The sequence below is a fragment of the Mucilaginibacter sp. P2_A4 genome (assembly GCF_056405015.1).
This window is the reverse complement of sequence record NZ_JBFUCX010000006.1, coordinates 288,357-335,995: the sequence shown is the minus strand read 5'-3', so window position 1 is coordinate 335,995 and position 47,639 is coordinate 288,357. Positions and strand designations below refer to the sequence as shown.

Sequence of the window (47,639 nt, the reverse complement as noted above, 5' to 3'; positions counted from 1 at the left end):
CATGTACATAATTGCCGATGATGCCATCCCGGGTGATGTCTTCTGTCTCAGCAAAGTATTTATCCGGCAGGTTCATCGTGAACAGGGAATCCAGGTAGGTGGTGAATCTTTTGTTCCCGCCCATTAACTCAATCAATGCCTTGGGGTCCTGCGGGGCAAAAAGGGTATAGTTCCAGCTGTTGCCCTCGATGAAGCCTTCATTGATCGTGCTCAGCGGATCGAATGTTTTCCTAAAGCTGCCGTTACTGAGTTTGGGACGCATGAAGCCCGCAGCTTTGTCGTATACGTTCTTATAGTTTTCCGAGCGTTTGATAAATTCGTTATAGATCTCCATCCGGTTCAGCTTTTTGGCCAATTGGGCGATGGCCCAGTCGTCAAAGGCATATTCCAGGGTGGAGGATACCGATACGCCGCTTTTTTCATCGGGGATATAGCCTTTATCCATGTACTCCCCAATGCCTTCATAGTCCCGGTGTTTGGCTGTAGCCACGCAGGCATCCAGCGCCTTGTTCGCGTCAAAGTGCACATTGCCTTTAACCACCGCGTCGGCGATGACTGCTACGCTATGGTAGCCGCTCATGCACCAGTTCTCGTTACCCGAGTTGGACCAGATGGGCAGCATATGTTCCGGGCTCTGGTCATAGTGGGCCAGCATGCTTTGGATCATATCGGCATTCCTTTGGGGTTCAATGATGTTGAACAGCGGGTGCAGGGCCCGGTAGGTATCCCAAAGTGAAAAGGTGGTATAGTTGGTAAAGCCTTCGGCTTTGTGTATGTTCTGGTCTATGCCTTTGTACTGTCCGTCGGCATCCATATACATGGTCGGGTTGATCATGGTATGGTACATCGAGGTATAAAAGTTTTCTTTGATCTCCTGATTACCCTGGATCTCGATTTTATGCAGTTCGGTTTCCCAAAGCTGCTGCCCATCGGCTTTTACCTGCTCAAAGTCCCAGCCCGGGATTTCCGCCTGCATGTTGTTCAGCGCCCCGGCCATGCTTACCGGCGACAGCGCGAATTTGATTTTGATTTTCTCCCCTGCTTCGGTTTTGAAATCGAAGTAAGCCCGGAGCTGTTTGCCGGCTATTTCGGGGAAATTTTTAGTTTGGTTGAATTTACCCCAGAAACCGCCGTACACTTCCCGTTTATCGTATTTTTTGTAGCCGTGTTTAAAAAAGGCTTTGTTAAAGCTCATCGAGAAGTACAGGGTGCGGGTGCGGGCCCAGCCATTGGTTTGCCGGTAGCCCATCACCGTGCTGTCGTTCAGTACCCGCAGGTAGGTCCACACGTTTTTATCGGGGTAATTATAGATCCCCGCCATCAGGTCCAGGACGATATGCGACTGGTCGGATTTGGGAAAGGTATATTGGTGAAAGCCCACTCTTGCCGTGGTGGTCATCTCAGCGGTGATATTGCTTTCATCCAGCTTTACTTTATAATAATTGGCCTGGCTTACTTCGTTCTGGTGCGAAAAGCCGGACCGGTAGCCGCTGCCTGGTTTATCGGCTGTGCCGGGGTTGAGTTTTAATTGGCCTACGGTCGGCATGATTAAAAAGTCGCCCAGGTCGGAGTGGCCGGTGCCGCTGAAATGGGTATGGCTGAAACCGACGATCGTTTTATCATCGTACTGGTAGCCCGCGCAGTATTTGTATACATCGGGGTTGTATTTACCGTTCAGCTCGTAGCCTGCCGTATCGGTTTCGGGGCTCAGCTGTACCATCCCGAAGGGTACCGTCGCGCCCGGGTATACGTGTCCCATCCGCTGCGTGCCGATGATCGGACGGACATACTGGACCAGGTTTTCGGAGGGGTGGGTTTGCGCCTGCAGGGAAATTGCCGGACTTAAAAGTAATGCAAAAAGAAATTTCTTCATTTTATCTGTAAAGAGAGCTAATTGTTATATAGCTGGATTGGCAGCATAAGCCGTCCAAAGTTGGTCAAGTGTTTTGCCGGTTTCTTTTTTCCAGCTATCATCTGTAAAGGTGTGGTCGCGTAATTGTTTATCGAAGGTTTTTACCACACCTGCTTTGTAATTTTTTTCAGTCCAAACCAAAAAACGGGCGGTAACACGGTAAGCGTTATCATAATTTTGCGTAGATTTAAATTCAGGCAATGCCCAGTGCGCACCTGCATTATCAACACCAAATTTATTACGGGCGTAATCAGCAATGCCCTCGGTTAACCATCCCGGACCAGCGCTATCACCGTAATCCTGTACAATGTGCATCACCTCGTGGGTAACTACATCAATATCTTTAGGATGTTTGGTCATATATTTTGAACTGAATACTACACGTGCGTTTGCTGTTGCAGCTACGCCATCATAGGCGGTATCAATAACAAAGGTTACGTTTTTAGTAACTTTTTTATTGTATTCTTTTTCAAGCTTTGGATATACTTCAAAAAAGGTTTCTTCGAGTTTAGCTATCTCCGCTTTATCAAAAGCTGCATCCTGGTTTATGACCGTTAGCTTGTATCCGTTTTTATTAATTACCTCGGTTGATTGGGCATGACCGGCGGCACAAAATGCAAAAACCCCAATTACGTTCAAAAAAAATATTCTCTTCATTATTTTATGTATTGTTTTATATTAATCAAGGTTGAAAATACCCGGCACAATCAAGTTAACAGGATTGTACCGGGATTATTGTTGTGGTATTGTTTTTAAATAGGATCGCGGGTAGCGTGTTTTAATTTAACCGTGATTAAATAAGTACCTTCCTGCGAAACCCTTACAGAAAACCTTGGGTTGTAACTATAATTCCTACCTGAAGTTGGCGTAAAACCCGGATCGATCTTTACAAATTGCCCGGGGATACGGTAATACATTAAAAATCCCTGCGCCGCTCCCTGGTATGGAAAAGGAATAACCTCAAAATTACAAGTTAAAGATGTATCAGAAACTATAACCGGGTGAAACTTTGCAAAGGTTGTAAAATCACTTCTATCACCACGTTTAATGTATTCGTTCTTTTTAGGGTTAAACGGCACTCCATTTTTATCAACTATCTTTAAGATAGCCAATGTGCCTTTGGGCGATAATTTGGTTACGGTAACACTCGGCTGGCCAAGATCTCCGTTGGTGGTTGTGCCGTCGGCAAACCATGCACTTCCTCCCTGATCAATATCGGCAACGGGGCCATCGTACAAATTAAAAGTGGCCACGTTTTTGATATTCTTTGTACCGTTCTCGTTAGTTGCAGCGATATCAAATTCATATGATCCCGCAGGCGCGTTAGCGGTAGTACCGAAAAAGGTAAACCCACCTGTATGTTCGTTAAACTCGAAAGTTGGTGAGCTAACAATTTTACGGCGGCTATTTAGTAAAGCTACCGTGGTATCTACATTTGGGTCAAATTGCTCTATATAAACATATCTGTCGCGATTTTTATACAGTGAATCTGCATGTTTATGAGTAACAGCATCTCTTATATCCAATAACCTATAAGTTACCGGCGCGCTTGAGCCATCGTTATCAACCGCAGATGTTTGCACAATATTTCCTCTTTGAACCTGTATCGGGCTATCGCGATAACGGATCTGTCCACTTAAAAAACCATGAGGTGCCTTAACGCAGGCCACAACACTTGTCGCTATTATGGCGACGGCCAAGATTTTATAACTTTTTTTCATTTTCTTATTATCTAAAAAGTTTATTAATTTGAAATGTTACCAAAATAGGTGAATGTGTGGTTATTGCTTAGTACATGCAATACGCCCGTTGTGGTAATTATACCGGTAGTTTGGCAAAGTGTATAAAGAAACTGCCGGCTATCCAGCGCCGCTATACCATCAATAGTTGTGGGTACCGAACCACCGGGTACCAATGGAACAACTTTGGTAAAGAATATATACTGCGGGTTTGTTGTAAAAATGCCACTGGTATAATCAGTTGTTGGTAATAACTGCATCAGGCGCCTTTCGCCATCTTTTGATTGCACGTATACTCCCTTTTGGGTAAGATTATCCCTGCTATACTTATCTTTAAACATGTATGATTTTAAAGAGTCCTTCAGCGCAACAAAATCAATGTCATCAAACTTGTAAACCAAATTTTCATCGTTTTGGGTAATACGCAGCTGAGCTTGCTTAGACAATACATAGTTGTGGATAGAGTAATTTGTCATCGCGAAAAATGTTCCGCTGGTGTTTACCTCATCCTTTAGCTGCATTTTATTGATCATAAGCACCAGGGTATCAAACGCGTGATTAGTTTTCAAATAATCATAGGTAGTCATGTTCACCTTAGCATTAAAGGGGGTACCGCCAATAACATAGTCCTTTTTACAGGAGAAAAGCGCGGTTGCCGCAAATAAGGTGAGTATAAATATTTTTAATGTTTTCATTTTATGCTATTTAAATAGTTATAATTTCCCTTGCCAGTAAGGTGTTTGCGTTAATACAAAATCATCTTTGAACATACCCGGGTCAATTGGCCATAAGTTGCCGCCCGCATTGATCCTGACATCATCAAATCGCTCGTTATAATCTCCTATAAAACTTGAGGTTGGATTGCTGATTTGTTTAGTACGCACCAGGTCATAAAAAGACTGGCCCTCATAAAACAGCTCACGCAGGCGCTCTTCCAGGATAGTGCGATTAAGATCATCGCCTGTACCCGTATAATTATCAATACCAGCCCTTTGACGGATAGTGTTAAGTAACGTTACTGCCTCTCCATCGCGCCCTAAATGATTCAGCGCCTCAGCTCTAAGCAATATAATATCTGCCAGGCGGAAGATGATGATATTATTAGATAACCTTGGATCGTTCTTGGCAGAACCATCGGCATAAGTAATGTTTGAGTATTTAATGGTTTGCCCGTTTGAACCTTGAGCCTGGAAAAAGTATTTCCGATATCTCAGGTCGGTTGTATCCGGGAACAACTTATTTACATAGGTTGTATTAACCGGCCACTGTAAACTTGACTTGGTAGCTACAAACGGGTATGCAATAGTTGGAGCATAAAGCCCTCCATATGGATTATTAAGTGAGCCGCCTTCGTTTTGGCCATAGCTGATGTTGATCTCGAAGATACCTTCAACAGATTTACCAATAAACACCTTGCTAAACTGTGAAGTATCACTAACTAAATGATAACCACCGCTATTAATTACCTGTGCTGCAGCCTGCTCACATCCGCTATAGTCATGCATCCATGCTTTAATGTGTGCTTCCAAAGCAAGAGCGCTGCCTTTGTTTGCCCTTACCGCACGCTGATTTTCATCGCTGTAACCAAATACAAGGTTAGCTTCGGCAGTTTTTAAATCGGCAAGGCATTGCTTAAGTACATCGGCCGCCGGGGTGCGGGGTATATTTTTGGCCTGACTAACATCCAAATCAGGTTCTAACTTCAAAGGTACCGCGCCCCATACCCTACTCATATAAAAGTAAGTAAACGCACGCAGAAAATAAGCTTCGCCTATGATCTGTTTCTTTTCGTCCTGGTTGGCAAAGGTGTTGATAGGAATATTAGGCACCTTGTTAATTACCAGGTTTATTTGCTGTAACAGCTGGTAATAGTTTAACCAGTTCCAGTTACCAGACCCAACATTTAGCCCTGTAAATTCGCCGTTACTAATGTTATAGTTTCCATCATCCTGTCCAGAATTGATACTAAACTCACCTGCAGGTGCATCGCCATAAACGTGGAATGAGTAGTTATTGGTTAATACCGACCGCAACAACGCGTATGACCCAGCAATTGCCGTATTGGCATCAGTACCATTTTGAAAATACGCATTTGTAAAAGTGGAGTTATGCGGTTCAACGTCAAGTATCTTTTTACAGGAAGTAACACTTATTAAACCAGTTACCAATAGTAACCCGGCGGTATATTTTAATATGTTCTTTTTCATTTCTTTTCTTATTATCAACATGTATAAAATGTTAAAGGGTTATATCCAGGCCAAGTGTAAACTTTTTAGGGATTGGGTATCCACTGCCATTATACACACCAAAAGCGTCAACTTCTTCAGCATCCGGCACGTTTGATTTTTGGAAAATGTGCAGATTATCAACCATTCCATATACCCTTAAATGACTTACATGCAGTTTTCTTAAAATACCTTCTTTAAATCCATAGGAAAGGGATACAGTTTTTACACGCAGATAATCGCCATTTTCAACCCAGGCAGAACTTACAGCCGCGTATTTATAATGCGTTCCGCTTACCGAACTTAAAGAAGGGTATTGCGCTACATCACCAGGATTTTTCCAGTAATTGATGCCAGAAAGATCAGGGAAAGCATTATGTGTTATATCATGATATGGATCAGGATCGCCATCATCATTGGGTACCAGATGCGATAACTTACCTACCAGGTAATCATTGTAGATATCGCGGCCTAAAGTGAATGTACAGAATACAGATAATGTCCAGCTTTTTAAGCTAAATGTGTTAACAAATCCACCGGTAAATTTAGGATTTGGATTACCCGCAGGTACATAATCTGTTTGATCGAGTGTGCCATCGCCATTTGAATCTTTCCATATTGGGTCACCGCCCTTAAACGGATAACCATAAAAATTTAAAGGCTGACCTGTTACCGGATTAATAGGAACATCTTTATCTGTTTTGTAAATACCTGTTTGTTTAAACAGATTATATTCGTTTATAGGCTGTCCTTGCCTTAAAACATACTTATCTAAATAAATATCGCGGCCGCCATTGGGTAACGCGGTAATTTCATTTTGGTTATAGGCAATATTAAAGCTGGTTTCCCATTGAAAAGCACTTTTAGGAGCAAAATAGCGGGCTATGAATGATGCCTCAAGGCCCCTGTTTTGTGTACCGATAGAGTTGGTTACAATAGTAGTATAACCCGTGCTCACCGGCAATTGAAGCGAGAAGATACCCTTGCTGGTATTTTTCACATAGGCATCTGCCGTAAAGCTGAACCTATTGTCGAGAAAAGCCAAATCAACCCCAAGGTTAAATTGTTTTGAATGCTCCCAGGTAAGGTTTTTATTGCTCAATCCCCCGTTAAAATTAGGAGATATGGCCGCAACCCCATTATAAGTATAAGAAAGGTTTTGGCCTGTTTGCGGGCTGCTGCTACCAGAGAAACCACCTGCGCCTATAGCATAAGTATTGTATGATAAATAGTTATCGCCACCATCAGGCTGCCTTCCGGTAATACCGTAGCTACCACGAATTTTAAACATGCTTAGCCAATTTTCGGTACCCCTCATAAAAGGCTCGTCGCTTACTATCCAGCCTGCAGATACTGAAGGAAAATAACCTACCCTGTTACCCGCGCCAAATTTTGAAGATGCATCGGCATTAAATACGCCTGATAATAAATAGCGACCCTTATAATCATAGTTCAACCTTAAAAAACCGGTTTGAATACCACTTTCAATTAAATCTGAGTAAGCTGTTGAGCTGGCTTTGTTTAGCACTTTTACAATCGAGATTTGATCATTAGGGATCCCATCCGCTTCCGCATCAGTTGCCCTGTAGTTATGGTACTCGGTATTTTGACCAATCAACACATTTATATGGTGTACATTATTTAATGTTGTACTGTACTGCAAACTATTACTCATTAAATAGTTGGCAGAGTTATCTACAAAGCTTGATGCATATCCTGTACCACTTAACCTAACACTGCCGGGTGTATAGGTATCTCTGCGGCTGCCTGCACTTTCATAGGATATTACAGTATTAAATAACCAATGATCAGAGATTTTCCAGTCGATAGTTGGGCTTATGGTAATACTGTTATTGGTATTAGCATCTGTTGATGGGTTGGAGCTGCCAAACAGAAAATCCTTATTATCCTGTGATAGATATAAGTTTGAAGGAGGTAGCGGGCTATTTGCATAATAACCACCTGTAAACGGATTTACGTTACCGCTCACATCGCTCAATGAAGTTGGGCGATCAACCCTGTAAAACCTGATCTGGGTGCTGATCTTCAATTTTGGAGAGAGCGCGACACCCACTGTACTGTTAAATGAATAACGTTGCAACCCTGTTTTTTTGATGATACCAGCTTCATTGTAATAGTTTAAGCCGTAACGGTAGGTTACTACATCGTTACCACCAGTCATAGATAGCTGGTAGTTATCAACCTGCCCTGTTTGGTATAATTGGCCCCTGTAATCGTTAGCGTTATTAAAGGCCGGATTTAGGGTATCGGTCAAAATCTGTGGAATACTTTGTAAGTTTTGATAGTTGCCATAATGCTGTATCAACGCAAGTTTCGCCCTTGTCTCGGCAGCACCTGTAAGTACTTTATCCAAGTTAGGTTTATCTGTTATACCGTGATAGGTTGAAAAAGTGATCCTTGGTTTACCGGCTACGCCCTTTTTCAAGGTGATGAGGATTACACCGTTGGCGCCGCGTGATCCGTATACTGCAGACGCAGATGCATCCTTTAATACATCGATGCTTTCGATATCGCTGATAGGGATACCCGCAAGCGCATCGGTACTGGTTCCGCTACCATAATTAATGGCGGCTATATCTTCGGTGCTTTGCGTAACTCCGTCAATTACGTATAGTGGACCAGAAAGAGCTCTTGCAAGGCTTTGCTTTCCTGATGCGGTACCGGTATTGTTATCAATATTACGGCTAACCGCGGTGTTACCCCTCAAAACTACGTTACTGCGTACCCCGGGCTCGCCAGAAAAATTCTGAACATTTAAACCGGCAACACGTCCCTGTAATAGCGCATCCAATGTTGGCGCAGGGATATCGGCTATAGCCTTAGGATTAATAGATGTAACGGCCGCACTGATGGTTTTGCGTGCTACAGATTGGTAGCCAATTACAACTACATCTTTTAATGCTTGCTGATCTGTTTTAAGAACGACAACCAGGTCTGATTTAGCTCCGGTTATTTTAATAGTTTCTGGCAGGTAACCAATCATCCTTACAGAAATTGACTTACCTATTTCAACTTTAATTGTAAATGCACCCGAAACATTTGTAGAGATACCTGATGTTGAACCTGCCAATAAAACAGAAGCACCAGGTAAGGGACCGCTGGCGTCCTTAACAATACCCGAAACGGTAACCTGGGTACCCGTAGCCGGGGTAGTTTGGGCGTGCGTGGCAGATACTCCCAAAACAAGTAGTATTGGAATTATGCACGCGTAATAAAAGATCTTTTTTTTGTAAAAAAATTTAATCATAATTAATTAATAAAATGAGCAGTTAATGATTGTTGATATGAAGCAATGCCATATCGATACTGTAATAGGGGTTTGAACAGCGGCGCTGTTATTTGCTTTAAGTTTTAGTTGTTTTTCTATCCATCCAGTTGGTTTTGGTTATTAATTTATATATCAATCTAGGTAAAACGTTTTATCAATTTGTGCACAAAAATGCTGTCATCCAGGCAAACACAAAAGAAATTTAAAACCGGCGCATCCAATAATGCACCCTGACTGGAAATGAAAGCTCAATTTTCCGAAAGAACAAATATTTATTTCAAATCGTTAAGAAACGATCATTGTTAGTTTTTAAAACTACCTGTTCTATCAAGAGATAAACCCTTCAAGATAAATCGTTTTATCAATATAATCACACGTAGTTAACAATAGAATAATCCAAATATAATATAGTAAAATGTTTTACCAAAACTTAATCGCATTTTTTATTTAAAAACATTAATTTTTGATATAATGGCAATAAAAATAACACATTAAAACTAAAATGATTAAAATATTTCAGTTTTCTTGTTCAAATTACGCATATAAATAGAAATAGCAATAAATAGAAGCTTCTAAAACAGCTATTTATTGCCATAAATGATTATCGCAGGTAAAAACACTATTTTACCACTACCGTAGATCCCCGCTCAACAAGCGTTGCTGGTATTTGAAGTTTAATTTTGGAGATATCGTACTTTTCGTTGCTCATTTGCGACAGCAATACATCTATTGCCGACTTGGCGATCTCGTAAGTTGGTTGTTTAACTGTAGTAATACCCGGCGGGTACAACTCAAATATCTCATTATCATCAAAGCTGATAACAGCCAGGTCGCCGGGTATATTTAATTTGAGCTCATTGATACTTTGCAGCCCCATGGTGCCCAAATAGTTGGTCGTAAAAAATACCGCATCCATCTGTTTATGCTGTTTTATAAATGTTTTTATAGCATTTACAGCCTCCGTTTTATCAATATCAAAGGGCACCTTAAAAATTAGCTTCTTATCTTCCTTTATATCGCCAGCCTTTAATGCATCCTTATATCCCTGCATCCTATCCTGCAGCTGAATTAGCTCCAAATCAGCCGTTACAAATCCAATATTACGATACCCGGAGTTGATAAGGAACTGAATAGCATGATAAGAACTATTATAATTATCAACCAGCACATGCGGAATATCTAGATCAGGAAAATAGCCGTCTATCAATACCACAGCTTTTTCATTTGTCACCAGGTTTTGTATTTCTTTCTCCAAACCCTTTATAGGGGTTATAATGTATCCATCAACCAATTGCTGCGATAGCATTTTGATCACATCTCTCCCTTTTTGAATATTATTGTTGGTACTACAGTAAATGACTCCATAGCCCGCTTTTTCGGCCTCTTCCTCAATTACTTTAGCCATTGCGCCAAAAAATGGGCCGCCTATGGTCTCCACTATCAACCCAATAACCTTTGATACACCTGTGCGCAAGCCAACAGCCATCCTATTAGGCTCATAACCATTGTTATGGGCCACATCTAAAATCTTTTTACTTATCTCTTTACTTATACGCCCCTTCCCGTTTAAAACAAACGATACTGTGGTTATAGAGGTATTGGTAAGCTTTGCAATATCCTTGATTGATATTTTTTTGTTGATCATGCTATTTTTAGTTTCCGGTAACCTGCGGTATATAAATGCGGGTAATACTGCTTACCTCCAAAATTATAAATTAATAGTACAGTAGGGCCATTATCTTCCCCGGCTTAAACCCGGTTAACAATATTTAACATTTCAAAAAAGCTTTACAATTAACTTTAAGGTTTATAATAGCCACAATTAGTGCCCTGTGGCTAAATATAACAAATGATTAACCTGCTTTCACTAAATGTTAAGCAATAATTTCACTAAATGATAAAACCTTTTACTAAACAACATATTAATTTATCAAAATCTTAACTTACCTTGCAAATTACATGATGATAAAAATTTAAAGCCGGTACATTTCAATTAAGATGAGCATAATTCCAAAACTTAACCGTTTTGATCTGTCGATGATCGTTATTAGTTTGGTTATTGGCATGGGTATTTTTGCTACCCCTGCCGAAGTAGCTATCAGCTTAAGCAATCCTTTTTTATATTTTGGAGCCTGGTTTTTTGGTGGGGCAATAAGTTTATGCGGGGCCCTCACTTTTGCCGAAATTGGTGCCCGGTATCCAACAACGGGTGGCTTTTATAAGGCTTTTTCCTATAGCTTTCACCCCGCGTTTGCTTTTATGATCAACTGGATCCTGGTGATCAGCAACGCCGCGTCTGTAGCCGCAGTTGCCCTTATAGGTGCAGAATATATAAATCCCATCATTATGCCAAAGGATTTACAAAATGATATGGGGATAAAGATCACTTCCATTTCATCTGTACTTATTTTATATATCATAAATCTGCTGGGGATTAAAATGAGTGCCCGAACTCAAAATGTACTTACCCTGTTTAAAATAAGCATGATACTTGTTTTGTGTGCTGCCGTGTTTAAAGGCCCTACACCTGCTATAGCGCATCATGCATTTAAACACATTGGCAATAACAGTATATACGGCTTCGGCGTAAGTTTAATAGCTATATTTTTCACCTATGGCGGCTATCAGCAAACCATCAATTTTGGAGGCGACAGTATAAACGCGAAAGTTAATATCCCAAAGGCCATTTTCAGGGGAATGATCATTGTTATCTGTTTGTATATGCTCATCAACTTTGCCTATTATTCAGTTTTAGGAATTGGCGGTATGCAGCACCAGCCGGCATTGGCGGCTACATTAGCCGGCGTTATTTTTGGCGCCATGGGTTATAAAATCATATCGCTACTCATGTTTGTTTCTGTACTTGCGTTTATTAACGTAAATATCATGGCTAACCCAAGGGTTTACTATGCCATGGCCGAGGATGGGATACTCCCCCCGATATTTAAACATATCAACCCCAAAACACAGGTGCAGGAATTTGGATTAAGCTTTTTTGTGGCCGCTGTATTAATCATATTGTTCTTTGTAAACTCCTTTGAGAAAATGCTGAACTATGTGATGTTTTTTGATACAGTGGGACTTTCAACGGCCGCCTTATCCATTTTTATTTTGAGAAAAAAAACTAAATATCTCGACGGAACAGGAATATATACCATTAAATGGTATCCCTTAATCCCCGTTGTTTTTATTACCAGCTATTGGTTTGTTACTATATCAATTTTTATTGAAAACCCCATGGCTGCCCTCATATGCCTTTGTGCATTTGCAGCTGGCCTTGTTATATATTTTATTACCAAACGCACCCAAAAACCAATTTCAACATCTTAATTATGGATCTTTCATTTATTTTAAATGAACTGGGCGAAGACCGGGAGAATTATTTCAATGCAGTTTCGCCGCCTATTGTACAGTCAAGCAATTTTGCCTTTAAAACGATAACCGACTTAAGGCTGGCTATGGCCGATGAATTTGGGGCCAACTTATATTCACGCGGGCAAAACCCTACACTTACTATTTTAAGAAAAAAACTGGCTGCATTAGATGGAGCCGAAGACGCTTTATTATTTAACAGTGGAATTGGGGCCATTAGCGTATCTATGCTTGCGTTGCTTAAAGCCGGCGATCATGTTATTGCTGTTAAAGATCCTTACAGCTGGACAGAAAAACTGTTCAATGATTTTTTATCTAAATTTAACATCACCACCACATTTATTGACGGAGCCGATTTTAGCAATTTTGAAAACGCGGTGCTGCCACAAACACGTATTATCTATTTAGAAAGCCCCAACACTTTCACGTACCAGGTGCAGGACATCAGAAAAGTAGCTGCCTTTGCAAAGTCGCGCGGAATAATAACCATGATAGATAATAGTTATTGTACGCCGCTCTTTCAACAACCTATAAAAATGGGGATCGACCTTGTTGCACAATCGGCTACAAAATACATTGGAGGGCACTCTGATATCACCGCCGGCGTACTCACAGGAAGCAGAGCCATGATCAAAAAAATATTCGATCATGAATTTATGAACCTTGGCCCTGCCCTTTCTCCTCACTCTGCATGGTTACTGCTAAGAGGTTTAAGAACATTGCCTTTGCGTTTACACCGGAGTTTTGAAAGTACCAAGATAGTTACCGCATGGCTGAGCAGTCATAAAGCAGTGCAAAGGGTACTATGGCCCTTTAGTGCTGATTTTGATCAAACAGAACTTGCTCATGAACAAATGCAGGGCTGCGGCGGCCTATTTAGTTTTATTTTAAAAGATTCCTCTTTCGCAAAAATCGAAACCTTTTGTAATCAATTGCAACACATCCTCATAGCGGTTTCATGGGGAGGGCATGAAAGTTTGGTGGTACCGGCAATTGCATCAATTGCAGAGCAGGACTATAGTGCTGTAGATGATCACCATCAACTTATCAGGATGTATATTGGATTAGAAGAACCACAATATTTGATAGATGATTTAACACAAGCATTGGCAAAGGTTTAAAATAAATAAAACCGGTCCAGGGTGCGGACCGGTTTTATATTGATAAAGGCCCTACACCATTGAAAGATGTGGGCTGAATGCAAACAATCAGACTATTTTGTTGCCATCACAGTAGCATTTTTAAACAGAGGATTTACTTTAAAATAAGTTCCTCCGCTAAAACTGATCATGTAATCAGATTTAAAGTGAGTGCTTTTTTGGTAATAATCAGTACTAATAATTTGCGCGCCCGATTCCTGGGCAGCTTTGAACGATGATTTATCATCATTACGGGCTTCCTCGGTATCAGAGTCCGCACGGGTACGGATGATGTAGCCTTTTTTTACCAGCCTTTTTATTGCCGCCAAATCTTTTTTAGCATCATTCATGATATGAATAGCAGCCTCGGGAGTTCCCGGAAGCGCGTCGGCAAACAATACCCGTCCTTTAAGTGAAGGATGGCCTGCTATGTAAGATGCCCTTTTAGCTCCTTTCTCATCAAGTATAAAAATAAATTTACCCTTTGCGGCTTTCAATGTTGGCCAGTTGTTGTGCAATACGGCTGTTTCAAGGGTTTTATACTTTCCGCGTATATCATCGGGCGTTATTAAGTATTGTTTACCAAGGTTATCTAATATAGCCTTGTCAAGTTGGTCAAACGTTTTGGATGTGAATTTTTCGGGCACGGTAAAGCCCGGTTTCTTCATTCGCTCATCCTTTGCATTCATGGTAATAAAAATAGGATTATGATCAGGGTGTGCATCACTCCATGTTTTCAGTTCCTGCAGGCAAAGTTTAAAAGTTAAACAGTTGCTGCGGTAATCAATATCCTGTATATGAAAAACCTTAAAGCCGGGCTCTTTCATTACACCCTGTGTATCATAAGGTGGTTGACCAGGTACCCAGTCAAGCCCTTTAGGGTGTGCATATTTACCGCCTTTGGCATCGGCATAAACATCTATTTCCAATGCATTTAAGCCCAAATTAAGCTGATCTGAAAGGCCAATATGGTCGTAATCAATTTTGCTCATCCCCACAGAATCGCGCTTTTGCAAAAAACGGAATAGTTTAGGATCAATAGCCCGTTTATAACTGTTGTGTGATCCTATAACCTGGATCTTATTTATAGTGAGATCCTCCTGATCATTTTTTAAAAACGAAAGAGGAAGTAAAAGACTAATCAGTAAGCCGCTAATAATTTTCATTTTTTATTTATTTTACTATTTAATTAAAACGTAAAAAGCGCAAAAGTTTTACCTTTTGCGCTCATTAATATCAACTATAAATTAATACCCAGGATTTTGAACCAATTTAGGGTTAAGTTTAATTTCGGTTGATGGTATAGGGTATAACCTGCGGGTAACATCTTTATTCATACTCAGCACATCATTTGGCAATGGATATTCCACTTCAAATTTACCAAAACGAATTAGATCATTACGACGCCATGCTTCCCATGAAAATTCGCGCGCACGCTCATCTAATAAACCGTCAAGATCGATGCCAGCTACCGTAGGGGCACCCGCACGTGTACGGATCTTATTCACCAATACATCAGGGGTTTGCAACTCTCCGTTAACAGTGGTAGCAGAGGCTCCGCGTAAAATAGCTTCAGCTTTCATTAGTATCACATCTGCCAAACGTAATACAGGCACATCGTTACCATTTAGGCGGGTTGCCTGTATAATAGTAGGATCCGGATAATATTTCATGGAACGCACCCCTTCTGATTGGCTTGCAATTGTATTTCCTAAATCCATAGGTTTGCCTGGTACCAGGGTCAATTTAGGCTCAATATAAATTTGAGTTGTGGTACCCGGGTAATATACGGGCTGTGTAGTGAAACCACCACCACCATCCGGTGCAAATTGAGGTCCGGCCAGCCATGTTTTTGAGCGAACATCATTTGGCAGATTAAACCTGTTATAAAACTCTGGGGTGGTACTCATGGCAATACTTAAACCTACGTTAAACCCATAGGCTTGCACCAGGTAGTAAAAGAAACCAAACCTGGTAAACTGATTACCCGGAATTTGCTGATCATAAGGAATAGCAAATATGGTTTCGTTAATTTGAGGACCATTATTTGGTAAAAATATATCACGGTATTTAACGTCAAGGCTATAGTTAGTATTCTTTAAAACACTATCGGCCATGGCAACAGCACCGGTATAGTTAGCGGTACCGGTATAAACCTGCGCATTAAGATACATTTTCTCCAACAAAGCAAAAACCATTGCTTTGGTTGGGCGACCATAATACAAAGCTGCATTACTGCTTGTTTTTGCCGGCAGTAGTGGCAACGCGCTTAACAATTCGCTTTCAATGTACTGGTACACTTTGGCACGTGATTGTGTTGCAGGCTGTACTGTTACCGGAAAATCAGTGATAATAGGCACGTTACCGTACAAATCCATCATGAAGTAATTATATAAAGCACGCATAGCCTTAACTTCGGCAGATGAAGCTGCCTTTTTTGCTGGCGATGAAGAGGAAGCGTTAATAACGGTAAGTATGCGATTGCAGGTGTTAACACCACCAAAACCCCACTGCCATATCCCTATTACGTTAGGATGATCAAATGTCCAGCTGTGGTAATGCAGCTGCCTGTACTGGCCGCCATCATCAAAGTTACCATCACGGGCAGGCAATATTGCCTCGTCTGTTGATAGCTCTTGCATGCGCCAGTAAGGCACAGCAAATTGTGAAGAAAGGTTTGAATAAATGGTACCCAGCAGCGCGTTGTAATCTGCATCGGTAACCGGGAAATTTGATTTTACGTACTGCGACTCTACAGGTACGTCTAACTTTGTGCATGAGGATGTACCCAGGATGGCAATTGCTGCGGCACATAATATTAATATCTTTTTCATCTGTATATCTTTAGCTGAATGTTTTAAAATGATGCATTTACACCGAAACTGAACGTGCGGGTTTTAGGATAAAAATCCTTGTTATCGATGCCCGGCGTTAAGCCGCCAATATTTATTTCGGGATCAACACCTTTGTATTTGGTTATGATAAAGATGTTATTGCCAGATGCGTAAAAACGCAGGCTCTTGATAGCCTGGATATGCGGCTTAATGGTATAACCTAAGGTAGCATTATCCAAACGCAGATATGAGCCGCTCTCTAAATAGCGATCTGATACCAGGTAAGCGTTAATATCTTTATATGATTCGCCAAGGGTGGATCTCGGGATATTCTGAAATTTGGAATCGGCCGGATTGTTTAAAGATGCTGCTGTAGCATTCAGGATCTGGCTGCCATAAACACCTCGGAACAGGAAGTTAAGGTCGAAGTTTTTGTAAAAGAAACTGTTGTTCCAGCCATAAATAAGCTTAGGCTGCGCGCTACCTGTTATACGCTGATCAGTAGTAAGCGGCTGCGAAGCGGTGGTTGAACCATCGGCTTTTTGATAGGTACTTACACCAGCTGCATTTTTACCCAAATAGTGCCACAGGTAATAGGTACCAATTGCATAACCTGGTTGTATAATCTGACTACTTAAGAATGACTGTCCTTTACCACCCAATTGCGCGGTTAAAATATTGTTAATAGTAAATTGATTATTTGATAAGCTTACTACCTCGTTTTTATTGTGCGATACGTTGAACGATGTGCGCCAGGTAAAGCTGTTGGTTTTTACCGGGATGGCATTCAATACAACCTCGATACCACTATTTTTTATTTTGCCAACATTAGCTGTTAACACCGGATAAGGATACTGGGTTGACGATACCGAATAGTCGGTGATCAGATCAGATGTTGTTTTGATATAATAGTCAACAGATCCTGTAATGCGGTTTTGCAGTATACCGAAATCCAAACCAATATTGGTGGTTGCTGTACTTTCCCACTTAAGGTCGGTATTCTCATTACGTACTGGGCCAATAGAGTTGGTGATAACCCCATTGCTCAAAAACTTTCCGCCACCACCCGGAGGGGTTCCGTATATTAACTTAGCGGTAAAGGCATCAAAACCCAGGCTGTTACCAGATACACCATAACCGGCCCTTAGTTTCAGATCACTAATCACTGGCATACTTTCCATAAACTTTTCGCTGATGATCTTCCATCCGGCAGAAACCGCGGGGAAATAACCGTGGCGATGATTTAAACCAAAGGCCGATGAACCATCCTCTCTTAACGAGGCCTGCAACAGGTATTTATCAGCATACTGATAATTTAAACGACCGTAATATGATATCAATCTTAAAGTTGAAATGTAGGCCGGGTTAAAAATAATTTGCGACAGGTTTGTCGGATTTGAGAACGACAAATTATTGTACGTTAAATTATCATCTGAAAAGCCCTGGGTTTGTACACCAAAGCCGTCATTGGTACGATCCTGCTGATACGAGTAACCGGCCAATGCTTTAATAGAGTGCTTACCAAAAACCTTATCGTAATTAAAATAAGCTTCAACTACGTTGCTGGTATTGGTGTAAGCGGCACGGTTAGCTACGCCATTTGCACCAACCGCAATGCCCGATTGGCTATTATAGTAGGTATTTACATTGTTTTGCTCTTTTTGGGTCGATCCCGTCAGCGTAAACTTTAAGCCAGTTAAAATGTCGACCTGGGCAATACCGTTTATGAGGGTTTTATTATTGTCGGTTTTGATAAAGTTATTATCAATTAATGATAACGGGTTCAAAGTGCCGCTGCCTGTACGGGCAAAGTTTTCTTTGTAAGTTCCATCAGGGTTAAACGGACTTACCGTAGGCAGGTAAAACAATATACCCGGCAATACCTGGCTTTGAACAATATCATTATTTTTGGTTGCACTGTTGGTTAAAGTTAAACCTAACTTAAGCCTGTCATCAAAAAAACGCTGGTTGATATAGCCTTTATAAATAGTACGCTCCAAACTGGTATTTTTAAGGATACCATTATTTTTCAAATAATTTACGCTTACACCATACTCCGAATTCGTACCCGCGCCACCATATGAAAGATTGTGATTTTGCGAATAGCCTGTACGCTCTGCAAGTTTTTGCCAGTTGGTATTTGAGCCGTCATCATCTAACGGCTGTTTTAGTGGTGTTACGCCATTATCGGCCAGGTATTTGCGCAACTCATCGCCGGTAAGCATATCAATGTTTTTTGATACCTTTTCCATAGCGCCGTATGCACTATAGGTTAACCTGGTTTGGCCGGCCTTTGCTTTACGTGTGGTAACAATAATTACCCCGTTTGCAGCACGTGAACCGTAAATTGCTGTTGATGATGCATCTTTTAACACATCGATACTTTCAATATCGGCAGGTGCCAAAAGGTCGATAGATGCACCCGGAACACCATCAATTACATAAAATGGCTGTTGTGCCGCGCCGGTGCGGAAAGTTGAAGGACCTCTTAATATAGTGGTCGGTTGTTTATTAGGGTCACCGCTTTTGGTGATGTTTAAACCAGCTACCTTACCCTGCAAAAGTTCGGCAGGGGTAGTTAATACACCCTGGTTAAAATCTTCTGCTTTAACTGAGGTAATTGCACCGGTTACATCTTTACGGCTTGATGTACCGTAACCAATAACCACTACATCTTTCAATTGCTTGGTATCAGTTACCAGGGTAACGTTAATAGCATTTTTTGTGCCCACGGTTACTTCTTTAGGTACCGATCCTAAAAACGTGAACTTTATAACGTCATCAGCTCCGCTTACGTTAACCTGGTAAGCGCCATTGCCATTTGTTGTTGTGGATCTTCCGGAACTTTTAACAGTTACCACTACACCGGGCAGTGGAGCGTTGTTTTCATCAGTTACTGTTCCTTTTATTGTTTTACCCTGCTGAAAAGCAAATGCACTTGCCGAACCAATCAGCATGCACAGCAAAAGCATAACTGCTTTTGGCTTAAAATCATAAAACAACCTTAAAATAAGTCTGTAGTGTTTTTTCATAAGTTTCAATTAATTTTTATAAACCCTTTTTGCATGTAAGAAAACTGCCTGCCAAAGAATGTTAGCAAACGATATTTCGTGCAAAAAAACGCTTATGTTGTTAGCTGGAAATAAATTGTGTATTAACTTATTCGCAAGTAAAAATCAATAATTAGGGTAGATATAATTGGACTTAAAGCTAATAATTAAATTATATGTAAGAAAACTTTACAACAAGCAAAAATACATTAACATACGATTAACATATTTTTAAAGTACCCTATAATTCCGGATTTATATTATTTAAAAATAGACCGCGATTTTAAGACAAAAAAATGGGGCAGAAATCTATTTAAAGACTTTGCCCCATAAAGGAAAACACAAGTATAGTACTGATTTAAAGCGTATAGCTCATTAAATATCGAATATCAATTGATTTGCAAGATCAATCTCCTGCTGGGTTATAGTATGAGGGCGACCCTTATAAACTTTAAGTGTAACTGTGGCATTAAGCTCTTTCATAACTTTTACACTTTCTTCTACCCTAATTAATGGCACATGCGGATCGGGATCACCTGTGGCTACGAGTATAGGTGTGCCTTTAAAATCTCCTTTATATTTCTCTAAGATTACCTCTTCGCCTATCAGGCCACCGGTAAATGCCACTACTCCCCCATATTGTTTAGCATTTCGGCTTGTATATTCAAGCGTAAGACAGGCACCCTGAGAAAAACCCAGGAAATAAATTTTTTCTTCAGGGATACCATCTGCTATTATTTGCTGCACCAAATCTCCTATCACCTCAAGTGCCGAACTCAACGCCGGCTGATTTTGCTCCTCAGGTGCCATAAAGCTATATGGATACCAGCTGTTGTTGGTAGCCTGTGGCGCATATATGGCCATGTTTTTAACATTTAAATCGCCGGCCAAACTAATGATGTTTTGAGCAGTACCACCCCGGCCGTGTATCATGATTAATGCAGCCCCGGCATCTTTCGCCGGGGTACCTGCTGTTATATATTTTTTTTGATGTGTGTACATGATCAATATAATTTTGGCAATGTTCTTTCAAGGGTACTGCGAAACTGTTCGTGCTGTGCAGGCAATTTTAAGTTAGTACCTAATTCATCAACCGGCTCATCAACTGCAAAACCCGGATTATCGGTAGCCAGTTCAAATAACACACCACCTGGTTCGCGGAAGTACAGTGAATAAAAATAGTTCCTGTCAATCTTATCCGTAATATGCAAACCAAGGGCTGCAATTTTTTCGCGGTACTGCATTAATACCTCTTCGTTTTTAACCCGGAAGGCAACGTGGTGTACAGATCCGCCGGCTACATGCCCCGCAACTTCACCGGCAACCTCAACCAGATCAACTATTGCTGCGTTTTCAACAGTATCGGTAATAAAGCGATAACGATTTACATGCTGTTCTAATAAACGGTAACCAAATACACCTGTTAAAATATCAGCTGTTGGTTGCATTTTATTGGTAGTAATAGTGATGCTATGAAAACCTTTTGTGGCATTATCAGCCTTAACTTCATCAGTTTCCCATGGTAAGCGGGCATCTGTATTTTTAGCGGCTATCAATTCAAGCTTTAATCCGTCCGGATCCAAAAATGTAAGATATGGTTCGCCAAATTTTTCAGCTACCTTGTTGTAAATTACATTTTTTGCCTCAAAGCGTTTAAGCCAGAAATCAAAGCTGCCTTCGGGTACAGAGTAACCAATTTCTGTAACCTGGCGTGCACCTCTGCGGCCCGGAGAAATATTTTCCCAGGGGAAAAAAGTAAGTATTGTGCCTGGTGTACCTTCTTTATCACCATAATATAAATGGTAGGTTTCAGGATCATCAAAATTCACTGTTTTTTTCACCAGCTTAAGGCCAAGTACTTTGGTGTAAAAATCATAGTTACGTTTAGCATTGCCTGCTATGGCTGTAATGTGATGGATGCCGTTAATTGTATTTTCCATGATAATATTTTTTAGTGTTTGTTTTATTTACATCAAAATTACCTCCTAATCTGTCCAGAAAACTTGACCTACAACAAGAAATTTAAAAGCCGGGATTAAAAAATTTCGGCCTGATTTTTTAATATTAACATTCTCCATGTTAGCAAACCACCATAAAAAAAGACCACCCTAAGGCAGTCTCCTTTAAAATATTACGAAATTCTATTTTTTAATATTACATAGTCCCGCCGCCGGCGTATTGCAGCATTAAATCAATTTTACCATCCTTGTTAAATCCCCAAACTTCGTGAATACGCGATTTAACTTGCTTCCCATCTTTATCAGTAAATTCTTCATTTCCCCAAATACAAACTGAAACCCCATTCTTGTCTGTACTTTTTAAGCTCACCCACGCATCTACAGTAACTTTATAATTTGTTATTGAACTTCTGAATTGCTTTGCATTGGCAAGGTTTTCGGCTTTCCCTTTTATGTTATTCCCGCTTGCCCACATCATGTTTACCGTGTCGGCGAACCATTCAAGATGTTTATCCAAAGCATTGTTTTCAAAATCTTTCCAAAGCATCAAGACTTTTTCTGAATAACTTGGATCAGCGATTTTGAAACTTGATGAATAAGCGGCGGTATAACCGCTGTGGGCCTGGCTCATTGCCGCAAATGGCATCGCCAATAAAAAAAGAACAAATAGCTTTTTCATGATTTAGAGATTTAAATTTAAGTAACTGGTTTGTTACACTAAAGCTATAACTTAAATATCTAACAATCAAAATTTTATAAAAACTGTATACTATGCTCACATTGCCTGTTGGCGTGATTTTTTGGCGACCTGATAACGAGAATCGAGCGGGCATGTACATCTTCTTTTTTAAGAACACGATTGAAATAGTTTCTTCACTCGCATGGGAGTTAATCCAGAAAACACGGACTTGATGGCAAAAAAAGGACAAAATCTTTAAAAGGACGTAGTCCTTGACCCGAAGCAATTTAGTATCAACAAAAAATCCTCCCATTTTTATGAGAGGATTTTGGGTAAATGATGGGGCAGAATTTGAACCGTTTTGTGGACGAATTGATTGAAATCGGGGGTTTTTCTAAAATTTTAGAAGACAGCCATCAATAATATATGCTCACTTTTTCAGGAGTTTAAAAGTTTAAACCAAGCTACTGAGACCTACGATTTAGATTTAGCTCTCCAATTGTTCAATCGTTTTTCTGGCCGCAGCTAATCTTATTTTACGATTTTTTTCTACCATTTTACCCGTGATCCAATGTTCCAGCTTATGGTGGAGTGGAATTAACAGCGCCGCTATCAGAACCATAATAATTAACATGAGTAAAGGAGAATGATTTACTAATTCTCCTAAATAAGGATGAATAAGGAGATTGATGAATTCGAAAATAATCAGCAGCGACAAAATCCCTAAAGCTTTTATAAATGATTCTTTAACCAAAATAGAATGGCTCAGTAAAAAAAACACAAGGATCAAGATAATTAGTATGACAGCTATGGCCGAATTTTGAAGATTGTGAGCCCGCTCCGTTTTCAATTTCGCCTGCTCGGCATCTGCTTCGACTTTTTGAAGTCGCCCTTCGAATATCAAATTTTGGATTTCAGCTTCCTCTTTATTATCTAACATCACCTTATTAAGCTGTATTGCGGTTCTGAGATATTTTAAGGAACTATCTGATTTGTTTAGTTTGTCATAACTATCTGAAAGAATTTGGGCTGCTGTTTGCGCTTGTTGCAGAAACTTGTTTTTCCCTAAACCGTAAGCTTTGTGTGCATAGCTGATACTTGAATCTACTTTATTCTCATTTAAATAGAGCTTGGAAAGTGAAACATAATTAAAACACAACCACCGCGGAAGCTTTCTATCCAGTGCACTTTGAATACCCATGCTATAATATTCGACAGCTAATTTTTCGTTTTTGAGGGCAAGCTGCATATCTCCCAAACGGTTATAAATAATTGACATAGCTGGAAACTTACTCTGAACAGACAACTGGTAAGCTGTTTGAGCGTAGTGTATGGCTGAATCGAGTTCTCCATTTTCCAACATTGTTATTCCCAATGTAGATAACACAGACACTTCGCTTTTTTTGTCCGAAAATGATTTAGACATTTTTAAATTGGTAATTGCATCGGCGTAGTCTCCCTGCCGCCTGTAAATATTGCCTAATGTATTGTATGCAGCAGAAATGCCAACTCTATTTTTTAACCTTTGAGCGAGCTGAAGAGATTTTAAGCCGTTTTTTAAAGCTTGGGAATAAATTCCGGCTATAAACTGATTGAAACCAAGGCTATTTAAAGCCATCATTACCTTTTCTTCGGACTTTAACTTTTTAGCCAGGAGTAGTGCTTCTTCCGAAAAGCGAATGGACTTACCGGGATCTTCATTGGAATACAGATTGGAGATCTTTAATAATAAGTTAACTTTTGACGTATCGTCTTTGGTATTTGAGAGTTCACTTAAATATTTTGAGGTTACTAATTGTGCAAATCCGCTTTCGGTAGCGCCTGAAATTAAAATTAAAATAGCCAGTACAATTTTCCTCATGTTTTTCAATTAGCTAAATGTATTAAGTTTTTATACAAAATGTAGGATTAATTATCGAACACAATCAAAAGCTATTTAGGAGCATAAAAAAAGGCCAAGACTATTTAAACCTTGACCTTTTAAAATATCTGGGTAAATGATGGGGCTCGAACCCACGACCCTCGGTACCACAAACCGATGCTCTAACCAACTGAGCTACATCTACCGTTTGGAGAGTGCAAAAATAGAAATCTCTACGCTATTTGCAAACTCTTTTTAAAATTACATTCAGTTTACCTCATTTTTTCAGAACGATTTTAGTTAATGCTTAGATTTGTATCTATGGCTGAGCAATTAATTGAACTGAATGTGACGGGGATGCATTGTAATAATTGCGCCATGTCTATTCATAAACTCCTCGAAAAAAAAGGGTTACGAAATATACTCGTTGATTTTGCCAGCGAAGAAGTAAAATTCTCCACCAGCGACGACTCCAAACTGCCCGAAGTAATAAAAGGCATAGAAAATTTAGGATTTAAAGTAATTGATGACATCGGGCAGCATTCTCCGGCATTTTATGAGCCTGTTGAGAACAAATTTATATTCTGCGCCATCTTTACAGCGCCACTTTTGATGCATATGTTGCTGCCCTGGCATTTTTTACACCAGCCTTTAGTGCAGTTGCTTTTATGCTTACCTGTTTTTATAGTAGGCTGCCTGCATTTTGGCAAAAGTGCCTGGAGCTCTGTTAAAGGCGGTATGCCCAATATGGATGTGCTGATATTCATTGGCTCAACTGCGGCCTTTGTATACAGCCTGGCAGGCACAATCCAAAACCTGGGCTCACAATATCAGTTTTATGAAACCTGCGCTACAATCATAACACTTGTATTGCTTGGTAATGTATTTGAAAAACGTTCGGTAACTCAAACTACCTCGGCCGTAAAAGACCTTATTAAATTTCAGCAAGTAAATGCCAACCGGGTTATAAACGGCGGTATTGAAGTAATAAATGCCAAAGAGGTACGCCCGGGCGATACCCTCATCGTAAATCAAGGTGATAAGATTCCCGTTGATGGCGAAATACTTTCTGGCAGCGCATCTGTTGATGAAGCCATGCTTACTGGCGAAAGTATGCCTGTTGAAAAAGAAAAATACGACAAAGTAATAGGCGGCACCATCCTGCTTAACGGCAATTTTCATATGCTGGCCACTAAGGTTGGTTCAAATACCATCCTATCACAGATCATTGATCTGATGAAAAAAGCCCAGGCTGCTAAACCTCCGGTACAAAAGCTGGGTGATAAGGTAGCTTCCATATTTGTTCCCGCGGTGTTATTGATAGCTCTTGTTACTTTCATCATCACCTATTTTGCGGGTGGTGCCGGCATGCAAAAATCGCTTATGAATGCTATTGCAGTATTGGTAATATCCTGCCCCTGCGCTATGGGTTTGGCCACCCCAACCGCTGTGATGGTTGGTTTAGGTCGTGCTGCCAAAAACGGAATACTCATTAAAGGCGGTGATATCATTGAAGCGGTAGCCCACACCAAATATGTGGTATTTGATAAAACCGGAACGCTTACCACCGGTAAGTTTAGCATTGATGAGATCAAAGTTGAACCGGGCATCAATATAGAGCTCATCAGGGGTATTGTTACTGCAATCGAGGAACGATCAAACCACCCCATTGCCAAATCATTGGTCGAGGGGCTGAAAAAGCTACCTCAGCAAAAAGTGATCCTCAAGACTGCTAAAGAGGAAAAAGGCCTGGGTATGCGCGCCGAAGATGTAGAGGGTAACCACTACTTTTTAGGTACAGCCAAACAAAACGCCCAGGACCATTTTAACCTTTCACTCTACCAAAATCAAAAGTTGCTGGCGCAGATAGCAATTGACGATGAGCTCAGGCCCGAAACCGCGTCTATGATTATCAAACTTAAAAAGATGGGCATCATTCCTATCCTTTTAAGCGGCGACAAGAAAACCCGCTGCCTGAAGGTAGCCAGCCAGATTGGAATCACCGAGGTACACGCCGAAAAACTGCCCGACGAAAAACTCCAGGTTATTGATATCTACAAACAAAAAGGCAAAACCATTATGATAGGCGATGGTATCAACGATGCCCCTGCCCTAACCAAAGCGGATGTAGGTGTATCCATGAACGATGCCAGTCAGGTAGCCATTCAATCTGCCAATGTGGTATTGCTTAATACCGATCTGCTTTCTGTTATTAAGTTTTTACAGATCAGTAAACATACATTACTGACCATTAAGCAAAACCTTTTCTGGGCCTTTGCTTATAACATTATAGCTATCCCTGTTGCTGCCTTTGGCTTTTTAAACCCTATGGTTGGCGCTTTTGCCATGGCATTCTCGGATGTTGTGGTTATAGGTAACTCCCTGAGGTTGAAGATAAAAAAAGTGAGCCCCCCAGCCCCCTGAAGGGGGGAGCAATAGTATGTCATAAAAAACAATTGAGCAGATCATTTTTAATTGTTTTTTTACTATCATAGCATCCTATTAAACGTTTAGATTTTATGAAATTTATTGAGCGTTATTTAAATGGAGAAGACGGTACTTCTGTGTATGCTGATATTTACGATTTAAAAGAGCACGCTTTTAACGATCAATATTTTGATGATGTGCATGCGGTACTTACTGAAACATTTAACAGAGTGGCTTTTAATCTACACATCATCTACCACGAATTAATTAACATAAACTATGTTTTTAAAACAGAATTTGATTTTAATTCCGACAAGCCATTACCGGATCCGTTACCAAATACAGATGAATTAGTTAAAAAACTTGATGAGGCAATAAATGACTTTGGGAAAGTGCCCCTTTCACTAAAGCTATTTTACAAAATTGTAGGCACATGCAATTTTGCATGGGATTACGAAACACAACCTTGTTTACTTTGGGATTGTGCCGACCCTATTCAGATCAGTAGCCTTGATGATCTTGTTGCCGAAGTCTCAACCGATGATTGGAAAGATTATCTCAATGAAGTTTTGGAATATGACGCCGATGAAATACCTGCATTAGAGTTAGCCGCCGATTATCTGCATAAAGATAATATCAGCGGTGGCCCTCCCTATTCAATACAGATCACAGAAAAAGAGAGCATTGACGCTTTGTTTCTAAATGAGCCTAATCAGACAACCTTTATAGATTATTTAAGAATCTGTATGGAAAACTGCGGTTTTCCGGGAGAGGCCAACTTTAGACAGCACCAGAGCTACAGGGATTTTTTTGCGAAGGTGAAACCGCAATTAAAACGTATTTAGCTTTATAAATACAAAACTGTCAAAAACTCCCCTTTTACGGGGCCGGGGGCTTTACTATATTTGCCTTATGATTGAGATTTATACAGACGGTGCATCAAGTGGTAATCCGGGTCCGGGGGGGTATGGGGTGATATTGCGTTCGGGGAAGCATTATAAGGAGCTATCCGAGGGATTTCGCAAAACCACCAATAACCGGATGGAACTGCTGGCTGTTATAAAGGGCCTGGAATCTATAAAAAGTCCTAACCAGGTAATGATCTTTTCTGATTCTAAATACGTTATCGATTCTATCGAAAAAAGATGGGTGAATGGCTGGGTCGCCAAGGGCTTTGCAGGTAAAAAAAACAAAGACCTATGGATGCGCTATTTAGAGGCGAGCAAACCACACCAGGTTAAATTCACCTGGGTACGCGGTCATAACGGGCACCCCGAAAATGAACGTTGCGACCAGCTGGCTGTTGCTGCCGGCAAACAAACCCCGCTGCTTATCGATTCGGTTTTTGAGGTAGAAAACGCAAAGGCTGGTTTATTATAATTATTTGACAGTTAAATTTGTTAATAAACCCGCACTTACCTCCCGGCCAGTTCAATAACCTGCAGATCCTGGATTTTATCACCATCAATAGTAAAGCGCATCAGGGTACGCACTTTGTGCCAGCCTTGCTTGCCGGCAGCGCCGGGGTTAAGGTGCAGGCAGCCTAACTTTTTATCATTCATCACCTTGAGGATATGTGAATGTCCACAGATAAATAACTTTGGCGGATTACTGTATATCTCATGCTTAATAGCCTGGCTATACCTGCCGGGGTAACCGCCAATGTGCGTTATCCAAACATCTACCCCCTCGCAGTTAAAACGAAGATTTTCGGGATAAACCGTTCTGATATCTTTACCGTCTATGTTACCGTAAACACCTTTCAGTGGTTTAAAGGCAGCCAGTTTATCTGCCAGCTCAAGGGTGCCAAAATCACCGGCATGCCAAATTTCATTACAGTTTTCAAAGTGTTTAAAAACGGCATCATCCAGGAAACTATGGGTATCAGATATAAGGCCAATATGGGTCATGGACGCAAATATAGATAGAAGATGCCGCAGGCAACAAACAAGAAAATAGAAAATTCACATGTCAACTCTCCGGTATGCGTCCTTTTGTTACCGCGGAGTATACAATTATTGTAACAAATAGTTTTAAATATTTAAAATACCGCGAAACTATTATATATTAGGTACACGTATAAGTGCTTAAAAATAAAAACAGGTTTGTATGAGAGATTGGTACCTTAGAATTTTTGCTTTCCTGTTTTTAATGGCTGTGGTTAACAGTTGTAAGCTGGAGGGCGATGTTTTGCCACCCGGCGCGACAGCAACCGGCACAAACCCGGGAACCGATCCAACTACAATTACCGGCGAATATTATTTTAAAGGCACTTTAAATGGTCAGGCTTTGACCTGGCAAACAACCGATGGCGTTAAAGGCTGGGTTATTGGTTCGGCTGCGGCAACTTCAAATAACGCGGGCGATATTACCGGTAGTCTTTCTGCCCTGATATCTCAGGCGCAAACACTTAACCCGCAAATAGGTGTTGAGTTTGGAACCTACCATGTTTTACCAACCGATGATAAAAAAGCTATTTTTAACGCCTTTATCAAAACAGGTGTATTAGCCTTCGGAACAGATCATAATGCCATTGATGCTAAGTTCATCAACATTAGCTATACAGACAGCCAGGGAAACTTTTATACAAGTGCTACAGGCGCACAAACAGGCAGCACTGCAAATATTATATCGGTAACCCCGATGCCGGCCACATTGGGCTCTGGTGCAACGCTGAAAATTAAACTTACTTTTAATTGCAAGCTATATTCCATTGACGCGTCGACCCCTGCATTAACTTTAACCAATGCCGAAGCCACCGTATCGTTAGAAAATCTTTTGTAAGAAACAGGTATTAATCTAAAAAATCGTCAGGAATTCCTTCAATACCTCCTGGTACGCTTTGCTGTAAATCTTCGGCTCATCATAAATCACAAACTCCTGTGTTATGGCTTGCTTATGCTCAAACCCAAAAGCCAGGATCTCCCGATGTGCCGCGTCATCATTAAACGAATGCACGTTTATTATTTTATGCAGATAAAGTCCGCGTCGTAAAGCCAAATCCTTAACCATCTGGGCAGTATCCGGCGGTAATATCAGCCAGCATACCCCATCACTACTTAGGTTGTTTGATACCGCTTCAATCAATCCTTCAAAAAAGCCATCCCCGGCGTGCTTAGCCAAATTTCTTTTTGCGCCCGGCGATTGCAGAGAGTTGATATAAAATGGAGGGTTTGAGATGATCAAATCGTATTTCCTATCCGTGCGAGTCGTAAAAAACGCTTCAAAGCCCGATGGATAAAGCCTAAGCCTGCTGGTAAATGGCGAATTTCCAAAATTCTTTTGGGCTGTTTTGGCAGCGCTTTCATCAATCTCAACAGCATCAATTTGGGCATTGCCAAAACGCTGGGCAAGCATCAGGGCTATTACGCCTGTGCCTGTACCAATATCTAAAATGAACACCGGATTATCAGCCTCCGTTAACGCGCCAAGCAAAACACCATCGGTATTGATCTTCATGGCGCAGCCGCTTTGGTCAACGCTGAATTGTTTAAAGTGGAACATTAGGGCGAAATTATAATTAAATAGCCAAAATCATTTATCTTTAATGGCACCTCATAAACAATTGATGGATAAAAAAGCGCTCAAAATTTTAACTGATACACACTGGTCATCCGCCGGATGGAAACAGAATTTTACAACCACACCTGTCGATTTTGAATATGCCAAAAGCAAAGGGCTAATGTTTAACGATATTTTTGTGGATCATAAACAAATTACAGACTGGCTTTTATCGGTTTTTGAAAATACATCGAGAAAACACATTGTTAAATGCTTTTTAAGCAGTCTTTCAACAAGGCAGCCTCATTTGCGGTCGGGTTTATCAAGCTATGCTTTTGCACGGCATTTTCCAAAGCATAACTTTTCGGCCGATAGCTCATACCATTGTAATGTATGCAGGATATACAAAAACGAAAAAAGACAGGAGAATCTTAATGTGTTCAATTTCGAACGTATTAAATGGGGCGGCGTAAGGTTAACCGATCCATTATATAACGCTTTTAATTTAGATGTGATTAACAAAGAACAAGGCATTGAGCCAAACATTGACGACATTAATATTTTAAAGAATATAATTACCGTAATTAAAAATTGTGAGCCAACAGATAAGCCAAATCAATTGGAGAAAAAACTGGCCAAAGTATTAAAATCAAATGCAGGTGAGCGCAGGGTGATTATTGAAATATTAGGCATTTGTGGCATCCTGGAAACATCAATACATAAAGGTTATTTCGATAGCTATAAACCTTTAAACAAACGTGCCATTAGACCGATACATACAACAGACTGGGAATATCCAATTGATTGGTGGACGGGTAAAGATGGAATTAACATAAGTGCTTTGAATTTCTACTTTGAAGATTACTTAACCTAAAATGAGTTGAACTAAATCCGTAAAGTCGCGAGTACGCCCCGCTTTCAACCACAGCTGCATACTCGCGTCAGAGGGCGAATAAAGCTTCAAAATATACGCATGAATAAACTAAGTTATGAAGAACAAACAAGGCAACTAATAGCTGCCATAGATATTGCGTTGACATCTTTCAGACTTTATTCACCTAAAAACTGGGATAACAGCACCAAGCAGCATGTGCTAAATACATATTCGTCTTGGAAAAACGACCTCCAGAATCCAAATCCTAAATTTAAAAACAAACAAAGTTTAAGTATTATAATAAATGATGTATTAACATACTTTCAAGATGGTTCCGGCGAGGCGGTAAATTATTTTTGGCAGCAAATCAAGAATGCAAGACTTGAATTCAAGCGGGAAAATAAACTCAAGAAAATAATAAAACGAAAAAAAATTAAGACTCAAATAGAATACGACTTCATTATTGATGTATTTGTTCCTTATCAACAAGAAGGGCTTATCAGTAATGACGAAGCCGGTTTGTTAAATAAATTATTATTGGATTATGAAGATTTGGCTAAAACAGCATAGCTCATAATTAATATGTTAAATAAGTTCAATTACACTCCTTGATGAACACGGCATTATATGAAGAAACAAGCAGGGAGGCATTTGTACACCTGGACTTCTATAAATAAAATGATTAACTGTTATTGCAATTAGTTGTTCCTAACTAATGATAATCAATATGAAAATTAAATTCCAAATCAAAAAACAAATAATTTCTCAGCGAAAAGATACCCATGAAAGAATTCTTGCATTTTTAAACGATTCAGATTATAGAATTGTACAAAACACACAGCAAAACATCTCATTTGATGACGAAAAAGAGTCACAATGGAAATTTAAATCGAATTTGAGATATTATAAATTGACTGATGGAAAATTTGATTTTACCGTGAACGAAAGTGCCAATATATTAAGTTTGCGTTATAATATGGATATATCATTTGAAATGTTATTTTTCACAATATCACTTTTTTGTGGAATCTATGTTGATCATATTTATTTATTTGCATCATTATTTATCATATCCAGTTTGCTTGTGAAATTTTACTTTTTGAGGAGTGAGGGCGGAGATATGATGAATAATATTTTAGGATAAAATATTATAGTCCATGGATATTTCGCCAATTTGGCGCAATGCAGCCCTGGCCAAAAACGTGGAATACTTACGACTTTATAAAAGAGATGGCGCATACTCAGCATGCGGACCACAAGGGTGTCCCCTTGAGTAGCGGCGGTAGGAATAAAACGGTAAGACAATATCCTTGGAAGATTTTGAATATGCCAAAGAGAAAAATATAATGGTTGACCAACTTTTCATTGATCAAAACAATTAGCTATAAGCAATAAAGAAGTTATATGATCAAGAAAATTTATTTTCCAATTCTTTTTATAATTGAACTTGCTGCGATATATTTTTTATCGGGACCAATTATTGAAAATCCAAATCACACTCTAAATGTATTTGGAAGCAGACTTCAATTAGCATGCTTTGTACTCATACTAACCGTATGTAACATTGTGAACCCCAAATACAGAAAGCCAACCACAATCGAACTGATGTTTTTATATATTTTATTTTTAATTATGGCTAGGGAACTAAATCTTCTATAGTGCAATCTTCCTTCATTTGGCGCGAGGTACTTTCATACAAAGCAACTTTTAAATAATACCGTGAAAAATATTATCAATTCAATAAAAACTATAAAAAAGTTTGAAAAGCTGTTTATCGCGCTTATTCTTATTTCTCTATTCTTAAAAATCGCGTTTAATTACAAGTCGACGTTGGATCTATTTATATTTAGCGGAGTATTATCTATATGCTACTTTCCTCTTGGGTTCTATTTTTTAGGGAAGTCTCCGTCTAATAAAAATTATATAATCTCTATTGCTTTGGGCTGCCTATATTCTACGTGTATCATAATGTTCTTATTAGGCTGTTTTGCTAAAAAAGAATACACTTTGTTTTATTGGCTTGAATTACCAGCCCTCTCAATTATATTGTTAATTTTTGGCGCAAAAATAAGACGAAATTTTGATGATTATTATGCTTCACAGATTATAAGGTCAGTTTTTCTCCTTGTAATTAATACGACACTTCTTCTTCAAATTAACTAATATTAATCAAAATTTGTGATTCATATTCAACAAATTCCTTTATTGGCACTCCAGCTTTCGGTCACTGCCTGGCGCGCCAGATACGATCCAATTTACAAAAACCTTGTTAGCCTTATCAATTATTTCCGCAACTAAATAATTTAACACTTCAATAAAATGAAAATATCGACATATTTCTTTTTCTTATTGGCATTAGTTCTTGAAGGATGTCAAAGCAACGTAACTCAAACAAGAAAACAAGATAAATCCGAGACAATAAGGTCTAAAAGAAAAGAAACAGTAAAAAAACATTTTCCCATTTTGAGCTGTGACACAATTATTGTCAACAATGAATTTAGCTTTAATGCTTTAGCCTTTGAGGTCTTTAAAGCAGATACGGCTAAAATTAAGTCGTTGTTCCTAAATCCAGTTATTTTAAAATTTGAAAAACAAAAAAATTCCGAGGGCGGTTCATACGATCTGTATAATTTCACAGATAGCATAAATAAACTTACCCTATATCGCAACGAAGGTTTCTATTTGAAGGAGGGAGATATAAAAAATGGCAAAATTCTTTTAAATAAAAAAATATCAATTGGAATGACAAAAGATGAATTTCTTAAATTAGTTAAAATAACAAATATAAAATGCGATACCATAACTGTAGTTAACGATGAATCAACATTCGAAACTATTTACATTTTCAACGATTCTAAATTAAAACGAATAAAGATGGGACAGATTGTGGAATAACCTAATAGTTCGAATTTAGATTATTTGCCCTGTCTTAGTCATCCTGTTGGAGCTTATTGATCTTTCCCCGGATTTTTTCAATTTCACGATTAATGCTCTTTACTTTCTCCTGATCCTTTTTTAATTTATGGCTCGCATCCTCCGCGTCGCTGGTTTCGTTGGCCGCTTTTCGCGCTGCTTTCGCAGCTTTACGGGTATCTCCAACATCGCCCCCTACTGCTGCTGCCGCTTTTTTACGACTTTCTTCCTGCGCCTTATTGGAACTTGATGCAGTTTGCTCTACCGCTGCCTGTTCATCGGGAATACGATTCTGTATCTTGGTAAGATCTGTTTGTAAGTCGGCCAGTTTTTCGTTCAATTTAACTACCTGTCTGTTGATTTTTGCTGTATCCTTTTTTGCTGAATCAATTGGCGCCGATGCTTTGGCGAACGAAGACACAAAGGCAAAAACTACAAAAAATAAAACTCTTTTCATTATAATCCTTAATTAATGAGCGGTTGTTAGTCGCGTGGTTAAAAAACGATTCAAAGAAAGGCGAGGACTTGAGCAAATAAAAACGCGTTCGACATAAAGCCCCATTGGTTCGATGGAAACCAAGTGGCAATCGTTGGAAAATTATAGGATTTGAAATAAATAAGCATAAAAGTCACGAGTACTCTGCCCTCATTCCCAGAGCTGCATACTCGCGCCAAAGGGGGACGGCAGGGATCACTGAAGAGCTTATTTTCAGGGCCTATCTTATCCCGCGCTTAATTTTCCTATTCCGGGCTTCCGTCCCTCCAATAATTCTTTCTGCCTTTATCTTTTCCATGATTCATATTGGCTACAGGAGCAGGCGTGAATTATTTTACACTTTTTTCCTCGGTATTATTTTCGGCGCGTTTTATTCAAAATATAAAAGCATAAAAATTTTAATTATTTTCCATATTATTTTAGACATACTTGCATTTAGTTAAATAGAAATTCTATGAGAAAAACGACCATAGTAATCACTTGTGTGTTAGCTATTCTTCTGTTATTTATTGCTTTTTTATACGTCATTTTTTCGCGTAACAGCCAAAAGATCGTCCAGGCCAATTTCTTGGATGGTGTCAGGACTGTAATTGTTATTCCCCCTGACTATTTAAAATTATTTCGTAACCCGAAGCAACTTACATTCGACAGAACAATCGAGAGTAAAGACCGAAATCCTATAAGTCAGTTCGACTATGAAAAAGATTTTCGTATTAGTGTCTACAGGTTAGATTCACCTGATGGTTTGACTCTCGGAAAGGAGTCGCGGGTTACGGCCAAGAGCAGTAGTCAGACCGAATTTTTTCTTTTTAATGTGCTTGATAAATTTTCAAAGTATGATCTGGTCTACCGAACAGGCCCCCAAGATAAAATTTCCTCCATATATTTAAATATCGATGGTGACCAGACATCAGAGTTGGTGAAAAACGACTCTCTCCTATATTACTACAGCCAGGCGCGTAGTTTTTATATCAAATATAAGCAGGATGGTGTTCAGGATTTCTTCATGGGCATAAAATATGAGAATCAAAGGGAGGGGGTAAAAATCCCGATAGAGGTTATGTTTAAGAAACAGGGCAATAATGTGTACCTAATCATTATGACGTCAGCGGACAGCCTGAATCAACTAAAACCGGGAGCACTTGCCGATTTAATAGTCAATTGAATTTTTTCAAATGAAATTTAATACAGGTAGACTATCAGCATGGACCCATACTGATTTAAATAAAAAATGATGCTATCAAAAAAACAATTTTAAGAGTTATTATTTGCCTGCTTATATTTAATTGGCTTGGTTTAACCAATCTTGAAGCTAATAGCATATCGTTTCAGACAGATCCATTTGCTATTTTAAAAGGGTATAAACGAGTTCGGTTATTAAAAGGAAAAACTGGTGAATATTGTTACCCGAGGGAGATCAATACGTTCATACCATATGAATTTTGGTAATTTTCTTTGGGGCGATGCTGGCTATTCTGAAGGTTTGTGTTTAGGGTTGTTGCGTTGGGGGGCTAATTATAATAGCCTGCATAATTCCCCAATTTGGCGCGAGTATGCAGCTCTGGCCAAAAGCGTGGAATACTCGTGACCTTATAAATTTCTGCGTTGAGCACCACTTAACCTAAAATAAGCTCTCCTAAATCACCGAACAGATCAATTCAGCCAAACTGTTTACCTCTACAAAATCATCATCGATGGCCTGCATATTCATATGCGAATCTGTGCTGATGAGCTTTTTGATAAGGCCGCTGTTTTTCAGTTTTTCGATGCCGTTGTTGATGAACAAACCATGCGTGGTTATTACATAGATATCGCCGGCACCGGCATTTTTGTAGGTTTTGGCTGCGTTAATGATACTGCCGCCAGAGCGGATCATGTCATCATAAATAATCACCGTTTTACCGGCAACATCCGCATTGATGGCGCTTACTTCGGTATCATCTCCCTTTAATCGCCTCTTGAGTATAAAGGCGGCGTTTACGCCCATATCATTGGCTAATGACTCCACCCATTTAGCCCTGCCCGCATCGGTACTGGCCATCACAAAATTATTGCCGCCATATTTAAGGGCGGCCTTTATCACCAGATTCTTACAGTAAACATGTACCGGGTAAAGATCATGCTCAAAATAATACTGAATCCCTTCTGAATGGAGATCAAACAACACTACTTTATTACCCCTGTTTGATTTTGGGATGGCCGAAATTAATCGTGCTCTTGTCTTAGCTGTTACAATTTCGCCACTCAATACTGCACGCTCCATGGTTGAATAGCCAAAATATGGGATAACCAATGTTAATGAGTTGGCCCCATAACTTACCAGAGAGGATGCCAGGTCATAAAGTTCCAACGTGGCCTGGTCTGTTACCGTGCCTCCAATTATAACTACATCCCGATTTTCGACAGGGGTTAAAATACGTTGATAGCGCTCACCATCAGTAAAATGATTAACTACTAATTCTCCTTTTTCAAAAGTTCCGCAGGCCAGTACTTTTTCGGCCAGGTATTCATAATCTTTTATTGCAAACAGCAGTTTCATCATAGTGGTATTAATTGGCATTTACGTTGGTCTTTACCTGTTCAAAAGTAAACGTATTAATTAAATTACCATTCTCAAAAACCGTTTTCAGCAGGTTTTCTGCCCCGGGTTCATCATCCTCATTAACGGTTTTAAATACACCATTCAATTTCAGCAGCTTTAACCGACCACCTTTACTCTTTTTAAAACTTTCGGTAATGTCACCCTGCGCGTTCATCTCCGCCGGGCTTTTTGCAACGCTAACCTCTTTACCATTAATAACAGCGCAGCTGCATTTCAAAGCAAATTTCTGTGTATCGCGGTCAATCTTTTGCAGCAAAGCGCCACCCATGCCCAATACCAGGTTTTCGGCACTGATGCCATTATTTTTTAACGCTTCATAAATGTTTCCTATCTCATTATAATTTACGCCATCGCCCTGTATCACCCTTAGCTGTGGCGGTAAAACTTTGTAACCTTTGCTGTTAACCGTATAACCAAATTGAGCAAACAGGATCTCGAATATTTCGAGCAAGGTCATGACAGGGTCGCCGCTATCCGGACGGATCACCAGTGTACCATCCCTGCTCAGGATCTCGTTTCGCAATTCGGTTCCCCAATATTCTTTACAGGCCCTGAAAATGTTAAAACTGTCAGACACGCAAGCAATAGTACCTGTAGGGAAAGTTCTTAATACATGTCTGAAAACTTCCAGCTCTCCTTCCCTGCCCAGCAAAGTACATATACTATGCTCGGTAGCCGGGATACTTAAACCATAAACTTTTTGGGCATCGTAATAATCAATAGCCATTAATGAACCGGCCAGGTTATCGCTGCCGCTAAAATTAAGCAAATGTGCCGCGCCGCCAATTTTAGCGCTTTCCACACTGCTAACACCACGAAAGCCAAAATCGTTCAGCACAAAGTCTATCCCGCCGCTGGCTTCAGGTGTGGCAGTTTCGGTATAGTACCGGGTTACCATCTTTTTTATCTGGTTGCTTAGCGTTGCTACGGTGCAAGGGTACCATACCTGTACCAGTAAAGTTTCTAAAAAATTAGCGAGCCAGTAACATTCCGGGTCGGTATTTTCAATGGTCATTAATACATTGCCGGTTGGCACCGCGGTGCCTTCGGCTACGGCCTTGATAGTTACGGGTAATTTGCCATTATACTTATCCAGTATATACTGAAACTTACTTTTATCAAATACATCGTCGCGGCCAAATACCTGCTGCAAAAAGCCTTCAGCTTCGTCAAGTTCCTGCTGTGTAAATGCGGGGCCCTGCAGGTATTCTTTCAAAATATATTGTAAGCCAAAAAATATGGTTTCATTAAACATTCCACCACGACTTTCCAGGTAACTGTAAATTTTAGTGGTACCGGGATAGTATAATTTATAGTGGGCATATTTATAAGCATCGGCTAACAGAATGAGGTTTTCGCGTTTCATCGGTTCAGTTTTTAAGGTATTTGGTGATGATGAGCTTCATCATTTTGGTGTGCTCATCGTTAATAAGACCATCGGCGATCATTTGTGCCAGGTTTTCCATTTTAAACCAAGCCACATCTATAATATCATCGTTAGCCGCCGGCTCCCCGGCAAGGTGATCGCAACTGAACAACAAGGTAATGATTTTATCGGCTTCGTTACGGTAACGCCAATCGTTTACCCGGTGACTTGTTTCATAGATCATATTGCTTACCTGTAGCTCGCCACACTCTTCAACAGCTCGCGTTGGGCGGGTAATATTTTAGAAATATTACTTTTGACCACTGCAGTGTTAATCTTCAATACTCGGACCGCTAAGTTGGATTTGTTATAACGAGGGTGCGTTGCGAGTCGCCTTATTTTCGTATAAAGCTTAAAACTTTACACAAGATTCTAGCTGTGATTTTATCAACAACCATCTAACACGCAGCGAATATTAATATCTTTATTCACCATGGTAGAAAAAAAGCTATTTCTTGAAGCTGGTTATTTGGAGAAATCAAAGATTTTTTATGAATTAAAAAACAATTTTATAAAATGGAAAGAGCATTTGGGAAGCTGTAAGGAAATATCATTGGAGGATTCCCAAGCATTAATTAAGCTTTACGGGGTGACAATTCCGAGAATTCTCATTCCCTACCAACAACTTTCATTTCGACTTTATAGAGCTCGTATACTAAATAAACATAGTGTAGAAGACATAACCGATCCAAAAACGTTTTCTTATCCACCGAAGGAACATACAAAGGTATTTCAGCGTGCCAACGCCCCCGGATTTCCTGTCTTCTATGGTGCTCTTGACGGTAAAACTGCTTTTGAGGAATTGAGATTCAATGGGAATGAACCTGTTAAAAAGGGTGATACTGTATTTCTCTCTGAATGGAGTATAAAGCCTGATTCAATATACAGTCTGTGCTACCTAACAAATCCAGAAATCAGTGAAGAAGAGCAGCTTTTTAGTCCCATTACTAAAAATATATTTAGTCAAATGCCAAGAATATTTAGTGGACAGGAGCCAGTATTCTCTATGACGCAACAATTTTTATATAAAGAGGCGTCAAAATTATTCTTAACAGGTAAACATATCCAAAGCGGCATTATTGCACATGAAATTCTTTATAACACACCTGAAGTAAATGGTATTACTATAGGCGGACTTGTTTATCCGAGTTGCTCAAATAATTATCGCTCGGTAAATTGTGCTCTGCATCCTGATTTTGTGGACAAACACTTGGAGCTTGAAACTGTTCGGAAATTATCTTTTGAATCATTTAGAGATGAAGGGGCTCAGTCGACACTACATTATTTCAGCAATATAATCGACAATAAAATTGTATGGCAGACCTTTGTTTCTGAACTTATGATAAACGACCATAGCGTCGAGATCGGACTAGAAGAAGAATGGAGTAACGAAGAAGTTATAGCAAGCAAATTATCAATCCATGGCGAAGATGTTGATTTGCATAAATATTGCTGGGATATCGTAAATAAAATTAATCTTAATGATGTTAAAATCCCCTTTGAAAAAGCCGAAATTTTCAAAAAGGAGAAAGGCTATTATTGCATTTACGATTTGAAGTTTGATCCGGGAATTGCTTGGCTAACTAATAATGACAAAATTAACCCTGCTACGTTATTGAGAATTAAAACCCCTGTTAAAGCATATGTAGAAAAAGCTGACTTAAAAGCAGTTCTAAGCTAACGTAAAATTTATTTAAAATACCCTATAATTAGGCAATACCGGAACTATATTGATTATGAGTATGCTTTGTGTTATCCCCTACCGCTCGTACAACTCCAGTGGCAAGCCATCGGGATCTGTGAAGAAGGTAAAGCGCTTGTTGGTGAACTCATCTACACGAATGGGCTCTACTTCTACCCCTTGTTCTGTAAGGTGAAATACGGCCTCGTCAAGGGCATCTACCTCGAAGGCTAAATGGCGCAAACCGGCCGCTTCGGGGCGCGATGGGCGGGGCGCAGGCTCTGGAAATGAAAAAAGCTCAATCTGGTAGCGGTCGCCCACTTCCAGATCAAGCTTGTATGATTGTCTTGCTTCGCGATATACCTCGCGTACTATTTTTAAACCCAGTACTTCGCTGTAAAAATGTTTCGACTTTTCATAGTCGGAACAAATGATGGCGATGTGGTGTACCCGGTTCAGTTTCAGCATTATTCGCCTAAAATAGAGTGTAGTACATTGCTGTGTACCATTTTCACATCGGTAACGTGACCAAACAGTTCACCATCAACATTCAGGAAACCATTGTTTACAGTACCTAGCAAGGTAAATTCAGTTTCGCTGGTAGCCATAAACTCAATAAAACGTTCCTGCTCCTCTGGTGCTACAGTTACAACTATCCTGCCCTGTGCCTCACCAAAAAGGAAGGCATCCTTGCGGATAGCAGCATCTGTTTCGATATCAAAGCCCAGTCCGTTTGGCATGGCCGACTCTAACAGGTTAATGTATAAACCACCATCGGCAACATCATGTGCAGATACCAACACACGGTGTTTAATGAGTTCTTTAATGGTTTGTTGTGTATCGTATTCTTTGTCAATATCAAAATACGGGGCCTGGCAAGCTGTAATTTTATGCCATGAAGCCAAGTACTGCGATGACGCGATATCATTTACCGATTCACCTATCAGGTAAATCAGGTCGCCGGGTTGTTTAAAATCAGCGGTCATGATGTTCTCGGTATCTTCCATTACACCCAACATACCAATAGTTGGCGTAGGGAAAACCGAACCACCATCTGCCGACTGGTTATAGAAACTCACGTTACCACCGGTAACCGGGGTTTCAAACTTGCGGCAGGCATCGCCCATACCTTTAATGGCGCTTACAAACTGCCAGTAAACTTCGGGATTGTAAGGGTTACCAAAGTTTAGGCAATTGGTGATAGCCACAGGCTCGCCACCGGCGCAGGTAATATTACGCGCAGCTTCGGCAACCGCAATGGCTGTACCTTTATAAGGATCGGCGTATACGTAACGGGAGTTGCAATCTGTAGTTAATACAATGGCCTTGTTGGTATCCTTAACGGCTACAACGGCTGCATCGCAGGCCAGGTTAGCTGTCATGGTTTGTACACCTACCATACTATCATACTGATCAGTCACCCAACGTTTTGATGCTAAGTTAGGGTGTGCAGAAAGATGCTCAGCAACCTCCACCAAATTGGCAGGTTCGGCAACATCATCCATATTAAATTTCTGATTTTCGGCAAAGTAAGCAGGCTCGCGGTATTCGCGTTCGTAAACCGGGGCACCACCACCTAACACTAAATCATCGGCAGGTACATCGGCTACTTTTTCGCCATGCATGTAGTATTCTAAACGCTGGGTATCGGTAACCTCGCCAATAATGGCACAGTTGAGATCCCATTTATCAAATACGGCCTCAACTTCTTTTTCACGTCCTTTATGTACTACGATAAGCATACGCTCCTGGGATTCAGAAAGCAGGATTTCGTAAGGTTTCATGTTGGCCTGGCGGGTTGGCACCAAATCCAGGTCGATACGCATACCGTGCTCGCCTTTGGCACTCATTTCTGAGTTTGAGCAGATGATACCGGCGGCGCCCATATCCTGCATACCTACCACGGCACCGGTCTTTATAACTTCTAATGTAGCCTCTAACAACAGTTTCTCCTGGAAAGGGTCGCCCACCTGTACGGCGGGAAGATCATTCACAGAATCTTTGCTGATATCTTTAGACGCGAAAGCCGCGCCATGGATACCATCTTTACCGGTTGCCGAACCTACTATATAAACAGGGTTACCCACGCCGTATGATGTTGCCGAAACGGTTTCGCCCGCCTTAACAATACCTGCCGACATGGCGTTTACCAAAGGATTTACATTATAGCAATCGTCAAAAAACAACTCGCCGGCTACGGTTGGGATGCCAAAAGCATTACCGTAATGGCTGATGCCTTTTACCACGCCTTTAACCAGCCACTGGGTTTTTTCCAGTTTAAGATCGCCAAAGCGCAGGGAGTTTAGCTGGGCTATGGGCCTTGCACCCATAGTAAATATATCGCGGTTAATACCGCCCACACCTGTGGCTGCTCCCTGGTAAGGTTCAAGCGCCGATGGGTGGTTATGTGATTCTATCTTAAAGGCGCAGCCAATGCCATCGCCCAAATCAACCAGTCCGGCGTTTTCTTCACCTGCCTTAGCCAGCATGCGGTCGCTGTCTTTAGGTAAGGTTTTTAGCCAGGTGATGGAGTTTTTGTATGAGCAGTGTTCGCTCCACATTACCGCGAAGATGGATAACTCGGTAAAGTTGGGCACTCGCCCTAATATCTCTATAATACGTTCAAATTCTTCGGGTAGTAAGCCTAAATCTTTGGCGGTTTCAACGGTGGTTAATTCCTGGTGCTCCAATTTAATATTGTTTTATTTGAAAGGATGCGCAAAATTAGGAAAAAAGCTGGAAAGACGAAAGGATAGCGGTAAAAGGTGACAGGTTTGTTGCGGGGGTGAGGTGTGGGTGGCGGGTAATTTAAATTTGTTTGCCCGGTTACTGTTATTATCAATACCGTATTCAACAAACTACCTGATAAATCATTATACGTTTTAATTTTAATAATGCTTATCTTTATAATATGACTACGATGACAATACAAGTTCCTGATGCGCTGGAAAAAGAGCATGATGAAACCGTACGTTTAATTGCGGCCAAACTGTATGAGGCTGGCAAACTATCATTAAACCAGGCTGCCGAAATGTGCGGAATGAAAAAATGGGATTTTGCTGAAATTCTGATCAATTTTGGTGTAAACTACCTTGACCCCAGTGTTGAGGCCGACCTTGATCATGCCTGAAAACACTATTGTTATTACCGATACCAGTTGTTTTATCATTTTAGATAAAATTGATGCATTGTATTTACTCCCTCAATTATTTGCACATGTTATCACAACTCCCGAAATAGCGAAAGAATATGGCAAAACCTTACCAGATTGGGTAACCATTAAGCTTGTTCAGAATAATTTGCTGCAAAGCGAATTTAATGATCTTATTGATCCAGGCGAAGCCAGCGCCATAGCTTTAGCTGCCGAGATAAAATGCGATTACCTACTCACAGATGACAGGGCCGCCAGGAAATTTGCCGAACAAAGAGGAGTAGCCGTTAAAGGTTCGGCAGGGGTGTTGCTTTACGCAAAACAGCAGCGTGTAATTCCTTTACTGCGACCTTACCTGCAACTTATTCAGCAAACTAACTTTCGCATATCTCCATCTTTGGTAGATAGACTGATTAAGGAAGCCGGAGAAGAATAGGTTATAGTTTTTTGTGGTTTCTTAACTTCTCTATGTTAACGAAGCAACCGTGACTTGTATGACTAAGAAAACAACAAGTCCCCTATCACTCAATGCCCAAAGCACAACACTTGAGCCAAAAAGTGTGGGTGGTATTCAACAAACTACTTTCGCATATTTTGAATTAATCAGAGCGTATCCCTGCGGGCCGGGCTTTATGCTCATACTGTACAGGGCATTATCCGTTAGCTAACGGACGGTATCCCCGCCAATCCCTTACGCAAAATTTGTTTGAACTCGAATTTTTTCAKAATTTTTTGTTTTCAATGGAGTTCAAACGACTCGGCCATTCCCGGAATTAAAGTATAAACAGAATGAAAGTTCAATAAACCTTAGGATTTTGTTTAACCACATCAGCGGTTAAACAAAATCCTGGTACTTGATACTGTTCTGTTTTCCAGTGCTATATCTTCTCCAATATCAATACTACCTTATTAAAATCAGACGATGCGTTGATAATTTTCCTAAACGGATCAAATATAGTGATGGGGTATAGGGGTTTGCGGTATTGCTCCATAATGTGGATGGTGAGCTGGTTTCCTTTCAGTTCATAGTCAGATACAAAACCCATGGTTAGCTCGCCATCTTCCTTGTAGGTCTGGTCAATTTTCAGATCATTAAGATTTCTGATCTTGTAGCCGGCCGGTATGGTAACTTCCAGTTTACGTTCTTCAACGTGGCCAAAACCCATATCAACAGGTAACTGGCGGGGTTTATCCTGGTACATCTCTACCTGCGGACCGATTGCCATACCTATTTTCAACAAAAGTTTATTGCCCGCACTCTCTAAAAACGCGCCCGATTTTGCTTTGATATGTAAAATCAAAGGCAGGTTGGCGGTCTGGCTTTCAAAAGGCTGGTTTAACACTTCTGATGAGAGGATGGTTTCGGAACTGAAATAGTTTTTGGTGAGGTCTTTAAAAAGCTGGCGTTTTTGTTCGTCGTTGGAGTAGTTAAAGGCATCCCGATAGTTTGTTGCTGCATAACCACCAAAAATTTGTTTGGCATCGGTTATTAACGAATCCAGATCTTTGGAGAAGGTTATGGTAGCCTCCATGCTCTGCATAGATTTGGTATAATCCTCGAGCGGCACCATCTTGATATCCGCTATCGCTGTCGAAAAATTGCCCAGCATGGTATGCTTACAATACAAACCATAAGTTGCCCCCCAATCTGATGGAATCCAGGGATAACGAAAATCAGCCCTGGTTGGTGCCAGGAATTTACCTTCGGCCGGGAAATAAAATATAGGATTATCACAATTATTCCAGTTTTCAAAAGTTTTATCAATCAGGTATTTGCTGCGTTCGGCGGTTAACACAAACTGGTAGTTTACACCCAGGCTTTGATAAAACAAGCTGTATAAACGCACAATACCTACCATACCGGCATTTTTGTTGCGCAGTATGGTTTCTACCCGGTTTTCATTTTCGCCCCTGGCGTCTTCGTGGTATGAGTAATTCTTTTTAATATAATTTTCAACCGCTGTTATTTTGGCTACCTCGTCAGTAGGGGCGGCCAGGTTATTTTTTTTGATAACATCAGCAACGGCCGCAGCTTCCTTGTCCGAATAATCGGTATAAACGCCGTAAATGCGTTTGGCCAGCAGATTCCAGGTATACAGGCGCTCGCTTTTGTTTACCGATAGGTTATAAGCCAGCTTAAATTCCAACCTTTTCAGGCCAGAATAATAGTTTGAATATTTTTCCTTCTCTACGCCGGGGGTTTCGGTAAAACTGCATTCGCTTATCGCTTTTTCGTTCAAAATAGTGTCTTTACTTACCACGTCGGTGTTATAAGGCTTTACCTCAAACTTTAACCTTTTTGGCGCAAACAACTGAAACTGGCTAAGCAATATGGGAGAGTTACCCTGCACTACCTCACGGCCAAAAAACGTAGCAGGCCTTTTAAAGGTATAATAGTATTCCACCTCGCAACCTTTTTCCAGGCCATCCATCGCGAAAATCTTGTAAATCTGGTCGTCCTTTTCTTTTACTTCTTTAATATCATTCTTGTTAAGCTCCACTATTTTACCACCTGGCGAAATACTGCGTGCTTTAATATCTACAATATCAGCCTTATCGCTTATGCCCAGGTAAATTTTGTTATAGCCTTCAATCCCCCTGTCATCATTAATATGGACGATCTTGTGCACAGTATAATATTCGGCTAAAGCATCTTTTCCTTCGTCGGTAAATTCTACCCGATGTTTATCCAGTACAATTACGTCAGATTCTTTGCTGTATTTACCGGCAATTTTATGAATGGCAGGTTTATCTGACCAGGTTTCTTTTTCTATTCCCGGCGTTTGAGCGTGTGCGTAATGGCTTGCTAACAATACAGTGAGCAAGCTGCAGGTTTGTTTTATTATAGACTTCATTTTTTGGCAAGGCTTAAGGTTTCTTTATATAAAGGGTACAGGTTTTCGAGCACTTTATTCCATTGGTCAAAACCATCGGCGGCAAGCATTAGGTTATCGTTATCAAACTCCTGAGTCATGATCACATAGTTACCTTTTTGCTCGTACTTAACATCAAAGCCCCAAACTTTATTGTGGTAGGCTTTACTTGGCGGCAGGTAAGATACCTTGTACCCATCGGGCACTTTAAACAGGGTAACGTATTTTTTTTCGAAGTTAAAATTCTGCTCAACAGGCACTTTGCGTTTGGGGTAATCTATCTGCTCGTTTTGGAAAAATTTAAACAGGTTGATGTTCACGTAATAATCATCGCCCAGTTTTTTGCCATAATCGGGCAGGGTAAAATTGGCGTACATGGATAGCTCGCCTGCGCTTTGTTTTTTATCTACATAAAAAGTATCCAGCTTAAACTTGTTCGATCCCCGTTCAAATTCGTCTTTCATGTACTCATCCATTTTGTTGCGGTTCCAGTACATGAGCTTACCGTGCATCTCCATGGCAAAGTAGCCTTTTACATCGCGTTTAATATGACCTTTAATACCGTTGGCGCCCATTTCCAGCCAGGTACTATCTACCAGCATGTTTTTGTTTTTCTCAACAATGGGTACGTTTAAAACCTTGTACTCGTTTTCGCCAATGGCTATCATCGCCTCCTTTTCCTGAATGCCTGATGATGGCATGCCGAAAACACAGGTTGGGTCGGTACCATCTAAAAACACATATTTCTCGCCCAGTTTAATAGTACATATCATGTGGTTGCTCACCAACGGCAACGGTGTTTGTGTAAATTTATAGGGTAAATCGCGTGTGCCTATCCAGGTAAAATAAGCTTTTACGCCGGCCGCGTTCAACATTTCGGTAAGGATGCTGGCCATATCTTTACAATCACCAAATCTACGGGTGCACACCAGTTGGGCATCCCGGGGAATAAAGCCGCCCATACCATCCTCAAAAGCCACGTATTTGATATTGCCCTGTACCCAGGAGTAAATGCTGCGGGCCTTTGCCTCTTCGGTATGCAAACCGTTGGTTAACGAATCTACAATATGTTTAACAGCAGGTGTAACTTCGGTATTTACATTTTTAAGGTAGCTGTAGTTCAGGTGGTACAAGTCATCTATATTAGATAAGTAGGGCACGGTATTGCCCTTATCATCCTTGTAGCTATCCAGGTAAAAAACCACGTGCGGCGAGTACCAGGCAAAACCAGGTGCATTATGGTATGATTTATCGGCCGGGCAGTTTTTGTATTGGAAACTATAAATTTTATTATGGCCTTTACTTTCGATGTTAACCTTGATGTTGCTGGTATCCTGGCCTATAAACCGGTATTTAAGAGAGATATCTTTTGATACCGTAATTTTAAGCTCGCTGTTGATAACCGGCATATAGGCGGTGAAGTAAAAGGGCGATAACAGGTGCGGGTCCTTATTATCCCAGGCCACCTTTAAATTGCCTATGGCGCCCGGCTCCACAGCCGGGAAATGGAAGCTGGTTTCTTTTACATCATCGTAAAAAACAAAGCCGGCTTTATCATCGTTGGTGGTAAAATCGCTCACTTTAAGCTTTTTACCATCTGGCGCCTGGGTAAATGCATCGTATGATACCAGCTTATG

Annotated in this window: 40 protein-coding genes and 1 tRNA gene (1 of these 41 only partly in view); 16 read left to right on the top strand and 25 right to left on the bottom strand. The window is 40.3% G+C overall.

Features of this window, described 5'->3' with window-relative positions:
- The 7 genes from AC1DYB_RS14120 to AC1DYB_RS14090 all read right to left on the bottom strand — a co-directional run.
- The coding region (locus tag AC1DYB_RS14120) for a GH92 family glycosyl hydrolase (RefSeq protein ID WP_477435807.1) at nt 1-1,873 on the bottom strand (1,873 nt) is incomplete at its 3' end.
- A gap of 24 nt (nt 1,874-1,897) precedes the next feature.
- Complete coding sequence (locus AC1DYB_RS14115; protein ID WP_477435805.1) at nt 1,898-2,569, bottom strand: basic secretory protein-like protein; 672 nt, start codon at nt 2,567-2,569, stop codon at nt 1,898-1,900.
- A gap of 95 nt (nt 2,570-2,664) precedes the next feature.
- Nucleotides 2,665-3,633, bottom strand: a complete 969-nt coding sequence (locus tag AC1DYB_RS14110) for a DUF5007 domain-containing protein (protein ID WP_295715823.1) — start codon at nt 3,631-3,633, stop codon at nt 2,665-2,667.
- Nucleotides 3,634-3,656: 23 nt separating this feature from the next.
- A complete protein-coding gene (locus tag AC1DYB_RS14105; RefSeq protein WP_477397535.1) occupies nt 3,657-4,346 on the bottom strand; it encodes a hypothetical protein in 690 nt (229 codons plus the stop codon).
- Nucleotides 4,347-4,364: 18 nt separating this feature from the next.
- A complete protein-coding gene (locus tag AC1DYB_RS14100) occupies nt 4,365-5,858 on the bottom strand; it encodes a RagB/SusD family nutrient uptake outer membrane protein (RefSeq protein WP_295715819.1) in 1,494 nt (497 codons plus the stop codon).
- Between the two features lie 31 nt (nt 5,859-5,889).
- Complete coding sequence (locus tag AC1DYB_RS14095) at nt 5,890-9,144, bottom strand: SusC/RagA family TonB-linked outer membrane protein (RefSeq protein WP_477435802.1); 3,255 nt, start codon at nt 9,142-9,144, stop codon at nt 5,890-5,892.
- Nucleotides 9,145-9,784: 640 nt separating this feature from the next.
- The gene (locus AC1DYB_RS14090; protein ID WP_477435800.1) at nt 9,785-10,810 is read right to left on the bottom strand and encodes a LacI family DNA-binding transcriptional regulator; all 1,026 of its coding nucleotides are present in this window, start codon (nt 10,808-10,810) and stop codon (nt 9,785-9,787) included.
- Between the two features lie 353 nt (nt 10,811-11,163).
- Here AC1DYB_RS14090 and AC1DYB_RS14085 point away from each other — a divergent pair, with 353 nt between their 5' ends.
- Nucleotides 11,164-12,495, top strand: a complete 1,332-nt coding sequence (locus AC1DYB_RS14085; RefSeq protein WP_477435798.1) for an APC family permease — start codon at nt 11,164-11,166, stop codon at nt 12,493-12,495.
- Nucleotides 12,496-12,497: 2 nt separating this feature from the next.
- The gene (locus AC1DYB_RS14080) at nt 12,498-13,658 is read left to right on the top strand and encodes a trans-sulfuration enzyme family protein (RefSeq protein ID WP_477435796.1); all 1,161 of its coding nucleotides are present in this window, start codon (nt 12,498-12,500) and stop codon (nt 13,656-13,658) included.
- A 92-nt stretch (nt 13,659-13,750) separates the two neighbouring features.
- Here AC1DYB_RS14080 and AC1DYB_RS14075 read toward each other — a convergent pair whose 3' ends face one another.
- The 8 genes from AC1DYB_RS14075 to AC1DYB_RS14040 form a co-directional block, all read right to left on the bottom strand.
- Nucleotides 13,751-14,842, bottom strand: coding sequence for a phosphatidylinositol-specific phospholipase C1-like protein (locus AC1DYB_RS14075; RefSeq protein ID WP_295715810.1), 1,092 nt, complete (start codon nt 14,840-14,842; stop codon nt 13,751-13,753).
- A gap of 81 nt (nt 14,843-14,923) precedes the next feature.
- Nucleotides 14,924-16,510: a RagB/SusD family nutrient uptake outer membrane protein gene (locus AC1DYB_RS14070; protein WP_477435793.1), complete on the bottom strand. Its 1,587-nt coding sequence runs from the start codon at nt 16,508-16,510 to the stop codon at nt 14,924-14,926.
- Nucleotides 16,511-16,533: 23 nt separating this feature from the next.
- A complete protein-coding gene (locus AC1DYB_RS14065) occupies nt 16,534-19,542 on the bottom strand; it encodes a SusC/RagA family TonB-linked outer membrane protein (RefSeq protein WP_477435791.1) in 3,009 nt (1,002 codons plus the stop codon).
- A 393-nt stretch (nt 19,543-19,935) separates the two neighbouring features.
- A complete protein-coding gene (locus AC1DYB_RS14060; protein ID WP_477435789.1) occupies nt 19,936-20,562 on the bottom strand; it encodes an alpha/beta hydrolase in 627 nt (208 codons plus the stop codon).
- Nucleotides 20,563-20,564: 2 nt separating this feature from the next.
- Nucleotides 20,565-21,500, bottom strand: a complete 936-nt coding sequence (locus tag AC1DYB_RS14055; protein WP_477435787.1) for a ring-cleaving dioxygenase — start codon at nt 21,498-21,500, stop codon at nt 20,565-20,567.
- A 214-nt stretch (nt 21,501-21,714) separates the two neighbouring features.
- The gene (locus AC1DYB_RS14050; RefSeq protein ID WP_477395708.1) at nt 21,715-22,197 is read right to left on the bottom strand and encodes a hypothetical protein; all 483 of its coding nucleotides are present in this window, start codon (nt 22,195-22,197) and stop codon (nt 21,715-21,717) included.
- A 487-nt stretch (nt 22,198-22,684) separates the two neighbouring features.
- Entirely contained in the window at nt 22,685-24,058 is a 1,374-nt protein-coding gene (locus tag AC1DYB_RS14045; protein ID WP_477435785.1) for a tetratricopeptide repeat protein, read from the bottom strand.
- A gap of 131 nt (nt 24,059-24,189) precedes the next feature.
- A tRNA-His gene (locus AC1DYB_RS14040) sits at nt 24,190-24,263 on the bottom strand.
- Nucleotides 24,264-24,379: 116 nt separating this feature from the next.
- Here AC1DYB_RS14040 and AC1DYB_RS14035 point away from each other — a divergent pair.
- The 3 genes from AC1DYB_RS14035 to rnhA all read left to right on the top strand — a co-directional run bounded on the left by AC1DYB_RS14035 (nt 24,380) and on the right by rnhA (nt 27,865).
- A complete protein-coding gene (locus AC1DYB_RS14035; protein WP_477435783.1) occupies nt 24,380-26,482 on the top strand; it encodes a heavy metal translocating P-type ATPase in 2,103 nt (700 codons plus the stop codon).
- 95 nt (nt 26,483-26,577) lie between these two features.
- The gene (locus AC1DYB_RS14030) at nt 26,578-27,330 is read left to right on the top strand and encodes a hypothetical protein (RefSeq protein WP_477435781.1); all 753 of its coding nucleotides are present in this window, start codon (nt 26,578-26,580) and stop codon (nt 27,328-27,330) included.
- A 67-nt stretch (nt 27,331-27,397) separates the two neighbouring features.
- Nucleotides 27,398-27,865, top strand: a complete 468-nt coding sequence (rnhA, locus tag AC1DYB_RS14025) for a ribonuclease HI (RefSeq protein ID WP_295719950.1) — start codon at nt 27,398-27,400, stop codon at nt 27,863-27,865.
- Nucleotides 27,866-27,900: 35 nt separating this feature from the next.
- Here rnhA and AC1DYB_RS14020 read toward each other — a convergent pair whose 3' ends face one another.
- Nucleotides 27,901-28,395: a metallophosphoesterase family protein gene (locus AC1DYB_RS14020; protein ID WP_295719948.1), complete on the bottom strand. Its 495-nt coding sequence runs from the start codon at nt 28,393-28,395 to the stop codon at nt 27,901-27,903.
- Between the two features lie 199 nt (nt 28,396-28,594).
- On the opposite strand from AC1DYB_RS14020, the gene AC1DYB_RS14015 reads away from it, so the two are divergent.
- Nucleotides 28,595-29,269 carry a hypothetical protein gene (locus tag AC1DYB_RS14015; protein ID WP_477435779.1) on the top strand — a complete coding sequence of 225 codons (675 nt, stop codon included), beginning with the start codon at nt 28,595-28,597 and terminating at the stop codon, nt 29,267-29,269.
- A 15-nt stretch (nt 29,270-29,284) separates the two neighbouring features.
- Here AC1DYB_RS14015 and AC1DYB_RS14010 read toward each other — a convergent pair whose 3' ends face one another.
- Entirely contained in the window at nt 29,285-29,989 is a 705-nt protein-coding gene (locus tag AC1DYB_RS14010; protein ID WP_477435777.1) for a tRNA1(Val) (adenine(37)-N6)-methyltransferase, read from the bottom strand.
- Nucleotides 29,990-30,032: 43 nt separating this feature from the next.
- Here AC1DYB_RS14010 and AC1DYB_RS14005 point away from each other — a divergent pair, with 43 nt between their 5' ends.
- The 4 genes from AC1DYB_RS14005 (at nt 30,033) to AC1DYB_RS13990 (ending at nt 33,755) form a co-directional block, all read left to right on the top strand.
- Nucleotides 30,033-30,860, top strand: a complete 828-nt coding sequence (locus AC1DYB_RS14005; protein ID WP_477435775.1) for a hypothetical protein — start codon at nt 30,033-30,035, stop codon at nt 30,858-30,860.
- 99 nt (nt 30,861-30,959) lie between these two features.
- On the top strand, nt 30,960-31,430 hold the full coding sequence (locus AC1DYB_RS14000; protein WP_477435773.1) for a hypothetical protein: 471 nt from the start codon (nt 30,960-30,962) through the stop codon (nt 31,428-31,430).
- A 157-nt stretch (nt 31,431-31,587) separates the two neighbouring features.
- Entirely contained in the window at nt 31,588-32,004 is a 417-nt protein-coding gene (locus tag AC1DYB_RS13995) for a hypothetical protein (protein ID WP_477435771.1), read from the top strand.
- Between the two features lie 1,175 nt (nt 32,005-33,179).
- Nucleotides 33,180-33,755, top strand: coding sequence for a hypothetical protein (locus tag AC1DYB_RS13990; RefSeq protein WP_477435769.1), 576 nt, complete (start codon nt 33,180-33,182; stop codon nt 33,753-33,755).
- A gap of 34 nt (nt 33,756-33,789) precedes the next feature.
- Here AC1DYB_RS13990 and AC1DYB_RS13985 read toward each other — a convergent pair whose 3' ends face one another.
- Complete coding sequence (locus AC1DYB_RS13985) at nt 33,790-34,230, bottom strand: hypothetical protein (RefSeq protein ID WP_477435767.1); 441 nt, start codon at nt 34,228-34,230, stop codon at nt 33,790-33,792.
- 104 nt (nt 34,231-34,334) lie between these two features.
- On the opposite strand from AC1DYB_RS13985, the gene AC1DYB_RS13980 reads away from it, so the two are divergent.
- Together AC1DYB_RS13980 and AC1DYB_RS13975 are read left to right on the top strand one after the other, a co-directional pair.
- Nucleotides 34,335-34,712, top strand: a complete 378-nt coding sequence (locus AC1DYB_RS13980; protein WP_477435765.1) for a lysostaphin resistance A-like protein — start codon at nt 34,335-34,337, stop codon at nt 34,710-34,712.
- Between the two features lie 11 nt (nt 34,713-34,723).
- The gene (locus AC1DYB_RS13975) at nt 34,724-35,434 is read left to right on the top strand and encodes a hypothetical protein (RefSeq protein WP_477435763.1); all 711 of its coding nucleotides are present in this window, start codon (nt 34,724-34,726) and stop codon (nt 35,432-35,434) included.
- Between the two features lie 471 nt (nt 35,435-35,905).
- Here AC1DYB_RS13975 and AC1DYB_RS13970 read toward each other — a convergent pair whose 3' ends face one another.
- Genes AC1DYB_RS13970 through AC1DYB_RS13960 form a run of 3 tightly spaced genes read right to left on the bottom strand, consistent with a single transcriptional unit; the run spans nt 35,906 to nt 38,481 of the window.
- Nucleotides 35,906-36,811, bottom strand: coding sequence for a ribose-phosphate diphosphokinase (locus AC1DYB_RS13970; RefSeq protein WP_477435761.1), 906 nt, complete (start codon nt 36,809-36,811; stop codon nt 35,906-35,908).
- Between the two features lie 7 nt (nt 36,812-36,818).
- Nucleotides 36,819-38,237, bottom strand: coding sequence for a nicotinate phosphoribosyltransferase (locus AC1DYB_RS13965; RefSeq protein WP_477435759.1), 1,419 nt, complete (start codon nt 38,235-38,237; stop codon nt 36,819-36,821).
- Between the two features lie 4 nt (nt 38,238-38,241).
- A complete protein-coding gene (locus AC1DYB_RS13960; RefSeq protein ID WP_477435757.1) occupies nt 38,242-38,481 on the bottom strand; it encodes a hypothetical protein in 240 nt (79 codons plus the stop codon).
- A gap of 249 nt (nt 38,482-38,730) precedes the next feature.
- Between AC1DYB_RS13960 and AC1DYB_RS13955 the strand changes: the two genes are divergently transcribed.
- Nucleotides 38,731-39,978, top strand: a complete 1,248-nt coding sequence (locus tag AC1DYB_RS13955) for a hypothetical protein (protein ID WP_477435755.1) — start codon at nt 38,731-38,733, stop codon at nt 39,976-39,978.
- A gap of 78 nt (nt 39,979-40,056) precedes the next feature.
- Here the strand turns inward: AC1DYB_RS13955 and gloA2 are convergent, their stop codons facing one another.
- Together gloA2 and purL are read right to left on the bottom strand one after the other, a co-directional pair.
- Nucleotides 40,057-40,446 (bottom strand): SMU1112c/YaeR family gloxylase I-like metalloprotein, encoded by a 390-nt coding sequence (gene gloA2, locus AC1DYB_RS13950; RefSeq protein WP_477435753.1) that lies wholly within the window; start codon nt 40,444-40,446, stop codon nt 40,057-40,059.
- Nucleotides 40,446-42,668, bottom strand: coding sequence for a phosphoribosylformylglycinamidine synthase subunit PurL (gene purL, locus AC1DYB_RS13945; protein ID WP_477435751.1), 2,223 nt, complete (start codon nt 42,666-42,668; stop codon nt 40,446-40,448). The genes gloA2 and purL overlap by 1 nt, the downstream gene beginning before the upstream one ends.
- A gap of 230 nt (nt 42,669-42,898) precedes the next feature.
- Between purL and AC1DYB_RS13940 the strand changes: the two genes are divergently transcribed.
- From AC1DYB_RS13940 to AC1DYB_RS13930, 3 genes are read left to right on the top strand one after another with little or no spacing between them, the layout of a single operon-like run.
- A complete protein-coding gene (locus tag AC1DYB_RS13940) occupies nt 42,899-43,108 on the top strand; it encodes a UPF0175 family protein (protein WP_295719909.1) in 210 nt (69 codons plus the stop codon).
- A complete protein-coding gene (locus AC1DYB_RS13935; protein ID WP_477435749.1) occupies nt 43,101-43,565 on the top strand; it encodes a PIN domain-containing protein in 465 nt (154 codons plus the stop codon). The genes AC1DYB_RS13940 and AC1DYB_RS13935 overlap by 8 nt, the downstream gene beginning before the upstream one ends.
- A 58-nt stretch (nt 43,566-43,623) precedes the next feature.
- Nucleotides 43,624-43,797 (top strand): hypothetical protein, encoded by a 174-nt coding sequence (locus AC1DYB_RS13930; RefSeq protein ID WP_477435747.1) that lies wholly within the window; start codon nt 43,624-43,626, stop codon nt 43,795-43,797.
- A 210-nt stretch (nt 43,798-44,007) separates the two neighbouring features.
- On the opposite strand, the gene AC1DYB_RS13925 is transcribed toward AC1DYB_RS13930, so the two are convergent.
- Entirely contained in the window at nt 44,008-45,984 is a 1,977-nt protein-coding gene (locus tag AC1DYB_RS13925) for a DUF3857 domain-containing protein (RefSeq protein WP_477435745.1), read from the bottom strand.
- Nucleotides 45,981-47,639 carry the 3' portion of a DUF3857 domain-containing protein gene (locus AC1DYB_RS13920; protein ID WP_477435743.1) on the bottom strand. Its footprint extends 264 nt past the window's final position, so the window shows 1,659 of its 1,923 coding nt (coding positions 265-1,923); its start codon lies beyond the right edge, outside the window; it ends in the stop codon at nt 45,981-45,983. Before AC1DYB_RS13920 ends, AC1DYB_RS13925 begins: the two co-directional genes overlap by 4 nt.

Bases quoted from the DNA above. Each gene is read 5' to 3' on its own strand.
- gloA2 (WP_477435753.1), bottom strand. From the start codon at position 40,446: ATGCTGAAACTGAACCGGGTACACCACATCGCCATCATTTGTTCCGAC.
- AC1DYB_RS14090 (WP_477435800.1), bottom strand. From the start codon at position 10,810: ATGATCAACAAAAAAATATCAATCAAGGATATTGCAAAGCTTACCAAT.
- AC1DYB_RS14000 (WP_477435773.1), top strand. From the start codon at position 30,960: ATGAATAAACTAAGTTATGAAGAACAAACAAGGCAACTAATAGCTGCC.
- AC1DYB_RS13925 (WP_477435745.1), bottom strand. From the start codon at position 45,984: ATGAAGTCTATAATAAAACAAACCTGCAGCTTGCTCACTGTATTGTTA.
- AC1DYB_RS13955 (WP_477435755.1), top strand. From the start codon at position 38,731: ATGGTAGAAAAAAAGCTATTTCTTGAAGCTGGTTATTTGGAGAAATCA.
- AC1DYB_RS14055 (WP_477435787.1), bottom strand. From the start codon at position 21,500: ATGGAAAATACAATTAACGGCATCCATCACATTACAGCCATAGCAGGC.
- AC1DYB_RS14080 (WP_477435796.1), top strand. From the start codon at position 12,498: ATGGATCTTTCATTTATTTTAAATGAACTGGGCGAAGACCGGGAGAAT.
- AC1DYB_RS13940 (WP_295719909.1), top strand. From the start codon at position 42,899: ATGACAATACAAGTTCCTGATGCGCTGGAAAAAGAGCATGATGAAACC.
- AC1DYB_RS13975 (WP_477435763.1), top strand. From the start codon at position 34,724: ATGAGAAAAACGACCATAGTAATCACTTGTGTGTTAGCTATTCTTCTG.
- AC1DYB_RS14095 (WP_477435802.1), bottom strand. From the start codon at position 9,144: ATGATTAAATTTTTTTACAAAAAAAAGATCTTTTATTACGCGTGCATA.
- AC1DYB_RS13930 (WP_477435747.1), top strand. From the start codon at position 43,624: ATGACTAAGAAAACAACAAGTCCCCTATCACTCAATGCCCAAAGCACA.
- AC1DYB_RS13985 (WP_477435767.1), bottom strand. From the start codon at position 34,230: ATGAAAAGAGTTTTATTTTTTGTAGTTTTTGCCTTTGTGTCTTCGTTC.
- AC1DYB_RS13970 (WP_477435761.1), bottom strand. From the start codon at position 36,811: ATGATGAAACTGCTGTTTGCAATAAAAGATTATGAATACCTGGCCGAA.
- AC1DYB_RS14115 (WP_477435805.1), bottom strand. From the start codon at position 2,569: ATGAAGAGAATATTTTTTTTGAACGTAATTGGGGTTTTTGCATTTTGT.
- AC1DYB_RS14045 (WP_477435785.1), bottom strand. From the start codon at position 24,058: ATGAGGAAAATTGTACTGGCTATTTTAATTTTAATTTCAGGCGCTACC.
- AC1DYB_RS14030 (WP_477435781.1), top strand. From the start codon at position 26,578: ATGAAATTTATTGAGCGTTATTTAAATGGAGAAGACGGTACTTCTGTG.
- AC1DYB_RS13965 (WP_477435759.1), bottom strand. From the start codon at position 38,237: ATGAAACGCGAAAACCTCATTCTGTTAGCCGATGCTTATAAATATGCC.
- AC1DYB_RS13960 (WP_477435757.1), bottom strand. From the start codon at position 38,481: ATGATCTATGAAACAAGTCACCGGGTAAACGATTGGCGTTACCGTAAC.
- AC1DYB_RS14075 (WP_295715810.1), bottom strand. From the start codon at position 14,842: ATGAAAATTATTAGCGGCTTACTGATTAGTCTTTTACTTCCTCTTTCG.
- AC1DYB_RS14105 (WP_477397535.1), bottom strand. From the start codon at position 4,346: ATGAAAACATTAAAAATATTTATACTCACCTTATTTGCGGCAACCGCG.
- AC1DYB_RS13995 (WP_477435771.1), top strand. From the start codon at position 31,588: ATGAAAATTAAATTCCAAATCAAAAAACAAATAATTTCTCAGCGAAAA.
- AC1DYB_RS14020 (WP_295719948.1), bottom strand. From the start codon at position 28,395: ATGACCCATATTGGCCTTATATCTGATACCCATAGTTTCCTGGATGAT.
- AC1DYB_RS13935 (WP_477435749.1), top strand. From the start codon at position 43,101: ATGCCTGAAAACACTATTGTTATTACCGATACCAGTTGTTTTATCATT.
- AC1DYB_RS14035 (WP_477435783.1), top strand. From the start codon at position 24,380: ATGGCTGAGCAATTAATTGAACTGAATGTGACGGGGATGCATTGTAAT.
- AC1DYB_RS14065 (WP_477435791.1), bottom strand. From the start codon at position 19,542: ATGAAAAAACACTACAGACTTATTTTAAGGTTGTTTTATGATTTTAAG.
- AC1DYB_RS14010 (WP_477435777.1), bottom strand. From the start codon at position 29,989: ATGTTCCACTTTAAACAATTCAGCGTTGACCAAAGCGGCTGCGCCATG.
- AC1DYB_RS14110 (WP_295715823.1), bottom strand. From the start codon at position 3,633: ATGAAAAAAAGTTATAAAATCTTGGCCGTCGCCATAATAGCGACAAGT.
- rnhA (WP_295719950.1), top strand. From the start codon at position 27,398: ATGATTGAGATTTATACAGACGGTGCATCAAGTGGTAATCCGGGTCCG.
- AC1DYB_RS14005 (WP_477435775.1), top strand. From the start codon at position 30,033: ATGGCACCTCATAAACAATTGATGGATAAAAAAGCGCTCAAAATTTTA.
- AC1DYB_RS14015 (WP_477435779.1), top strand. From the start codon at position 28,595: ATGAGAGATTGGTACCTTAGAATTTTTGCTTTCCTGTTTTTAATGGCT.
- AC1DYB_RS14085 (WP_477435798.1), top strand. From the start codon at position 11,164: ATGAGCATAATTCCAAAACTTAACCGTTTTGATCTGTCGATGATCGTT.
- AC1DYB_RS14050 (WP_477395708.1), bottom strand. From the start codon at position 22,197: ATGAAAAAGCTATTTGTTCTTTTTTTATTGGCGATGCCATTTGCGGCA.
- AC1DYB_RS14100 (WP_295715819.1), bottom strand. From the start codon at position 5,858: ATGAAAAAGAACATATTAAAATATACCGCCGGGTTACTATTGGTAACT.
- AC1DYB_RS14070 (WP_477435793.1), bottom strand. From the start codon at position 16,510: ATGAAAAAGATATTAATATTATGTGCCGCAGCAATTGCCATCCTGGGT.
- AC1DYB_RS14060 (WP_477435789.1), bottom strand. From the start codon at position 20,562: ATGTACACACATCAAAAAAAATATATAACAGCAGGTACCCCGGCGAAA.
- AC1DYB_RS13990 (WP_477435769.1), top strand. From the start codon at position 33,180: ATGAAAATATCGACATATTTCTTTTTCTTATTGGCATTAGTTCTTGAA.